Below are 57,671 nucleotides of genomic sequence, written 5' to 3'. Positions count from 1 at the left end.
ATAGGTTACCATGTTGGTGTTTTTGGAAAATTAGGTACCAAATTATACTTTAGACCAGAATTGGTTTATACTACTACAAAAAGCGATTACAGCGCTGGCGAATTTGAATTACAAAAATTGGATGCTCCATTATTAATTGGCTTAAAAGTTTTAGGTCCTATACATGTTTTTGCGGGTCCATCTTTACAATATATAATGGATAGTGAATTTGAAAATGCTACAATTGACACTATTGAAGATGATTTTTCAGTTGGCTTAAACTTTGGAATAGGATTTAGCTTAGATAATTTTGGTATAGACCTAAGATACGAAAGAGGTTTTAATAATAATGAAGCCACTATACTTAACAATAATGTATCTGCATTAAATCCAAATAGATTAGATACACGACCAGAACAATTAATACTAAGTATATCAGTCATGTTATAAATATTAATCACAAAAAAAAAGAGCCACTTAAAAGTGGCTCTTTTTTTTATACGATAACTATGTTTAGTTTGATAAATTAGTGTCGTAATCTAAGTAATTTGGTATTCCGTCACCATCTGTATCGTCATTAGTTGGATCTCCATCTTGATCAATATCTTCATCAATAGTTAACACACCATCATTGTCATCATCATTATCAATAAAGTTAGCCACACCATCTCCATCAGTGTCTTCATTTAACCCATCACCATCTCCATCTAAATCTTCTAAATGTGAAGGGATTGAATCTAAATCATAATCGGTATCAATTCTAGTCAGTAATCCAAAAGTAAAATTAATTGGAGAATAGCTTGGTATTGAGGCTGTTCCTGTTGAAAAATAACCTAAACCAGAAGGAATAAAAACTGCGCCAATCCCGTAGTTATGGTTTGTTGTAGTACCATCACCATTTTCAGTATAACCATCTCTCATTCTAAATTCAATTAAGGCTTCTCTAAAACCATCAACAACTCCAAAAGAAGAACCTACAGATGATAAATTAAAAGTAAGACCATCAACATCTGCTCCATCAAATTCAGTTCCATCAAGTAAAGTTCCATTATAAGTTACATTTACTGCATCCAATGGATGAGTTGCTTGACCTAACCCTTCTCTTACGTTTAAGTAATATAGTTTATAATCTACATCACCTTGTGTAACAGTTTTAAATAATAACTCAGGTCTATCTAATAAAGCAATAGCATCTAAATTATTATTTGCTTCACTAATAGTGTCAAAAACAATTTTAAAGGTATCATTGGCTAAAGAGTAAGGATTAGCAAAATCAAATTCGTCATAATTGTATGTATGTGTTGCTAAAAACGCTTCAATCTCAGCAATGTTCTCATCATAAACCTCTTGGCTATCTCTAGGTACAAAAGTAAATGTATCTCCATCATCTGTACCACAAGAAAATGCAGTAACTAACACAACTAATAGCGCAAAAGTGATTTTTCTTAAATTCATTATTCTTATTTTTGATGTGCAAGATACATTTTAATATAATTTTGCACAATAACCTTAACGTCAATTTTAGATAATTTGTATGCGAGTAGATAAGTATTTATGGTGTGTCAGACATTTTAAAACAAGAAACATAGCAACAACAGCTTGTAAAAAAGGACACATCAAGGTAAATGGTAGTGTAGCTAAGGCAAGCCGAGAAGTTTTTCCAACAGATATAATTGAACTTAGAAAAGACCAGGTTAACTATAAATTAACCGTTTTGGATATTCCTCCAAACAGGGTTGGTGCAAAACTTGTTGATATTTATCGTGTAGATAACACTCCAAAATCTGCTTTTGAAGCACAAGAAATGCTTAAATTAGCTAAGGATTACTACAGGAAGAAAGGTGTTGGTAGACCAACAAAAAAAGACAGAAGAGATTTAGACAATTTAAACGCAGAAAACGAGCAATAATACTATGAGTGTTTTGAAAGATATTATATTAGATAATAATGCCATTAATAATAAGCTAAGACGTATTGCTTTTCAAATTTATGAAGCAAATATAAACGAAGAAGAAGTTGTCTTAGCTGGTATAGATGCGAATGGTTATATTTTGGCAAAAAAACTTAAAACCATTTTAGCAAAGATTTCTCCAATACAGCCTTCACTTTGCAAAATTTCAATAGACAAAAAAAATCCTAGAGCGCTTATAAAAACTTCATTAAAATCGGAACAATACGAAAACAAATCGGTTGTTTTAATTGATGATGTATTAAACTCTGGAACCACTTTAATATACTGTGTAAAACACTTTTTAGAAGTCCCTTTAAAACAATTTAAAACTGCTGTATTAGTCAATCGTAATCATAAAAAATTTCCTGTAAAAGCAGATTATAAAGGTATATCGTTATCTACTTCTTTACATGAGCATGTACAAGTAGACCTTGATGGTAAAGACTGGAAAGCTTATTTAAATTAGTTTAAATAAGATATTATTGATTGTTTCTTCTTCCGAGGTTGTTGACTCTACAACAATACTTGCTTGATTATAAAAGAAAGATCTTTCAAACAAGTGTTTAGCAATAAAATCTTTTAATGCTTCTTTTGTTTCAAGATGACTTATTAAGGGTCTTGTTTTATTTAAAAACAATCTATCTGTTAAAATATCTAAATTGGTTCTTAAATAAATAGTTTTAAAATTATCCAATTCATTAAGCCACTCCATGGTGTTATAAAAACATGGAGTACCTCCTCCTAACGCAATTATGGTTTTATCTGCATTAGCAGTTATTTTCTTTAAATAAGATTGCTCAAGCTTTCTAAAATGGATTTCACCTTTAGTTTTAAATATATCAGAGACACTCATTTTTTCACGCACCTCAATATAATTATCTAAATCAATAAATTTAAATCCCATTTTTTCTGCCAATTGTTGACCAATTGTTGACTTTCCGGAAGCCATATATCCAATAAAAATTAAATTCATTTTTAAGCTTATAAATTGATTATTAAAACCATACATAATTGAGAAACAAAAAAACAAAAAAAAAATCAAAAATAGCCTTGTATTATTAATAAAAGCTATTATATTTGCACCCTCGTAAAACAAATGACCAGATAGCTCAGTTGGTAGAGCATCTCCCTTTTAAGGAGATGGTCCTGGGTTCGAGCCCCAGTCTGGTCACTTTATTTTAAGCAATAGCTTAAATATATTTTGTGACAATTATAAAATATAAAAATTGTTTTACTGACCAGATAGCTCAGTTGGTAGAGCATCTCCCTTTTAAGGAGATGGTCCTGGGTTCGAGCCCCAGTCTGGTCACAAAAAGCTAAGCATTACGCTTAGCTTTTTTTTTGCATTAAACTTTGATGGACAGTAATTAACCTACTTTACTATTTATATTTATATTTATCTAACAAATAGCAATTAAACCTTATCTCTACACACTTATTTGTTAATTATTTCAAAAATGTTATCCTTTTTTATACAAATATTCATTTTGTTTAATTAATTTAGCTAAACAATGAACAATATAAAAACTAAATTTAGCATTAAGGATCTTGAGAATCTCTCAGGCATCAAAGCGCACACCATTAGAATATGGGAAAAGCGCTATAATTTATTTGAACCAAATCGAACAGAAACTAATATTAGATATTACAGCTTATCAAGCCTACAAAAGATATTAAATATTAGCTACTTAAATAATAACGGTTACAAAATTTCTAAAATAGCCAATTTAAATAGTGAAGACATACCCATTATTGTAAGAGAAATTGCAGCAAAAAAAGATGGTAACAACCACTATATAAACTCATTAAAATTAGCAATGTTCAATTTTGATCAATCGCTATTTTTTACAACTTACGATGAACTTAAATCAGAACACAACTTTAGTGATATTTTTTACAAAGTTTTTGTTCCTTTATTAGATGAAATAGGGATGTTGTGGCAAACAGACACAATAACACCTGCTCATGAGCATTTTATTGTAGAGCTAATTAAACAGAAAATTGTTTACAACATAGAAAAATCCCTAGATAAAAATAATTTAATAGAAAGTGCTGATGTTTATGTACTATTTCTACCTGACAATGAAGTGCATGAATTAGGATTATTATTTACTAACTATGAGCTAATCAATAAAGGTTTTCATGTTATATATTTAGGCCAAAGTGTCCCAATAGATAGTCTAGAGTTTTTAAAATCTCAGTATGATGAAATCACTTTTATTTCATGCTTTACAGTAAAGCCTGAAAAAGACGACATAAACCAGTATTTGGCAGATTTTGAATCTAAAATCTTAAAAACCACCAATAACAAATTAATAATTTCGGGAAGAATGACATCTTTTATAGATAACAACTCCAACCCAAAAATAGCATCGTATCAATCCACTAAAGATGTTATTGAATCTTTACAACAAGTTTTAGCATAAATGGGTAAAAATATCGCAATTATTGGATCTGGTTTTTCAGCATTATCAGCCTCATGCTATTTAGCCCAGTCGGGACATACAGTTACTATTTTTGAAAAAAACAGTACCATTGGAGGGCGTTGTAGACAGTTAAAAAAAGAAGGCTTTACCTTTGATATTGGTCCAAGTTGGTATTGGATGCCAGATATATTTGATAAGTTTTTTGCAGACTTTAACAAAAAAACAGCCGATTATTACCAACTGGATAAGTTATCTCCTGCATACAAAATCTTTTTTAAGGATGATGAGATAACCATTGGTGATACTCTAGAAAAAATTTGCCTAGAATTTGAACGTATTGAAAAAGGTAGCTCTGTACCATTAAAAAAGTTTATTAGTAAAGCTGCTTCAAATTATGATATAGCCATAAATAAGGTGGTTTTAAAACCAGGAATCTCTCCATTGGAATTGGTAACACCAGAAACAATAATGCGTGTAGATCAGTTTTTTAAAACCATTAGCAAGGAAGTTAGAAAACACTTTAAAAACCCTAAGTTAATTTCAACATTAGAATTCCCTGTTTTATTTCTTGGTGCCAAACCAAATAAAACACCATCGTTTTATAGTTTTATGAATTATGCAGATTTTGGCTTAGGCACATGGCATCCTAAAGGTGGCATGTATGAAATTATTAAGGCCATGTCATCCTTAGCTAAAAGCTTAGGAGTTAGCATTAAAACCGATAGTCCTGTTAATAAGATTAATGTAACTGACAACAAAGCGTCTTCAATTGTAATAGGAGAACAAACACTTACGTTTGATGTGGTTTTAAGTGGAGCAGATTATCATCATTCTGAAACATTGTTAGATAAACAGTACAGACAATACTCAGAAAAATACTGGAGTAAAAAGACATTTGCGCCTTCATCTTTACTTTTTTACATAGGTTTTGATAAAAAATTAAAAAATGTGCAACATCATAATTTGTTTTTTGACACAAATTTTGAAACACATGCACAAGAGATATACGATAATCCTAGTTGGCCAAAAGACCCTTTATTTTATGCCAATTTTCCTTCAATAACCGATCATAGTATGGCACCAGAAGGAGCAGAAACTGGCTTCTTTTTAATACCAATAGCTCCAGGAATTGAAGATACTCCAGAGATAAGAGAAAAATATTTAACTATTATTTTAGATCGTTTTGAAAAATTGACAAAACAAGATGTTAAAAATAATATTATCTTTAAAGAGTCCTTTTGTGTTAAAGACTTTATTAAAGAATATAATTCTTATAAAGGTAATGCCTACGGAATGGCTAATACATTATTACAAACTGCCTTTTTAAGGCCAAATTTAAAAAGTAATAAATTAAAAAATCTCTACTTTACAGGACAGTTAACTGTTCCAGGACCTGGTGTCCCTCCTGCTCTTATTTCGGGTAAACTAGTAGCAGAATTAATAAATAAACATCATAACGTTTAACATGAAAACATTATTCGATTCTGTATCATACGACTGTAGCAAGATTGTTACACAATCTTACAGCACCTCTTTTTCTTTAGCTACAAAAATGCTTGCTAATACAATCAGACAAGATATATACAATATTTACGGGTTTGTTAGGTTTGCTGATGAAATTGTAGACACATTTCACGATTATAACAAAAAAGAACTTTTTAAACGTTTTGAAGAGGATTTAGAGTTTGCCTTAAGGGACAAAATAAGTTTAAATCCCATACTTAATGCTTTTCAGTATACCTACCATAAATGTAATATAGATAAACACATGGTGGACTCTTTTATGAAAAGTATGAGGCTTGATTTATCTAAATCTAAGTATACCACTGACCAAGAATATAAAGACTACATCTATGGCTCTGCAGATGTTGTGGGTTTAATGTGCTTAAAAGTTTTTGTAAAAGGTGATAACGAAAAATATGAAGCCCTAAAAAATACAGCAATGTCATTAGGATCTGCTTTTCAAAAGGTGAATTTTTTAAGAGATTTAAAAGCTGATCATGAATTATTGGATAGAACGTATTTTCCAAATACCGACTTAACGAACCTAACCGAAGCAGATAAACTATATATAATTAATGATATAGAAAACGATTTTAATGAAGGCTTAAAAGGCATTAAACAATTACCTATTGAAGCTAAGTTTGGAGTTTTTATGGCTTATCGTTATTACAATCAATTATTAAAAAAATTAAAGAAAACACCAGCTTTAGAAATCAAAAACACACGTATAAGAGTGCCAAATTATAAAAAAGCAGAACTCTTAACACGAAGCTATGTTAAATATCAACTCAACTTATTATAATAATGCAAACAATATATTGGATATTAGTTTTTTTAGGAACTTTCACTGCAATGGAGTTTATGGCGTGGTTTACACACAAATACATCATGCATGGTTTTTTATGGAGTCTTCACAAAGATCACCACCACAAGGATCATGACAGTTGGTTTGAACGTAACGATGCTTTTTTTATATTTTACGCTATTGTAAGTATGACTTGCTTTTATCTATGGAATTATGAAAACATTTGGTATTGCTTACCTATTGGATTAGGTATAATGGCTTATGGAGCTGCCTATTTTTTAGTACATGACATATTTATACACCAACGTTTTAAAATATTTAGAAACGCTAATAATTGGTACGCAAAAGGTGTAAGACGTGCGCACAAAATTCATCATAAACATTTAGGTAAAGGTGATGGTGAGTGTTTTGGGATGTTATTTGTACCTTTTAAGTATTTCAAGAGATAAATTATTATATACTTTTTAAATAATGTCTAAAAACCATTATGACTATATTATTATTGGTAATGGTTTAGCAGGCTTACAACTTGCTTTAGCATTTAATAATGATACCCATTTTATAAATAAGCGCATTGCTTTAATAGACCCTTCCACTAAAACCAGTAATGATAAAACATGGAGTTTTTGGGAACAAAATGTAGGTCAATGGGATGATATAATTTACCAAAAATGGTCTAAAGCAACCATTTTTGCGTCAAATAAAACCATTGACTTAAATCTGCATCCTTATTGTTATAAAACCATACGTGCTATAGATTTTTACACGCATTGCATAACAATACTTAAACAGAATGTAAACATCACTTTTTTAAATGAAACTGTAACATCTGTAGTAGATGGTGAAACTGTTACTATTAACACTAATTTAAATAAGTATACTACCAATCATGTGTTTGATAGTCGCATAGCAAAAGATGCTATGTCAAGATTAAATCACTACACGACTATAACACAACATTTTAAGGGTTGGATAATTAAAACTAATAAAGACGCTTTTGATCCTGAAACTTTAACTATGATGGATTACAGGTTAAAAGATGGAAATCAAACCACATTTAACTATGTTTTACCTTTTTCTAAACGTGAAGCTTTAGTAGAGTTTACATACTTTACCGAACATACAGTTAAAGAACATGTTTACGATAGTTATATTAAAAAATACATTAAGGACTATTTAAAAATTGAAGATTACCAAATTATAGAAACCGAAATGGGTCAAATACCTATGACCAATTTCCCATTTGAGCAGTCAAATACCAATAACATTACTAAAATAGGAACAGCTGGTGGTTGGGTAAAAGGCAGTACTGGTTATTCGTTTAAATTAACCGAAAAAAAAGTTGCTATAATAATTGCAAATATTAAAGCAAACCAAATACCTTCAAAAGACCTATTTAAAGCCAAATATAAGTTTTACGATAAAATCTTTTTAAAAGTTTTAAAAGACGAAAACTATAAAGGTGAATGGATATTTGAAAAATTTTATTCTAAAAATTCAACCCAAACAATGTTTAGGTTTTTAGATGAAGACTCGTCGTTTAAAGAAGAATTACAAATTATGTATTCGTTATTTTCTTGGAGCTTTATTAAAGCATTTTTTAAAACGCTTTAATCATTTAAAAGCTTATTGATAACAGTTTTAACAGCATCACTATTCCAATTTGCAGCTCCATTTTTATCAATAACAACTTCCCCTTTTTGGTTAATTAGAAACGTTCTTGGAATACTGTTAACATTAAATAGTTCAATTGATGGTGCATCAATGGGATTATAAACTTTAAAAGTGTATTCGTTTTTGTTCATGAAGGCTTTAATGGTTTCAGGTTTTTCATTGGAAACAAAAACAAATTCAATTTTATCTTTATAAGTTTCATATAATTGCTGCATACTTGGTAGTTCTGCTATACAAGGTGGACACCATGTTGCCCAAAAGCTAATCAACACGATTTTATTTTCCGCTTGACGGAAATTATACACTTTATTATCTAAATCTACTAAATTCCAATTGTAATTTTTTATTTGCGCTCTATCTGTTTCACTTTCTATACTTGGCGCAAATATTACTAGCACCTTGTGAACTTGTATTTGTACAAATTGCCTAGTAGTGGGTATTATGAGTATTAATGCAATAGCAATAAATGCTAAATTTTTAATTGAAGATTGAGTTTTTTTTATCATATAAATTAAAAAAGCACCTAAGTAATTAGGTGCTTCAAATGTAATAAAACTATTTATTTTTTATCTAGTTACAGTACCTGTTAAGGTTTGTACAGGTCCTGCTCCCATTGTTATTGGTGTATGCACTGCTGCATCTGATGCTACTGTTTGTAATAATGGTTTTAGCGTAAAAGGTGCTGTGCTATTATCTGGACTAGGCTCAACCGATATCACAATAGTCTTTCCTCTTAAATCTGTTGGAAAATTAAATCCATCAGGAGCATTTTGCAAATAATCTTCTCCTGGATAACCTGGTCCATTTCCTAAATCGCCTTTATAAGGTGATGATGCAGCGTTAGCATCAGCCATAGCAGGATCTGTAAATGTACCAGTACTTATTGGTGTACCATTAATTACAGCCCAACCTTCATAAACCCAACCGTCAGATAATGCTGGTAAATCTAATCCAGCAATAGCTGTTCCTGTAGTATTATCTAAAAACCAAACACCACTTTCTTCATTAGTATTATCAGCATCTGTAGGCGTTGCTAAAATAAATGTACCTGCTGCTGAAGAGAAATCTGCTACTAAATTAGAATTTACATTGGCTGAACTATCCACAAAGTCTCCTGCTAAAATTTTTGTTGCTGCTGGAGCTGGATCTAAATCTAAAGCTGGCTCGATGGACAATACAAATGTTGACGCTGATGCTAATTGAGCACTTAATACTTGAAAGGTTTTAGGAAAAGACACATCGCTAAATGTTCCTGTTGATACTGGAGATCCGTCCACAATAATCCATCCTTCGTAAACAAAATCATCGCCTAAGGCTTCTAATCCTGATAGGTTTAATGTTAATGCAGATGTTTGTGGTTGTTGTGAGGTTGCATCATCATCATTACTACATGATACACTTAATACTCCTAAAGCTAATACAGCTAAATACATTTTTCTAATCATAATCTTGGTTTTAATTAATTAATTTTTCTTTTAAAAGTCGATTAACAAATCAAAACCTTACGTTTTAATTAAAAAAAATGCAAATTACTTAGTAATTGTTTAAAATATCTCAGTAATGCGCTCACTATTACCTAATAAACAAAGTAATTATTATCAAAAGTGCAAAACAACAAATCATCACTATAAACCATTAGTAGTCAATACTATATATAATAATACGCATTTAATTTTAGTCAAAAAAAAACTCCTGAAAAAATCAGGAGTTTTAAATATATTAAAAGTCAGAAATTATGCGTTGTTCTCTTTTTTAATTAAGTTAAGCGCACTTCCTTCGTTATACCAAGCTATTTGAGCTTCGTTATATGTATGGTTTAAAACTATAGTATCTTTACTACCATCTGCATGTACTAACTCTAATGTTAATGGTTTGTTTGGTGCAAACTCATTTAAATCAATAAAGTTAAATGTATCATCTTCTTGGATTAAATCATAATCTGCTTCATTTGCAAAAGTTAATCCTAACATACCTTGTTTTTTAAGGTTTGTTTCGTGGATACGAGCAAAAGATTTAACTATTACTGCTGCAACACCTAAGTGTCTTGGCTCCATAGCTGCATGTTCACGAGAAGAACCTTCACCATAGTTATGGTCTCCTACTACTACAGTTTTAATTCCTGCTGCTTTATATGCTCTTGCTGTGTCTGGCACTCCTCCAAACTCTCCTGTTAATTGATTTTTAACAAAGTTAGTTTTCATACCAAATGCATTAACAGCTCCAATTAAACAGTTGTTAGAGATATTATCTAAATGACCTCTAAAACGTAACCATGGTCCAGCCATACTAATATGGTCTGTTGTACATTTTCCGAATGCTTTAATTAATAATTTAGCACCAGAAATATCGTTACCAATTGGAGTAAATGGTGTTAATAATTGTAATCTTTCAGAGTCTGGAGCAACTTTAACTTCTACTCCACTTCCATCTTCATCAGGAGCTAAGTAACCGTTATCTTTAACTTCAAATCCTTTAGGTGGTAATTCCCATCCTGTTGGCTCATCAAACATCACTTCTTCTCCATTTTCGTTTATTAACGAATCTGTTAAAGGGTTAAAGTCTAAACGACCAGCAATAGCAATTGCTGCAGTAATCTCTGGAGAGGCAACAAAAGCGTGTGTATTAGGGTTACCATCTGCACGCTTAGCAAAGTTTCTGTTAAACGAGTGTACTATACTATTTTTTGGTGCATTTTTAGGATCGCTATATCTTGCCCATTGTCCAATACATGGACCACAAGCATTAGTAAATATTTTAGCATCCAATTTTTCAAATATTCCTAAAATACCATCTCTATCTGCTGTATAACGTACTTGTTCAGAACCTGGATTAATTCCTAATTCTGCTTTCATTTTTATACCTTTATCTAACGCTTGTTGTGCAATAGATGATGCACGCGATAAATCTTCGTAAGACGAGTTAGTACAAGAACCAATAAGTCCCCATTCTACTTGTATTGGCCATTCATTTTCAGTTGCTTTTTCTGTCATTGTTTTACCAACTGGAGTTGATAAATCTGGAGTAAAAGGTCCGTTTAATAATGGTCCTAATTCTGATAAATTAATATCAATTACTTGATCAAAATATTGTTCTGGATTTGCATAAACTTCTGCATCTGCAGTTAAATATTCTTTAACTTGATTAGCAGCATCTGCAACATCTGCTCTGTCTGTAGCACGTAAATATCGTTCCATAGACTCATCATAACCAAAAGTTGAAGTTGTTGCTCCAATTTCTGCTCCCATGTTACAAATTGTTCCTTTACCAGTACAAGACATAGCTTTGGCACCTTCACCAAAATATTCAACAATTGCACCTGTTCCTCCTTTTGCAGAAACAATTCCAGCAACTTTTAAAATAACGTCTTTTGGTGCAGTCCATCCAGATAATTTACCTGTTAATCTTACACCTATTAATTTAGGAAATTTAAGTTCCCAAGCCATACCTGCCATAACATCTACAGCATCTGCACCACCAACACCAATAGCTACCATCCCTAAACCACCAGCATTTACTGTGTGAGAGTCGGTACCAATCATCATTCCACCTGGAAATGCATAATTTTCTAAAACTACTTGGTGAATAATTCCTGCACCTGGCTTCCAGAAACCAATACCGTATTTATTAGAAACAGATTCTAAAAAATCAAATACTTCACTACTTACACTATTAGCGTGTTTTAAGTCAGTTGCTGCACCATCTTTAGCTTGGATTAAGTGATCACAGTGTACTGTTGTTGGTACAGCTACTTTATCTTTACCAGCTTGCATAAATTGCAATAAAGCCATTTGTGCAGTAGCATCTTGACATGCTATTCTATCTGGAGCAAAATCCACATAGTCTTTACCTCTTGTGAAGGCTGTATTAGGTGTTCCGTCCCAAAGGTGAGAATACAAAATCTTTTCAGAAAGTGTTAAAGGTTTACCTACAACTTTACGTGCTGCGTCAACACGTTCTGTCATTTGGCTGTATACCTTTTTTATCATGTCAATATCAAATGCCATATAGTATGAATTTTAAGGGTTGTTAATTTGTTTTAAAGTCTTGCGAATTTACGAAAAATTGAAGCATTTTAAAAATATATAAGGAAATTGAATATTCATTGAATTAAATTCAACAAAAAAGAATGATATTAACAGAAATGTAGTAAAATGATAAAATTAGATGCTATAAAATAATAAATTAATAAGAAAATTAGTTTTTGAACCAACGCTTGTACCTTTTAGAATCTCTAAATTTTAGAATTGGATATTCAAAAAACGTGAATAACAGATAAGAAAATACAAAAGTAAGTGCCAAATACAATAGTAATACTCCAAATTTTCCTATAAGAGATAATTCTGAAATTTGAATATATCGTTGGAGACTTAATAACACAATAGAGTAATTAATTAGGTATATTGAATAAGACCATAAGCTGATATTAGTTATAGGTTTTAATAATACTTTATTGGATTTCCAATTAGAAAACATGGGAAACGTCAATACAATACTTATTGCAAGCAGTGATAAATAGTAAACATTAAAAAACGTACTAAAACTATCAGGATTTAATTTATTAATTAAAATATAAACATGTGTAACAACAAATAATATAACTCCAATTATAAAACTGACAAACCTAAAACGTAGCCATAAATTAGTGTAATAAAATCCAAAAAAAGCACCTAAAAAACCATAGTAAATACTATCTAATCTAAAAACGACAACCTTGCGCAAAGATTTACTCCATGAAAAATTTTCTGGTAGTATTGTTACATTAAAATCAAACAAAAATCTATGATAAATCGCACTAGCGATTATTAAAAGTGAAACTACTAAAAATGACCACTTATTTAACCTTTTAAAGAAAATCCCAAGGATAATTAGTAATACAGGTCCAGCTATGTAAGCAAACTCCTCTATGGTTAAACTCCAGGATTCTGTAAAAAAGTCAGGTTGCTTTTGAGAGAGGTTTTGAAGAAAAAAGAAATACTTAAATAATTGATTTGGCAATTCTGCATTAAATAGCAATATCAAACCTATGTTTATAAGCAAAACTAGATAGTAGTTTGGTAAAGTCCGCAACCAACGTCGCATCCAAAAGTTTGCAAAATCCTTAAAGGATGTTTTATTATTTTCAATATGTTTTATTAAAATAGTACCAATTAAAAAACCACTTAAAACAAAAAATAGATCTACACCTATTGTTCCAAAAAACTGTATGGTTTTTATAATGTTGGATTGAGACTCAGGAAATAATAACAACGTGCTATGAGAACATAAAATCAAAATAATAGCCAATGCTCTAACAACATCTAAACCAAATATTCTTTGTCTGTATGTTGTTATAGTTTCCAATAAGTAAGGGTAAATAACTACTGTCTAGCTACTTTAATTAGTTTAATTATACCTAAAAAAATGGCACAAAATTCTACAAAAGTACCTGCTGTTAATAATAGGTTTCCATTTGGTTTATGCTGTATTTTAAACATAGCACCAATAATGGTTAGAATAATACCTATAATTAAAAGTAATAACGGAACTTTAAATTGTTTTAAGCTCATATTAAAAAAGGCTTTTAATAATATGCTCTATAGTAATACCTTCAGCTTCAGCTTTATAGTTTTTAATCATTCTGTGACGTAAAATACTAGTTGCTACAGCCTGAACATTTTCTATATCTGGAGAAAATTTACCGTTAATGGCTGCATGTGTCTTAGCTGCTAAAATTAAGTTTTGCGAAGCTCTAGGACCTGCTCCCCAATCTACATACTGTTTTACTAAATCTGATGCAGCATCACTATGTGGTCTGGTTTTTCCAACCATAGTAACAGCGTATTCAATAACATTATCTGCTACAGGAATACGTCTAATTAGTTGCTGAAAGTCTGTAATTTCTTGAGCTGTAAATAGCGCATTTACTATTGGTCTATGATCTGATGTTGTTGCTTTAACCACATCTACTTCTTCTTGAAAAGTAGGATAATCAAGATTTATAGCAAACATAAAACGGTCTAATTGTGCTTCTGGAAGTGGATAAGTCCCTTCCTGTTCAATTGGATTTTGTGTGGCTAAAACAAAATATGGTAAATCCAGTTTATAATGATGACCAGATACTGTTACAGCACGTTCTTGCATAGCTTCTAATAAAGCTGCTTGTGTTTTAGGTGGTGTACGATTAATCTCATCTGCTAAAATAATATTTGCAAAAATTGGTCCTTTTATAAACTTAAATTGTCTGCTTTCGTCTAGGATTTCGCTTCCTAAAATATCACTTGGCATTAAATCTGGTGTAAACTGTATACGTTTAAAATCCAGTCCTAATGCTTGAGAAATTGTATTAACCATTAACGTTTTAGCTAATCCTGGAACACCAATTAATAAGGCGTGACCTCCAGAAAAAATAGAAATTAAAATCTGATTAACAACATCATCTTGACCTATAATAACCTTTGCTACTTCTTGTCTTAATGCATTATATTTTGTTACCAGAGATTTTACTGCTGCAACGTCTGACATATGTTTTACTTATTTTTTTAACCAATTACTACTAAAGTCACAATCTCTGTGTGATTCGCTTATTTTAATGTAAGTGTCTAATATTTTTTCGTTTTGCCACTTACCTATAGCGTCAAATTGTTTTTCGTTTAAAGCTAATTGCTTAATTTTTAAATAATCGCGAGCATAATCTGCATCATGTTCATCTATTCTATCTGTTACTGTAATTAACTTAAACTTGATATTACCTTGTCTGTCAGAATCTGTTAAAACCTCACTAATAGTATTGTTTTCTAGTCCTTGTAATTGACCATATAATTCTGGATCCATTCTAGTCAATTCAAAATTATAATCCTGAGTTTGTGGATTAATTAATTGACCACCTTGGTATTTAGTTTCTTTTTCGTCACTAAACTCTTTAGCAGCTTCGGCAAATGTATAATCTCCATTAGTAATCTCTGCTCTGATTTTCTCAATTTTTTCTTTAGCTTCTAGGATTTCTTCATCAGAAATTTCTGGGACTAATAGTATGTGACTTACGTCATACTCTTGTCCTCTAATTTTTTCTAAATAGATAATATGGTAACCATAATCTGTAGCAAAAGGCTCTGATATTTCTCCTTCTTGTAAAGAGAAAGCCACATCTCTAAACTCTTTAACCATTCTAGGTTTAGCTCTATTCATAGGAGGTAATTTTCCTCCTGATTTTTTAGAGCCTGGATCTGCAGAATAAAATGCTGCTCTTGATCTAAAACTTTTACCGTCTTCTTCTATTTCTCTTTTAAATTCTTTTAGTCTATCTATAACACGTTGTTTTTCCTCTTCGCTTACTTTAGGCTCAATTATAATTTGCGCTACTTTTAATTCTGTTCCAAATCTTGGACGTTCTTCTTTTGGTATTTTATTAAAAAATTGACGTACTTCTTCTGGAGTAACTTCAATGTCTTCAATAATTTTCTTTTGCATCTCTGAAGCTAACTTATTGCTTTTGTTAATTTCAAACATTTCTTCTCTAAAACTAACCTCGTCTTCTTTTTTATAAAACTTAAGCAACTCATCCATGTTACCATTAGTTTGTTGTAAAAACTGTTGTACTTGTTGGTCTACGTATGAGCGAATTTCGGCATCACTAATAACAATACTATCTTGAATTGCGTGATGTGCGTATAATTTATCCTCTAATAATTTACCAAATAATTGACAACGTGATACACCTTGTATGGATGCTCCTTGTGCTTTAAGTTGTAAAATCATTTTGTCAATATCACTATCTAAAACAATGTAATCACCTACTACTGCAGCAACACCATCTACTTTAAGTGCTCCACCTGTATTAGTGGTATCTTTAACTTGCTCTTGTGCTGTTTCGTCAATTATTTCTTGAGCTGAAGTAGCAAAAGTTGCTAATAATATAAACGCTAAAGCATGTAACGTTTTACTTTTAATTGTAAATTTCAAATTGTTTGTTTTTAATGGCATCTTTAGTAATGTCCTTTTCTAATTGTTTTATTAATTCCAATTTTCGTTTGTTGATAACGATTTGGTTAATGGTTGGTCTAACGTACTCCAATGGAGCAGTATCGTTTCGTAACAACACATTATTTATTTGCATCAAATATAATCCTAATGAGTCTTTGAGTTGTATAAAATTAGATTTTTTTAACAATTCATTTTTGTTATCTAAAGTCACCACAGGAATTTTATTAATGGCTTGATCAACCCTAATCCATAAAGAGTCTTTTAATGAATAGGATTTAAATTGTATTGAAATTGAATCTAATTCTTTTTTATCTGACTTGTTAAAGCGTTTAAACTTGGTTTTAATTTTTTCTAAATCTAAACGATTTGCTTCAACATTAATATATCTAAATTGAATTAAATCTTCATTTAATTTAAAGGCTTCTTTGTTTAAATCGTAATAAGCTGCTGCTTCTGTAACAGATACTGTGGTATCTAAATTTTTAGAGACTAACGCTTCAATATAAGCTTTGCTATATAAATCGTTTTTATATTGTTTTATTAATCTGTCAAATTTTTCAAGCTTTGCATCGGACAAATTAACTTGTGCGTTTTGCACAAATAACTGCTGTGTTGCCCATTTTGTAATAAAATTATTAGCAAAAATGGTACTATCAGATTTACTTAAGTTTTCTGGCAATGCCTTTTTTAAATCACTTGTATATAAAAAAACATCCTCTACTCTAGCAATAGCATTTTCTTGTTGGGCTGGTTTAAAATAGTCACAAGACCATAAAATACCAACCATGATTAATATGTAGCTTAGTTTTTTCAATTTATTTTAGTTCTTCTTTTACTTGTTGTAAAGCTTCAGTGTTTATTGTTACTTTATATTTATTTTTTAAATCCAAAAGCCAATCTTTTTCTTTTTGCTCTTGAAAATCTGATACTACACTTCCTTTTGCTTGCTCAAATGTTTTTTGGGTTTTTGGCAGCACACTATTTACTTTTACTACACTGTAAGCATCGTTATGCTTAAACACATTAGACACTCCAGCTTTTAAATTTAATCCTTTTGGTAAAGCTTGGTGTGTAGCGTCCAAAGTATCGATGATAAAACTAACATTTATTTGATTATCAACGTTAATTTGTTTTTTAATATTATCTGTAGACCAATTTTGCTTTAATAATTTTGACACCTTTTTAATTACGCTTTTTTTGGCTGAAGACGCTACAATTGCATCTACTCTGGTATCATAATAATAGTTTGATTTGTGATTATTGTAATACGCTAACAATCCTACTGAGTCTTGTTTTGCTGCGTTCCAAATTTGGTTTTCCATTAAATCAAATAATAACAATCCATCACGATACTCGCTTAGTATTTGTGCGTATTCTTGATTCTCAGATTCAAGATTTTCTTCTTGGTAGGCTTTTAAATTAGTTTCAACAAAAACTTTAAAATTATCATCAACTAATTGGTTTAATGGTACTTTAGCTTGACGTCTACGTTGACTTTTAAATAAAAACTCAGCAAATTCAATTTGTAATATTTGCTTTGTACCAATAGTTAGTAAAGTTTCGTCTCCTTTAAATCTTGAAGGAATTGTCCAATTACTTGCAAAATAATCATCCGATAGGATATTGACAATAGGCGTTAAGTCTACTGTTGTCAAATCAACATTATATGTTTGTAACAAATTTTCAATACGCTTTTCACTAATAACCTTAGACCTAGAGTCTCTTTTAATTTTGTTTTTTAATTCTAATTCTAACTCCTCAAAAGACTGTATACCCTTTTTATCAATCAGTTTGATAATATGGTACCCAAACTCAGACTTAAACGGTTTAGATATATCTCCAACGTTTGACAACGCAAATGCTTGTTCTTCAAAAATTTTAGAGCTTAACTGTCCTGCAGAAAACGCATTTAATTTTCCACCATTACTACTTGAGCTTTTGTCATCCGAAAACTGTTTAGCTAAAGCACTAAAGTCCTCGCCTTGCTTTATTCTTTTATAAATTTCGTTAATGCTACTTTCTGTAGTTTGTTCAGCTTTATCACCTGCTAACATAATATGTGCAACGGTTACGTCTCCTCTATTTTTGCGTTTGTTGTTTACAAAAACAACATGGTATCCAAATTGGGTTCTAAAAGGTTGTGACCATTGCCCAACAGCTGTATTGTATGCTGCATTTTCAAAAGGATACACCATCTTAAAGGCAGTAAAAAAGCCTAATGCTTCTGCAAATAATGTTTGACCATTATGGACGTCTTTTTTAACCACCTCAAAGCCCTCATTAATTGCACGACCTCTTAACTTTTGTATTTCCTGGTAGGCTAATAATGTATCTTTTGGGCTAGCATTTTCATCAATTTTAACTAAAATATGATTCGCGTCTACTTCTGTTTGAAGTCTTTGGTAAGCCTCCTCTATTAACTGATTGGTAACTTTACTATCGTTTAAGTAATTTTTAGCCAATTGGCTTTTATAACTTGAAAATTCTCTTAAATAGTTTGGTTTTTGATCCATACCTAAAGCTTTAGCTTCGGCAATTTTAAGTTTGTATTTAACAAATAAGTCTAAATAGTTATCAATATCTTTTTGAGAATCGTCCTTAACTAAATCTAGATTTTTACTATAGACTCTTTTAAACTCTGATGTATAAACAGGCACATCATCCACAGTAAATAAAACTGTATTAGTCTGCGCATTTACGAATAAACAAGAAAAGAAAAAAGAAAGGAATGTAATACGTAAAATATTCATTTTCATAATTAAGCCACATTTGTTAGCAATGTCTGCAAAAATAGTAATATTACACTATTAAACAATGACTTTTAAAACGATACTTTAAAGTAATTAGTATTGCTTTTATATAAGTTTTAGTTTTAAAATCAATATTAGGTTTTTTAAAATTTTAAAGCTTTATTAAAAGTTGTTTTATTACAAAAAACCTATATTTACCAACCAACGTATATGTTAGTGATAGTGTATTTTACCATCGCTGTATGTTAAAGTTTATGTATATATTTTTTTATGGAATACACGGTTAAAGTCTTAATTAAAAAACCCATTGAAGACTGCTTCTTGATGTTGCAAAATCATGAATGTAGAAAGCATTGGCATCTTGGGCTTACTAGTTTTGAGCACTTAAGCGGTTTACCTAATGAAGTTGGAGTGCAAATGAAACTGAATTACACATTTGGAAGACGTGAGATGAGTCTTATCGAAACTATAACATATATTGAAAATAATAAGACTATTCACTTTAATTTTGATTCTGCAGGAATGCATAATATCCAAAAAAACTACTTTAAAGTTATAGATGATAATACTACTTTATGGACTAGTATAAACCAATTTGTGCCCACTACATTTGCTAAGCGTTTAATGCTACTGTTAATGCCTAAAGCTTTTAAAATACAAACTGAAAAGTATTTATACGATTTTAAAAAATATATTGAAAACGGGATTTCTGTTACAGAATAATATGAGAAAACTTAAATTAATTTGGGATTTTAGAGGTCCTGACGCTTTAAAAATTGCACAACACCACGAAATACATCTTAAAGAGTATATTACTTTAGAAAAAACTGAATTAAATATTACAGGTTTTGAACAACTTAATGATATGCATAGTATTGCTTTTATGGTTGTAAATGAAACAGAAATGAAACCTATACGTGATGCCTTAAAACCACATCGTGGACAAGTATACTCTGAATAATAAAAACTAAAATTGTAATTAGACCATTACAAATGTAAACATCAAGCCTTAAGATTAGTTAAATATTTATTAATTATAATCTTCAATTTTAAACTAGTAATCTAAGCTTAAAACGTCTAGTATTACTGGTTAAATTAGATACCATTTAAGGCTTCAACATAACGTTTTCGTCTTTTAAAACAAATCTAATTATTGTACCTTGCACTCCTATTTTAAAGGAGCAATCATGAACAATAATAAAATGCTAAATTATATTAAAGATGTACTTCAAAACATGCCAACTGGCTGGTTGAATATAACAACGCATCGCTTAGATATTTACAACGAAAAATTAGCTAAAACAGAGTTTTTAGATCAATTTGAAAACCTATACAAAAATAATAATGCTGATGCTACAGCATTAAACCAATTACCAACTGCTTACGATTATATTAGGCTAGGTCATCCACTATCTTGTGTATTAGAATGGGTTATTGCAGACTTAAATAATTTAAAGCCTGAAGCGGTTATAAGTTTTTCATCTAAAACCACTCCCATATTATCTGTTTTAAGAAAAAATCTTTTAGACAATAAAAAAACGCAAATCAATTTTGTTGGTCAATTACCAAGTATTTTTGATGCAGACATCTTGCGTACAGTTTATGGTTATAATTTTGAATTAAACCAAGTAAACTCGGCTGAAGACATATCTACTTTTCATGGCAGCACCATCTTTATCAATCAACAAGACGGGATTTGTCATACAACGCTAAACAATAACATAGACTTTACCGTTAACTTACACACTGAATTAGGAAGTGTTTTATTAGTTAATGGTGAACATAATGCATCTTATATATCTGACATACAACATGTAAGAAGAAGAGAAACCATTGCTATGACACCAGTAAATTGTTTAGCTGCTTTAAACGACTTGATTAATGACACCACATCTGATTATACTAGTAGTACTTTACAATCTGATAAGACTAAGGTTTTAGCTTCCATCAAAGAGATTACAGGATCACCTTCTAAACCGTTAGTAGGTTCAAGTGGATTATCAATCCAATATGCTATCATGATGGGATTAATACATCATGCGTTAATAAATCATAAGGGAAAAGACATTAAGTTTATTGTACCTCCAAACTGTTATGGTGGTACCAACGATCAAGCCAGACGTGTTGCTGCTTGTATTGACAATGTAGAAGTAGTGGATCTACCAGTAGATGGTGACAATGATATGGTAACAAGTATTGATACCGTTTTAAACACCATTGCTAGTCAAGATGCAGTACCATATATAATTGCAGAAATACCAACAAACCCAAGAGTTGAAGTTCCTGATCTTTTACAATTAAAGGCTGCATTAAGTAAAGTTAGACACACACCAAATGGTGATATAGCAATAGACCCTGTTTTTATTTTAGATCAAACCTTTTGTCCAAATGTATTATTTTTAGGTGAAGACAAAATTTTATCTAGCGTTAGAACCATATCTTATGCAAGCGGATCAAAATTTCCTAGTGGTGGACATTGTACAGCTGGTTATTGTGTAGGTAATACTAAAACGCAAGACGTAATGGTACATATTGAAAATCATTTAGCACTTTGTGATAATGAAGCAACTAATCTTCAATATGAAATCTTAGCAAAGCAATTACCTTCAATGAATCAAAGAATTAAAGAGGCTTACATTAATACTCGTGAGTTTGTTAATTTTATTCATGATACGTTACCAGAAGCTAAAATAAATTTTGTATCAGAAGAACTTGCTGCACAAGATTTTACACCTTCTGTTTTCTCGTTAGATCTTCCAACAAAAGGAAACACAGCTCAAGAAAAAGAAGAGTATAAGAGAGCTTTAAATTTAAAATTGATAACCTTAATGATTACCCAAATACCAAATGAGAGTAAATATTGCGTTAGTTATGGTCAATTAAATGGTTGTTATTGGACTATTCCTGCAACCTCAACACAAGGGACAACTAAAGAAGGTGATAAAGATTACATCGTACGTGCCTCTTTGTCTCCTAATCTAGATTTAGAACTTCACAAAAAAGTATTTCTAGACTTTGTAAAAAGTATGTAAACACCTTATTATAAATCAAAAAAAAGCGTGACCTCAAGTCGTGCTTTTTTTTATACCAATTTTAAACATTACTAAAATAGATTAACTTAGTATTTATCTAATTTAAAATTCCAATTTATGATTCAAATTAAAAACAAGATAGTTTTACTTTTAAGCTTTATACTATTAACTTGGTCCTGTGCCAATACCAAAAACAATACTTCTAATTGTTTAAATAGTGTAAAAGGCACATTAGTTAATAAGACTGGTTTAGATGGCTGTGGTTGGATGATTGCATTACAAGATGGTAAAACAGTAAATCCAACTAACCTAAATAGCTTTGATGTTAAATTAATAGATAATACTAAAATCACTTTTGGTTATAAAGAAAAAAACGACCTATTTGATACTTGTATGTCTGGTAAAATTATCGAAATAACATGTTTAACCCTTGACTAGCTAGTAACGCTAAAACCTTGTTAAAACAGTACAAATAGTTTAAAAAAAACAACATTAATCTTACCTTTAAATAGTACTATTTTAATCATTAAAACTATTATTATGAAACAAATACCCTTAAACGATGGCAATCAAATTCCACTAGTTGGATTTGGAACTTATAAATGCACAGAGCAAGAAGGTATAGCATCCGTATCTACTGCTTTATCTAAAGGCTATCGGTTATTAGACACAGCTGCTATTTATGGAAATGAAGAAGCTGTTGGCAAAGGTATTAAAGCTAGTGGTATTGATAGAAAAGATATATATATTACCACAAAACTTTGGCGAGAAAATTTAGGCTATCAATCTGCTAAGGACCAATTTAATAAATCCTTGCAACGATTAAATGTAGACTATATTGATTTATACTTAATCCATTGGCCTGCTAACGCTAAAAACTACGATAATTGGCAACACGCTAATGCAGAAAGTTGGCGCGCAATGGAAGAATTACAAGCTGAAGGTAAAATTAAATCCATAGGAGTAAGTAATTTTTTTCAAGAACATTTAGAAGCGTTATTTAAAACTGCAAAGGTTATTCCTGCTGTTAATCAAATTGAGTTTCATCCAGGTTATTGGCAAAAAGAATTAACTGAATATTGTCAATCAAAAAATATAACTGTTGAGTCTTGGTCTCCTTTAGCACGAGGAAAAGTATTTGATAATCAACTTTTAAAGGACATTGCCAAAGCACATCAAAAATCGGTTTCACAAATATGTCTTCGTTGGATTACACAGCATAATGTTATTATTATTCCAAAATCTAATTCGCCAGAAAGAATTGAAGAGAATATTAATATTTTTGACTTTGAACTGTCTGAGGACGAAGTGAAACAAATAAACCACCTCCCAAAAATGGGGTTTAGTGGAGAGCATCCTAATTTTTGGCCTGACCGTATTAGTTAATTAAGATAAATGTGATGCTATACAATGTAAAGCACAACCTAAGCGTTGTGCTTTTTTTTATCGTAATGTGTTAAAAAACATTAGTAAAAAGTTAAATCATTTTGACTTAAATTATTATCTGTTATATTATTTAAATCAGATTAATTAACCCATTTTAATAATACTAATGACAAGCCTATTATATCCTAAAGCCATAATACCAAAAACAATAATAAATGAAGTAGAAACTGCTTTATCATACTATCCTGAATTAAAAAACACAGTAATAAACTTTGAATTTAAAAAGAATATAAAAAAATCGACTATGCAAGCACAACCAACTGCAAGTAGTTTTTTAAAAAGAAAAGGTCAACGATCGTATAATATTTTTATAAGTGAAACTGTTAAAATTTCTGGTGAAGTTTTATACACAGTAGATATGCCACAAGAGGTATTAATAGGTTGGATTGGTCATGAGCTAGGTCACGTTATGGATTATAAAAACCGAAGCAACCTCAACCTGATGTGGTTTGGCGTTAAGTATCTATTATCAGATAATCATATTGCAACTGCAGAGCGTGCTGCAGATACTTATGCTGTACAATCAGGAATGGAACAATACATTTTAAAAACAAAGGACTTTATATTAAGTCAAGCAAATTTAGAGCAATCTTACATTGCACGAATTAAAAAATATTATTTGTCTCCAGAAGAAATCATGGACATTATTAATCAAAGAGATGCAAAACTTTCTGAGTCTTAATTTTTAGCAACAAAGGCTTCCCAATCTTTAAACTTATCCTCTCCCATAACACGTTCCATTTTAACCTGACCTCCTTTTTTCTTATTAGCACCACTCCATTCTGCAAAAATCTCTGGACTAATTACTTCTACTTTTACGCCTTCTAAAGCTTTACCTCTTGCAACCTTATAGTTTTTATTAGCATTTTTTAAAAACTCATCTAATGCGTTTACAATGCTATTATTTGCTTCGTTTAAACTTTCAGATCCTAAATACCAACTATGGTAAAAACCATCTTCAAAACGTTTAGCACATAAAGTATATTCTGGGATTGTTGTATTAAACTTTTCTTCAAGATGCCTAATAGCATCATCCAGTTTATTTACTGATAATTGCGATCCTACAGTGTTTAAAAAGAATTTAGTACGACCAGTAATTTTGATTTCAGCACGCTCAACATCAGTAAACTCAATAGTATCTCCAATCAAATAACGCCAAGCACCACTTACTGTACTGATAATTACAACATAATCTTGGTCTAATTGCACGTCTTTTAAAGTAACACTTGGTGCTTCGTTTTTTAAAGATCCATCTGGATTAATATATTCTGGTTTAAATGGTACAAACTCAAAATAAATTCCGCCATCAGTAACCAACTGCATCGCATCTGTTTCTGGTCTAGCTTGAAATGCTAAAAAACCTTCTGAGGCTAAATAGGTATCAATCACAGTAACTGGTTTTCCTAATAAAGCATTAAAACTTTTTTGATAAGGTCCAAAAGCAACACCTCCAGAAGTATAGACTTGTAGGTTTGGCCAAACCTCGTGTATGTTGTCTACTTTATGATAGTCGATAACAGTTTTTATCATTAGTTCCATCCAAGACGGAATTCCGCTTAAAGCACCAATATCCCATTGCTTAGCTCGTTTTGCTATGCTCTCAACACGCTTATCCCAATCTTCAATTTTAGCTATATCTTCACCTGGTTTATAAAACCCTTTAAACCATGATGGAATATTACTAGCTGTAATACCACTTATTTCTCCTTCTAAATGATCATCTTTTTCTTTTAAATCTGTAGAGCTTCCCAACATCATCGCTTCTTTGCTAAAAAACTCGGCAGGCAAATCAAAATTACTTAATGCAGTAACTTGATCTATTCCTGCTTGCTTAATTGCAGATAACATATCATCAGTCACAGGAATACGCTTACTAGTTTTTCCTGTAGTACCAGAACTTAATGCAAAATAAGACGGTTTTCCAGGCCAAGTAACATCCTCTAAACCTTCATGTAGTTTAGACCACCATTTGTCATTGATTTGGTTATAATCAAAATAAGGCACGCTATTAGCAAAAGCTACTTCTGGATCCTCTGTTTTACTTATTGCCTCAAAGTCATAGGTCTTACCAAACATGGTGTCTTTAGCAGTAGTCAATAATTTTTGTAACACTTTGCGTTGTGCTTCTACAGGATTAACTTCAGGCGTTAATGCCTCTTTAATATTTATGGCACCTTTAATAATGTTTCCTATAATTTCCATGTTATATGATGTTGATTGTTTTAATATATTCTAAAAGAATACCATTAATAGATTTATAATTTGAAAATAGAAAGATTTGCGCACTTCTCAAGTGTTGTTATAGTAAAATTAACACTTAGTTTGGTTGAGAATTTTTAATATAAAAAACTAAAAGCACAACCAATGGTTGTGCTTTTTTATAAAATATTTACCTTAAAATCTATCTAGAATAGTTAGGCGATTCTTTAGTAATGGTAACATCATGTGGATGACTCTCGTTAATACCTGAAGCGGTAATTTTAACAAAGCGTCCTGTGTCTTGTAAAGTGGCTACGTCTTTAGCACCACAATAACCCATTCCTGCTCTTAGACCACCTATAAATTGGTGTAAGCTTTCATATAATTCACCTTTATAAGGTACGCGTCCAACAATACCTTCTGGTACTAGTTTTTTAATATCGTCTTCTACATCTTGGAAGTAACGGTCTTTACTACCTTGCTTCATAGCTTCAACAGATCCCATACCTCTATACGATTTAAACTTACGACCTTCGTAAATAATAGTTTCTCCTGGACTTTCTTTTGTTCCAGCTAGTAAGGATCCTAACATAACTGTATCTGCTCCTGCAGCTAATGCTTTAGGAATATCTCCTGTATATCTAATTCCTCCATCTGCAATTACTGGTACTCCACTTCCTTTTATTGCAGCTGCTACTTCTAGTACTGCGCTAAATTGAGGAAAACCAACACCTGCAACGACACGAGTTGTACAAATAGAACCTGGTCCAATACCAACTTTTACCGCATCTGCTCCAGCTTCTACTAAATACTTAGCAGCTTCTGCTGTAGCTATGTTACCTACTATTACCTCTAGTTCGGGGAATTTTTTCTTAATCTCTTTTAACACATTTACCACACCTTTAGTGTGTCCATGTGCTGTATCTATTACTATTGCATCTACTCCTGCATTAACTAAAGCTTCTGCACGATCTACAGCATCTCCTGTTACACCTATTGCAGCTGCAACACGTAAACGACCAAAAGTATCTTTGTTTGCAATTGGCTTTTGTGTTAGTTTAGTAATGTCTCTAAAGGTTATTAAACCTGCTAGCTTATTTCCTTCAACTATTAAAAGCTTTTCAATTTTATGTTGTTGTAATATTTTTTCGGCATCTTTTAATGACGTTCCAACTGGAGCAGTCACTAAATTTTCGCTAGTCATTACCTCAACAATTGGTCTGTTTTTTTCATGCTCAAAACGCAGGTCACGATTCGTCACAATTCCTTTTAATAGTCCATTGTCATCCACTATCGGGATCCCACCAATACCATGCTCTCGCATTGCATTGTTAGCGTCAGAAACTACTGCAGTCATTGGTAAGGTTACAGGATCTATGATCATACCACTTTCGGCACGTTTTACTTTACGTACTTTAGTAGCTTGCTGCTCTATAGTCATGTTTTTATGTAATACACCAATACCACCTTCTCTAGCCATAGCTATAGCCATTTGGCTTTCTGTAACGGTATCCATAGCTGCAGAAACTATTGGAACGTTAATAGTAATGTTACGTGTAAATTTTGTTTGAATGTTGACTTCGCGAGGAAGAACTTCAGAAAAAGCAGGTACTAAAAGGACGTCGTCGTAAGTTAATCCTTCTCCTACTATTTTATTTTCGTGTGCTGTCATTGCAATTAGAATTAATTGCGAGTAAAGATACGTTTTATAAATTAATCTAACCTTATAATTAACGGATTGTTGGTTAAAATTTAACCTCTAAGGTTGTATAAAAATTTCGGTTAGCCGAAGGAATGATTCCTGGTCCTGGATATCCTGTTGCACGTCGCGTAAAATAAGCATTATCCAATAGGTTGTTTACACCTGCTTCTAATTTAAATTGTTTGTACTTATACGACAAAGACACATCTAACACATCGTATGCAGGAATCTCTCCAATTACACCACTTAAATTTCCCTCTGTCGCATTAGTCGCATCTGTAAATTGAGAGGACAAATAGGTATATTGAATATTAGATAAAAAATCTTTATAACCTAATCTAACACCTGTTTTAAAGTTATAGTTTGGTATAAATTCCACCTTATTACCTTCTACTCCAACCTCTTCAGATTTTGTATACTCTGAGTCAACATATGAAAAGTTAACATAGTAATTAAAGATGTAATCTTCGTTTTTTAGCAGCAGGTTTTCTAAATTAAATTCTACTAAACTCTCAATACCATACATCATGGCATCTCCAACGTTTCCTCTTTCACTTTTAATATTTCCGTCTGCAAGTACACGTTGCACAAATCCTATTCTATCATTATAAAATAAGCTAAAAGCACTAACGTCGTAAGATATATTGTTAGACCATTTGCCTCTTACTCCTGCATCCACAGTAAACCCACTTTCGTCGTCAATATCTGGACTAATAATAAATGCTGGATTATTAATACTTATATCAGAAAATGTTACTGATCTGTAGTTTTGCGAAATATTTCCGTAAACCTCAAACGTTGTACTTGGTTTGTAACTTGCACCTAAACCTAATAACACAAATGAGCGTTCTTTGGTTAAGTCATCTTCAATTTTTTCATTTAAAATAACATTACCTGCAGCATCTGTATTTATACGTCTAAAAAAACCATCACTTTGGGTGTTAATATATTCAAATCTAAAACCTGGTGTAATGGATAGCTTATCGTTTAAATACACAATGTTTTCTCCAAAAACAGCAACATTTAAATTAGGGTAAGTAAAATTAGATTGGTTACTGTAATTTGGAAATGCATCATATTGAAAATCAAAATTTGGATCAGAACCTGCACTTCCAGGACCTTGCTCAGAGGTGTTTTCTGCTTTATAAAACTTAGCTCCAAGTAAGCCAATGGATTTTTTATTAAACAAATTATAGTTGGTTAATACTCTGGTTTCAAAACCAAAATTATTAAATTCGCCTTTTATTAAATCTCTTTCTGTATTAGCATCAGGTTGATCCACACGGTTAGTTCTAAATCCTAAAGCATTTCTAGACGCATTTAATCCAAATGCATTAAATGTAAAGTTTGTGTTTTCAGAAAACTTATGAGACAGTTTTAAATTATACAATAACCAATCTACCTGAAACCAGTTTCTAGAACGATTACTTTGGTATGGATCTGCTTCAAACTGATCATCGTTTAGTCCTCCACCTTGTTTAGCTAAGTATCTTAAATACGTTACCTCTCCTTCCAACTTGGTATTCTCGTTAAATTGATAACCTAAATGTGTATAAAAGTTTTTAGATTCAAAATTAGAGTTTGGTCTAAATCCATCCCCTTTTTTATAGTTAAAAAACGTGTAATAACTAAACTTACCTTTAGTACCACTTGCACTAGTAAAGTTGGTGTATAGTCCATTACTTCCAACCGTGTTTCTAGTAATTAGCTCTAATGGTTTTTCAGTATTTGGAGTTTTCATTTTAAAATTAACCAAACCACCAAATTGTGTTCCGTATTGTAATGATGCTGCACCTCTAACAATTTGTATTTCTTGTAAAGCCTCTGCAGTTGGTGTATAATAACTCTCAGGATAACCTAGTACATCTGCACTAATATCGTATCCATTTTGACGTGTATTAAAATTAGCTGTACGATTTGGATCCAAACCACGTCCACCAATATTTAACTGTAAACCTGCATCGTCATTTTGATAAATATTTAAACCTGCTACTTGACTGTATAATTGTCTGGCATTATTAGCACCAAGATTAGCCATAGATTGGTCTATTAAAACCACTTCTGTTTTTTTTCCTGCGTAAATAGCAGTTTCTTCGACGTCTTCTAATTGTTTTAGGCTAAATAATTTTGCTTTTCTAACGGTAATTTCTACCTCAGACAATGTTGTTTCGCTTAGAGGTAGTAATATAATTTTTAAGTTTTTAGCTTCGGTTGACGTCACTGTTTGCTCTAAAACTTGATATTCGTAATTAAAAAAGGTTAAATCAAGTGTTGCTTTTTCGGTTTCAAAATTAAAATTACCGTTAGCATCAGACTTGGTTATCAAACCCTTAACTGTATCATAAACGCCAACATCGTTTAGTGCTTCGCCATTTTGATTAGTAATTGTACCAGAAATTTGCTGTTGTGCTAACATGCTAAAAGCAGATAACATTAATAATAGTAATAGGTTATAGTCCTTTAATTTCATCTGTAAATGGTAAAATCCAGTGTTTATGTTTAAACGATTCTTTTTCTTGATACAAATTTACGCTTTCGTCAATAAATAATTGGCTTAATCGTCCATTTAAAGCCACAAAACTTTTAGCATATACTTGCACACCTTTATAACCTTGTTTAGAAAAATGATCGCCTAAGTAATGTGCATATTCTAAAATAAAATCAGGCTGAAAGCTCATTTGTTTCTCCTGTAAAGGCGTTAAAAAATCGGCATTATTGACTAAAAACACATTCCCTTGTTCGTCCTTAATTTTAAAGGTTGTGTTTCCCATTTTTTCCATTAACATGACTCGCCATGAGAAGCGATAACCTTCTTCTGTCCAAAACAATTCGCCTGGATACAACAGATATCTAAACGGAATTAGCAGTTGTAACGCAAAAAACAATCCCAGAATTGGTAGTACTAATTTACGATACCTTACAGTGTAGACTGATTTATATATTATGGGTTGCGCTTTCACGGAAATAAAGCCAAGCAGCGACTTTATTTTGTGTATTATTTTATGATGAAACGAGGCATCAAAAAAGATTAATGCACTTACAATCATAACAAACGGAAACATCCCAATAGGAAACAAAACACGTGTGAATACATGGAAAAATATGACCATTATAAAAGCTACAAATCGTGTACGTTTGTACAATAAGAAAAACGGAATTAGTAAATCATACAACATGCCTGACCAGCTCATGGCATAATGAAACCAATCTTGCTGCATAATAGTTTCGCCAATAAATGGTAAGTCGTATTTAGAGCGTAACCAAATTTTTAAGGGTTGGGCTTTTAATAACCAGTCGCTATTTATTTTGGCTAATCCTGCATAAAAATAAACAATCCCTAACAGTAGTTTTATAGCGTCTATACTCCATTTAGGAATACTTTTATAGCTAATTTTTGATGTATAGTTATCTAATGAAAAATAAGCATTAGCTGGTAAAAACAGCATTAAAAAGCTAAGAATACTTATAAAATAGTAATGATTTAAATAGGTGGTTTTTTCGATTAACTCTATATAAGTAAAGCTAATAAAAAAGGTGATTATGGCTAGTCTATATTTATAACCAATAGCGACAAAAAAAGCTGACAAACCACAAATTAAAAAAAGTAAATAGGTATACTCACCTAAGGATTTAACCCAATCAAATCCGTAATACTTAAAATGAAATTGAGGTTGTACATAAACCGTATCAATCCATCCTTTTAACCAATAACGAATCATACCATAACACATCATTAATCCAAAACCAATCCTGAACACAGCCAAAGGAGCTGCATCTGTGGTTTTGTTTAAATATGTTTTTAGGTTTAATTCCATAATACAAAAAAAGGTTGACTCTTTTAAATCAACCTTTTATTTATTATTGTTACTTGATATTAATCTCCATCTGCATCAACGTAATCTACGCTTACATTAAAAGCTTGTAACATATCTACTTTTAAAGATATAACTACTAGTTGTAAGGCGTCATACGCTTCAGTCATTTTTACACTATCAACTTCAACTTGCGTTTTTAAATCTGAATTTAAATTTTGTATTTTTTGTCTAGCATCATCAATTCTTGTATTAATTAGTGTTGCTAAATCTGTTCTGTCCAATGCTACTAAATACTTATAAAAACCTTCACCTGTTGGAGAAGTGCTTGTTGCTTTACCGTTAAAAATATTTTGCACATTATCCAAAGCTATAATAGCTAAATCTCTAGAAATTGTTCCATTGTAAATAGCTTCTGCTTTGTCGGATAATGACGTTGCAGAAAATACACCTGCAGGAATCCCAAATTTATTAGCACGTAGTCCTTTTTCGAAATAAAAAATATAGTCGTTTATAAATTTATTTACTGCACTTGATGCTGTATTTTCTGTACTGCTAATAAATACAGTTCTGTAATTTGATGACCAGTCTGTTAACACGGTTTGTGTTAAACTATTCATTTGTGCAATTAAATCTGTTAAGTATGTTACGTAGTTTGCGTTTGTATACTTATCTAAAATGTCTGCATCTGTTGCTGCTATACCATGTAACATGTAATCTACAGCAGGAAAACCTACAGCATCATTGTTAGCTGCTGCTAATAAATCGTAGTTTCCGTTAGCGATATTAGCTTCAATGTCTGCTACTGTTGTAGGATAGACATTCATTTTAAAGTTATATTGTAATATTTCGGCTTGACCGATATTAAAAGGCTCTACTAATTGCCAGTCTTTATAGGCACTTACAAAAGCAGCTCTTAAATTATCTAAATTAGCTTGGTTTGGCGTTGCTGTAAACGTATTGTTTACATCAGACAACGTTTGTAAAGCAGATTTTAAGTTTTGAATCCTTGGTATAATTATATTGTCTGCTAAGTTGGTTTGCATAGCAACTCTATTATAATTATCTGATGTAGCATTACTACTACTTCCTGTGTCATCAGACTCAGAACAAGCTACTATTAACAACATAATAGCAAAAACGTAAACTAACTTTTTCATAATTAATAATTTTTCTTTTTCAGTGTGCAAAAATAATACATAGCAGTCGTTTAGATAAACGACTGCTATAATAAATTATATATTTTATAAACTACTAGCTTGACCTGCAGTAAAATAAAACTGAGCAGCTATAGTATTAGAAATGGCATCTAATGAAGAAGCTGTTACATCCCAAAATCCATCTCCTAACATTAACTGATCTAACATTTGTTGTACTTCGTCTTTAGTAAAGTAAGGATCGTTAGTACCTGGTTGTCTAGTAAATTGTAAGCTATAAATAAACCCGTAAGCTTCTGACAATGCATGAAATGCTGATGCCTTATCTAAATCTAAATTAGCTTTACCTTGTTGTAAATAATAGATGGCTCTAACACCAATAACAGTAGAAATTTTTCCTCTAATTACTTGTGCTTGTACATCACGTAAATCATAATCTTTAGCTACAATCGCAGCACGACCTAATTTAAATGCGTTATAAATATCTAATGCAATACCTTCAAAATCAGGATCTTCATTTACCTTAGCAACATATTCACTTAAAAAGTTATCTGCTTCGTATACTGGTACAGCTGGATTGTCTTCATTACCATATAAGTAACCGTAAGCCTCATCCCATTTGTGTTCCATTGTGGTATAGTTATTTGTACCATCTAAAACAGATGCGTTATTATTAGCTCTGTTATCTGCTTCGTCTAAAACAGATTGACTTAAATAATTGTTTAACATTTGGTCTACCATTAAAGCACCAATAACACCTTTTGCAAATGCTTGATTGTACTCTAAACCGCTACCATTTACATAGCGTATTGCACCACCACCTACTTGTTGTAATTGTCCAGCAACTCCTGCTGTTGCTGTTGTTGACCAATTAGGAAATACTGTATTTACTTGCTCTTCTATAAAAAGATCAAAAGTCGCTTTAATGTTATTGGCATCTGTTGTGTTTGCAGAATAAAAATCTGTAGATGCTGCAATTTTACTTCTTACACTTTTATCTGATGCGTTTAAGTTAGCGTCTGAAAAATCGTTAGCATCTTGCACGTGTGCAAACATGTTATCTAAAATAGCTTCTGTGTTAGAAGGATCAACCATACCTGATACAATTTCTTGTGCCATTTGTATGCGTGTCGTTTGACCACCAAAGCTAACTGTTGAGTTTCCATCTCTTTCAAATGTATACGTATCAGGTGCTGTTACATTATTTGTAAAAACCTGATTATTATCATCATCACTGCTGCAAGACGTTAAAGCTAATGTGGCTAAAGCTGCTAATCCTAATGCGATTTTTTTCATTTTTATATTATATTAAGTTTTATTATTATTTAGACTTATTACAAATAGATTTGTAATTTGACTGCAAAAATAAAAACGAAAACTATTTAATACAAGTTTATTTAGAACTAATTTAAATTAAAACCACACAAAGCAATTAACAACCTGTAACACAATAGATTACAGTTGTTAAAGTTCTTTCAATTTTAATGAAAGTTAATGGATTTTAGGATGATTAATGGTAGGCTTTAAATATTTTAGACGCTTCATTATAAGCGCTTTCAAAAGACATAGCATTTAAATTGTTAACCTTTTTTGAAGTTAAATAAGATAATACTTTTTCGGTTGGCATATTACCTGTTAAATCGTCTTTAGCCATAGGACATCCTCCAAAACCTTGTATTGCTCCATCAAAACGTTTACATCCTGCTTTGTAGGCAGCGTCTACTTTTTCAAACCATGAATTTGGTGTGGTGTGTAGGTGTGCACCAAACTCGATGTCTTTATAATGCGGAATTAAATTAGAGAATAGATACGCTATATTTTCTGGATTTGACGTTCCGACAGTATCACTTAAGGATAAGATTTTTACTCCCATTTTACTTAAACGCTCAGTCCACTCTCCCACTATATCCACATCCCATGGATCTCCATAGGGATTACCAAATCCCATAGATATATAGACTACAACTTCTTTATTAGCTGCATCTGCTTGGTTTAAAATATCTTGAAGCAACACTATAGACTGTGCTATAGTCTTGTGCGTATTACGCATTTGAAAATTTTCTGAAATAGAAAAAGGATAACCTAAATAGTCAATTTCGGGATGTGTACAAGCATCTGCTGCTCCTCTAGAATTTGCTATAATAGACAATAGTTTGCTGCTAGTATTACTTAAATCTAGTTTAGATAGCACCTCTGCAGTATCCACCATTTGAGGAATGGCTTTTGGTGATACAAAACTACCAAAGTCAATAGTATCAAAACCAACGCGAAGCAACGATTGTATGTATTGCACCTTTTGATTTGTAGGTATAAATTGTTTGATACCTTGCATGGCATCTCTAGGACATTCTATAACTTTTACTTGATTTGACATTTTAAAATTTAATTCTTCTATAAAAGTAGTTTAATTTTCTGAAAGGAATATAAAAATAGCTATTCCAATAAAAACAACAATCTGTAACCACTTTAAAACCAACCCAATATTTTTACTCTGTTTTAAGTAATCCGAAATAAATCCTGCTAAAATTGCGATTAATGCAAAAACCATAAAAGAAGTAGCCATAAACAACAGACCTAAAACATAAAACTGCGTGACCGTACTTATAGTTTTGCTAAATAAATAAGCAGGAAAAAAGGCCAAAAAGAAAATAGACACTTTAGGATTTAAGACATTCATGACAACACCTTGTTTAAACAATTGCATCATACTTTTTTTAGGAACAGCATTATTACTTAAACTAACTGCTGCATCACTTTTAAACACTTTATAAGCTAGATATAAAAGGTATAAGGCACCCAGGGTTTTGATTATAAAAAACAAAGTTTCACTTTCTTTTATAATAGCCGACACCCCAAAAGCTACTAATGTAGTATGTACTAAACATCCTGAAATTAAACCACAAACGGTCGCTATACCATATTTACGTCCATTAGTAATGCTTTGCATTAAAACGTAAATATTATCAGGTCCTGGTGATATAGCTAATGCTGTAGTTGCTAAAATAAATCCGAAAAGTATTTCGTAATTCATTTAAACTTTGTTTAAAATAGCTTTATTAATCTTTTTAATAAGACTTGGTCCCTCATAAATAAAACCTGTGTAAATCTGCACTAAGTCTGCTCCTGCATCAAGCTTATCCAAAGCGTCTTGTGCAGAATGAATACCTCCTACTCCAATAATCGGGAAGGCTTTATTACTTTTTTCTGCTAAATATTTTATAACTCGTGTCGATTTTTCTTTAACCGGTTGTCCGCTAACACCACCATTACCTATTTCGGTTAGCCTTTCTGCGGAAGCTTTTAAATTAGAACGATCTACAGACGTATTACTTGCAATTACTCCATCTAAATTAGTTTCGGCAATTAGCTCGATAATTTCATCTAATTGTATGTCATTTAAATCTGGAGCTATTTTAAGTAAGATGGGCTTCTGTTTATCAAAAGTCTTGTTAGCCTTTTGTACAGTACTAATTAATTCTAATAAATAATCTTTATCATTTAACTTAGCATGACTACCTACATTTGGGCAACTTACATTAAGTACAAAATAATCTACGTATGGATGTAAACCATTAAAACACGCTAAGTAATCCTTGGTATAGTCCTCAGGCTTAGTTTGTGTGTTTTTACCAATATTACCACCAATAATGAGTTTGCCTTTATTTTTTTTAAGCTGAACGATAGCTTGTTCTAAACCTTCGTTATTAAAGCCCATTCTGTTTATAATCCCTTGGTCATCTTTCAATCTAAAGAGACGTTTTTTAGGATTACCCTCTTGGCCTTTTGGCGTCACAGTACCAATTTCAATAAACCCAAAACCAAAATTTGCCAATTCATTATACAACACCGCATTTTTATCAAAACCTGCTGCTAATCCTACTGGGTTTTTAAAGGTTAAACCGAAAAGCTTTCGTTCTAATTTAGGATCTTCAATAGTATATAAACGTCTGTATAACGATGCCATACCAGGAATCTTAGAGGTCACTTTTACTAATGAAAACGTGAAATGATGAATCTTTTCTGGATCGAAGCTAAAAAAGAAAGGTCTTAAAAGGGATTTGTACATTGTAATAGGTTTGCACAAAAGTAATTCTAATTAAAAAATTGAGCAATTCAAAAGCTAAAAAACTTAATAATCGTAACTTTGACGTACGGTTAAATAATTTAATTTAGCTTAACATTTCACAAGAAATACAAAACGTTTAAAATCACAATAAAATGATTTCAAAAGAAGATATAATTAAAAGATTTGTAGGTTACGTAACTGTAGATACTGAGTCTGATCCTGAAAGCGACACAACACCTAGTACTGCTAAACAATGGGATTTAGCCAATGCGCTAGTAGACGAGCTAAAAGCTATTGGTCTAGAAGAAGTCACTATAGATAAGCATGCTTATATCATGGCAACTTTACCTAGTAATGTGGATCATGAGGTACCAACTATTGGTTTTATTTCGCATTTTGATACGACTCCGGACTTTACAGGTGCTAATGTTAAGCCTCAAATTATTGATAAGTACGATGGTAAAGACATTATTTTAAATAAAGAAGAAAATATTGTATTGTCTCCAGATTATTTTGAAGACTTACTATTATACAAAGGTCAAACATTAATTACTACAGACGGAACAACACTTTTGGGTGCAGATGACAAAGCTGGAATTACAGAGATTGTATCTGCAATGGAATATCTTGTTGCTAATCCGCAAATCAAACACGGAAAAATTAGAGTTGGTTTTACACCTGACGAAGAAATTGGTCGTGGTGCACATAAATTTGATGTTGAAAAATTTGGTGCAGATTGGGCTTACACAATGGATGGTAGCCAAATTGGAGAATTAGAATACGAAAACTTTAACGCAGCAGGAGCTGTTGTAAAAGTAAAAGGTAAAATTGTACATCCTGGTTATGCTAAAGGAAAAATGGTCAACTCCATGTACATTGCTACAGAGTTTATCAACTCGTTACCAAGACTTGAAACACCAGAACATACGGAAGGTTACCAAGGGTTTTTCCACCTGTACTCTATCTCTGGTGAAGTAGAAGAAACTGTTTTAGAATACATTATTAGAGATCACGATTTAGGTCATTTTGAAGCTAGAAAAGAAATGATGCAAAAGCTAACCGATGAGCTTAATGCGCAATATGAAAGAGAAGTAGTAACTATCGAGATTAAGGATCAATATTTTAATATGAAAGAAAAAGTGGAACCTGTAATGCACATTGTTGATATAGCAGAAGAAGCTATGAAGCAATTAAATATCAAACCGCTTATTAAAGCTATACGTGGTGGTACAGATGGATCACAATTAAGCTACATGGGCTTACCATGTCCAAACATCTTTGCTGGAGGACATAATTTTCATGGTCGTTATGAGTATGTTCCTGTGGAAAGCATGATTAAAGCAACGGAAGTGATTTGTAAAATTGCCGAAATTACTGCAGAACAAAACAAGTAAAATAAACAACTATGAAAAAGTTATTTCTTTTATCCTTTATTACGTTTAGTCTTTTTGCCTGTAAAACAGATAAAACTAAAACAACAATAGATACCGTAAATAAAACTGCGAAGCAAGATAGCATTAAAGTTACTAAAGTAGCGGAGTTTACAGGCCAACAAGTTACAGGTGTTACAGTAAGCGATTCTGGTCGTGTTTTTGTTAACTTCCCACGATGGAGACCTACAGTTAAACATGCTGTTACAGAAGTAATAGGTCAACAATCGATCGCTTATCCAAATCAAAAATGGAACAGTTGGACCACTGATGCTAAAATAACAGATTCGGTTTTTGTGGCTGTACAATCTGTGGTAGCTTCTAAAAATCAATTATTTGTAGTAGATACTAGAAATCCATTTTTTAAAGGTGTGTTATCAAACCCAAAGCTATTTGTTTTTAATTTAGACAATAACAGTTTACAAAAGGTCTACACCTTTACTGATTCAGTATTTTTTAAAGACTCTTACATAAATGATGTACGCATTGACAGAGAAAATAACATGGCATATTTTACAGATTCAGGACATGCAGGTTTATTAATTTTAAATTTAGAAAGTGGACTATTTAAACGTGTATTAACAGACCATAGCTCTACAACCTCTGAAACAGACCACCTAACTATTAATGGCAAACAGTGGAAAAATACTGTTCACTCTGATGGTATAGCGTTAAATCCATTAGACAACAAACTATACTATCATGCCTTGACTGGTTATACTTTATATGCTATACCTACAACCTTGTTGATTAATGGAACTGATAATGAGATTGAAGCTGGTGTAGAAACTATCGCTAAAACAGCTGCTCCTGACGGAATGATATTTGATAAATATGCTAATTTATACTATGCAGATTTAGAAAATAATGCTATTATTAAAAGAACTCCAGATGGAAAAACAACAATAGTTGTTAAAGGCGAATTAGTCCGTTGGGCAGATACCTTTAGTATTTATAATAATGAATTATATTATACTAATTCTAGGATAAACGAAATCACAGGACCAATACCTACCATGACGTTTCAAGTAAATAAAATAGCTTTAGAAGAGTAGTTTAAAACTAATTGAAATAACTTAACCATTATCAAAACATCAATTACACAAAACAATACTATTGAAGCTTCAGAAGCAGACTATTTATACGTCAAAACCTCTCAGATACCTAAAGCAGGTCATGGATTATTTACAGCAATAGATATTTACAAGCATGAAATTATTGCTCTTTTTAAAGGCGAAATAATTGATGCTACAGAAGCAAAACACAGAGCACAACAAAAACAAGATCGTTACTTTATTAATTTACTAGATGGTAGTATCATGGACAGTATGCATACTAACTGTTTTGCTAAATATGCCAATGATACTAAAGGAACAACAGATGATAGTTCATATAAAAACAATGCAAAAATAGGCTTAGACGATAATGATAACGTGTGCATTATTGCAACAAAAAAAATTAGGTCAGGTGAAGAAGTGTTTTGTGGTTACGGTAAACGTTATTGGAAAAAACATCTGTAAACTAAAACCCATCAAAGATTTATTAATAATTTTAAAATAAACATCTATAATAGATTTTTTGTAAGCAAAGAAAAAATTAAATTTGCAACAAAAAGCAACTAACCCTATTTTAATCTTACCCTTTGGAAAATAAACAAGCCATTACAGTAATAGACCGTATTCTAAAAAACCTAGACGCTACAGGTATTAATACAGATACATTAATAGACGATATTAAAACTTTAAGAACTTATACTATTGAGGTAGAAAACCCTTTAGCTGTAAAAGTACTTCGTTACACTTATGAGCATATCGAAAATAACGACTCTTTTCTTATTCCAATACCTGAAGATACTCCTTTAGATGATGAAGCTTTTGAAGATGAAACAATAGAAACAGTTGAGACAGAATCAGATCCTGTTGAAAGTTTAAAATATGTGATTTCATTAATTAGAAACCTTGACAACAGCTCTAACATATCAGATTTAAAATATTACAAAAAAGCTTTAGTAGAGTTTTAAACTACTGAAAGTCATTTTTAAGATTTTAAACTTGATGTTATATAATTTTAAGCCTTTACAGTATATCTGCTAAAGGCTTTTTTTTGTTATGTAACTGTATTCTTATTTAAAAAAAATAAAATTATGGCGCATAAAAAAGCCTTCTTAAATTTAAGAAGGCTTTTTAGTAAAGTGTGGGGAGAGCAGGATTCGAACCTGCGAAGACGTAGTCAGCAGATTTACAGTCTGCCCTCGTTGGCCGCTTGAGTATCTCCCCAAAACCGATTGCAAATATATTTAAGTTTTGCTATTAAACAAACAAAAAAGTGCTGTTTTTAACAACACTTTTTTGTAGTGTTGATTTTTAATTAGTTAGCCTAAATTTATTTTTCAATAAATATAATAAACAACAAAAAGCGCAACACATTTGTGCTACGCTTTTAAAAGACTAAGTCAATTTTTAAAATTTATAGGTTAAAACGCCTGCTAAACTCCTTGGATCAGTTTGATTAATATAACTTGTTCGGTAAGCATTGTAACCAATTGAGTCAAATACATTATTAACTAACACTCTAAAATTCCAATGGTTATCTAAAGCGTAAGCGATTTGAGCGTTCACCTGAGTATAAGCTTCTACATTAAAAGGCTCTTGATTTGGAACAATACCTTGGTGTGTAACTGCACCTGAGCTCCAATCATTAATAGGACGCTCTCCAGTATAATAAACTCCTGCTCCAACAGACAAACCTTGAAGTTGCTGTTTAAAACTGTAATTTCCATAAACGTTAAAAGTGTGTTTTGGTGTATTTAAAGGTGCAGAGCCATAAACATAAGAAGTATGTTCTTTATATTGAGCATCAATATATGAATAACCTGTAATAACCTCTAAATTGTCTAAAATACGACCTGTAAGTTCTACTTCAATTCCTTTTCTTTCATCATTTCCTCCTTTTGCATAATAACCCGTTTCTTCCCAATTAACATCATAAACAGGTAGATTAATATCTTTATTATTAATTTTAAAGTAGGTTAAATTAAAACGTAATCTGCTATTTAACCAATTAGTTTTAATACCTGCTTCAAATTGGTCATAACGCTCATTACCTAAATCATTACCATTAACATCTAACCTAGTGGCTGTTCTTGGATAAGAGCTATTAGTATATGATGCAAATACATTTACATTTTCTAATGGAGAAATGATTATACCTCCTAATGGATTAAAAGCATCACTTTCAGTAGTTTCAGTTGCTGTTATAGTTCTGGTTTTACTGTAACGTAATCCAAAAAATGCTTTCAAGTATTTATTAAATGTCACAACGTCTTGAGCCACAAACCCTATTGCTTTGGATTTAGCTCCTTGAACAGTAAGTGCTGAATAGTCTAAATTACTTGGTAAAGCACTAATATTACTTGTAAAAACATCAATTGTATCCACAGTAGTAACACGTTGCGATGTTGTATTGTAATTATTTGTACGATAGTCAAAACCAACTTGAAAAGTATGAGAAATATTTCCCGTTTTTAATTGATCACCTATTAAGTCAAATTGTATGACACTATTGTTATCTTCTCTTGTACTAATGGAGTGTCCTCTTAATCTTTGATTATAAATTGGATTACCATCTACATCATTTATTACACCACCTAAACTTGCGCCTTTATCATCAAGCTCTAAATTAGATTTATAGTACGCTCCTTTTAGACTTAATTTGTTTGATAGTTCTCTATCAAATCTAACAGCATACGTTGTATTAGTTGTTAATGCTTTATCATCTTCAAAACCTAAAAATTGATCATATGGTAAATCATATATTAGATTCTGATTATTTTGGCCAAGATTAACCGTTCCTAAATCAGGTGTTCTACTGTCTTCAAAATAATCTAATTCTAAAGTTACTGTAGTTTTATCGTCAGCTTTCCATTGAAACGAAGGATTGATATAAAATCTATCAGAAGTAATTCCGTCTCTAAAACTATCAGCACGCTCTAAAGCACCATTTAATCTGAAAGCAGTCGTTTCAGTTTTAGCTAAAGGTCCATAAACATCAAAAGTTGTTCTAGCTTGACCAAAGCTACCACCTCGTAATGATACATTTCCACCAAATTCATATTTAGGCGTTTTAGTTACAAGGTTTATTATTCCTCCAGGACTTCCTAAATCGGTTGCAACACCTTGTGTGATTGACGCAGCTCCTTTTAAAACCTGAATATTATCCACACCTTGCATATCTGTCAAAATACCCTGACCTCTAAAATCTGAATGCACTCTAACCCCATTTTTTAATATTGGAATACCTCTAAAACCACGAGAAGACATACTTTCTCTTTTATTACCATAAGTAGCAAATGTATAAACACCTGGAACGTTTTTTGTAGCATCAGAAATTGTTAAATTTCCTTGTTGCATTATCAATTTATCTGAAATTATTGATATACTTTGAATTTGCTCATAAGGTGCTAATGGTAATCTAGTTAAAGCTTCAATTTTATCAGGATGTGTAAAACGATTACCAAAAACTTCAACTTCGTCTAGGTTACCATCAAATTGTAACTTAAAGGTTAAAGCTTTTGTTTCATTATCATTAATACTTACTGTTTGGGTTATCGTGGTGTAACCTACTGATGAAACTTTAATAGTATAATTTCCTTTTTTAATAGCTTCTAAAGTAAAAAAACCATCAATATCAGCAGATACACCTGTATTTAATTCTTCTAAAAAGATGGTTGCAAAAGGAATTTTTTCGTTTGAATTATTAATTACACTTCCAGTAATCTTTGACTGAGAAAATGATAGCTGAGCTATTAAAATTAGAATAAAACTTATTTTTTTATACATGATACTATTTAGATTTGTTTTAAATAAAGCGCAAATATAAATACCATAAGTAAATCTGCAAAGTTTATTTAGACTAAATCTAAATAATTTTTTATATTGAATTGATTCCTAATTAAATAGCCAAAAAAAAATATTACCTTTAGTACTTAAATCCATTTATTAAATGAAAAAGATATTGTCTGTAGAAGATTATTTACTAGATAACCCAATGTTTAGTGCCTCACTACACACCTTAAGAGCACTGCTTTTAGAGGCTGGTTTGGTAGAATGTATTAAATGGAATGCTCCTGTTTATACTATTAATGGAAAAAATGTAATTGGCTTAGGCGCTTTTAAAAACCATTTTTGTTTGTGGTTTTTTAATGGTGTTTTATTATCTGACACACACAAATTATTACATAATGCACAAGAAGGAAAAACGAAAGCTTTAAGGCAAATACGTTTTACTAATAAAAATGAAATAAATAAAGCTATTATATCAGAGTATATTAAGGAAGCGATAACAAATCAAGAGTTAGGTAAAGAGGTTAAGCCTACTAAAACAAAGCCTAAGGATATAATTGTACCTATAGAATTGCAAACTGCATTTAACAACAATAGTGCATTACACAGCGCTTTTAAGCTATTATCACTGTCTAAACAACGCGAATATTGCAATTACATTACTGAAGCCAAAAGAGAAGCTACAAAGTTATCTAGGATAGAAAAGATAATACCTTTGATTATTCAAAATAAGGGATTGCATGATAAATATAAAAACTGCTAAATAAAAAAAGGCAACCATTTGGTTGCCTTTTTTTATAATTATAACTGTAAATTATTTTTTTAATTCCACAGCTGGTTTGTTTAAAGATTTACTCATTTCCATAGAAATAGCAGAACGATCAAACTTTAATTTTCCAGACATAGTTTCTATAACACAACTATTGTCTTTATCATTAAGCTGAGCAATTTTTCCGTGCATTCCACTTTTGGTAATTACTTTATCGCCTGGTTTTAACTCTGAAGCAAAACGCTTTTCTTGTTTAGCACGTTTCATTTGTGGTGCAATCATAAAGAAGTACACTACAGCAAACATTGCTATGATTGGTAAAAATCCGCTAATTCCTTCCATTATTGAGTAAGTGGTCCTGGGTTAGCATTTGGATTTGTTCTAAGTGGTGCCTGCTTAACAGGAGCGTTAGGATCTGGAGTAATAAAAGCTGTGATTTTTACAGACTCTTTACCAGTAGCTGTATTAGCTGTAATGTTAATTACTTTAGATGTTTTATTAGCGCCTTTACCATTAAACTTAACTGTAAAAGAATCAGACTCTCCTACTGCTAAAGGTGCTCTTGACCAATCTTGAGGTACAGTACATCCACAAGTACTTTTGATATCTGTAATTACTAATGGTGCTTCTCCTTTATTTGTATAAGTAAATACTGTTTCAACTGGAGTACCAGATACTATTTCACCAAAATCATGCTCTTTTTTATCAAACTCAATTACTGGTAATTTACCTGATTGTGCATCTCTTTCTGAGGCTGCTGCTACATTGTTAGCATCAATTTTTGCTGCTGCATCTTGCTTACAAGATGATAAAGATATTAAGCAAACTGCACTTAATAGAATCATTACTTTTTTCATAATACTTATTTTAGAATTTGTGTAGTTTATTATTAAACTGCCACTTAAATTAATTTTTGGATTGTAAAAATAATAATATTTTTTGACTACATCAATCCTCGACCAACTTTATTTAATTTTCCTTCTTCTTCGTATTCTTTTAGAAGTTTGTCTAATATTCCGTTAATAAAAATACTACTTTTTGGTGTCGAATATTCTTTAGCTATTTCAAGGTATTCGTTAATTGTAACTTTAGTTGGAATAGATGGAAAATTAGTCAATTCGCAAATAGCCATTTTTAATAATACCATATCTAAATTTGCAATACGCTCTGTATCCCAATTTTTAGTCTTGCTAGATATTTCTTCGCTAAGTTTAGATTGGTTTAACATTGTTTTTTTAAACAAGTTAATTGCAAATTGTTTGTCCTCAATATCTTTATATAACTTAGGTGTTAAAAAATGCTCATCAGAGTTTTCTTTAATTTTTCTAAGTAATTTTAGTATTGCAGTGTTTACGGTTGGAAGATCGTCTAACCAAGTAAGGTTTTTGTCTTCGATATAATCGTAAAGTTTGTCGTTAGGTGCTATAATTTCTTTAAATACATCAACTATAAAATTTCTATCCTCTTTAAAGGTCGAGGTTTTAGTTTGCATGTACTCTTTATACAAATCACTTGCAATGATTTCTTTATAGATAATATCTACATACTCATTATCTAGTTGCCAATTTTTAATATTGTTAACTTCAAAAGCTGTTTTTAAAGCCACGTTATTAGAAAGTAGTTCTAAAACTTGATTGTTTATAAATTTTTTGTTGGGATTTTTTTCTTCTGCTGTAGCTAAATGCTTTTTCTGAATAGTTTCTAATTGCGTTTTAGATTTTTTACCTACCTCTATCATTAGGGATAGTGTCATTAAGTATAAATTATACATGTTGTCTATACTGTATAATAAAAATTTCTGGTCTTTAGAAAAATCATCACTTTCTGTACCATCAAATGCATATAAAACTTGCATTACTTTAACACGAATATGTCGTCTACTTAGCATACTTACAAAGAACTTTAGATTTCAATTATATTGAAATACTTTTATATTATTAATTAAAAAAGGCGAAAGCTTACGCTTTCGCCTTGCAAAAATAGTATATTTTATACGATATCTATTGCTGATTTTCTTTTTTTCTAGCTTCAATTCTGCTTAAAGCTATATTTAATGCTGCTTGATGTGTTGTTATATCATTAGTTTCAGCATTACTTAATATCTCCAAGGTAGTATTGTAGATATTTTCTGTCTTTCTCATTATTTCTTGTTTACCGTAGTTTTCTAACTCTGCGTAAACATTAATAATTCCTCCTGCATTAATCAAAAAGTCAGGTGCATAAACAATTCCTTTTTCTTGTAATATACGACCATGCTTAAGCTCGTCTGCTAATTGGTTGTTTGCTGCTCCAGCAATAACCTTAGCTCTAATAGAATCTATAGTTGTATCATTAATTGTTGCGCCTAATGCACAAGGTGCGTAAATATCTACAGCTTCTGCATAGACGTTGCTTCCTTTATAAATAGATGCTCCGTATTTTTTGCTGATTGACTCAAGACGATCTTGGTTAATGTCATCAATGATAACTTTAGCGCCATCATTTGTTAAATGCTCTACTAAAGATTCTCCAACATGTCCTATCCCTTGTACAATTACAGTTTTATCTTCTAATACGTCTGTTCCAAATTTATATTTTGCAGCAGCCTTCATTCCCATAAATACACCATAAGCTGTAATTGGAGATGGGTTACCTGCTCCACCTTTATCTTCAGATATTCCAGTAACATAAGGTGTTACTTCTCTAACTAAATCCATATCTGCAGTTTCCATTCCTACATCTTCTGCAGTAATATATTTTCCGCTTAAGCTATGTACAAACTCTCCAAAACGCTTCATTAATTCTGGTGTTTTTTGTGTTCTAGCGTTACCTATAATAACCGCTTTTCCTCCACCTAAATTTAATCCTGTAATCGCTGACTTAAAGGTCATACCTCTAGACAAGCGTAAAACGTCATTAACAGCTTCCCATTCGTTGGCATATTGCCACATTCTAGTACCTCCTAAAGCAGGTCCTAAAACTGTGTTATGTATTCCAATTATTGCTTTTAATCCTGTATCTTTGTCGTTGCAAAAAACGACTTGTTCGTGATTATCAAATGATAATTGTCCAAAAACAGGATCTGCTTTTGATAATTGATTAGTGTTGATTACTTCTGAAACCATTTAGTTGACATTTAATTAATGTATTGAAATTACACTATTTGTAATTTCAGCACGCAAAATTAGCTTATAATTAATATTAAAACAATAATTAGCATGTTAAAATGTGAAATTGTTAAAAACTTTTTAAACTCAGGTTTTCATTTAAATGAAAGAATTACAACATCTTAACAAATACTTTTACAAATATAGGACACAAATTATAATTGGTGTTTTAATTACCATAGTTTCTAAATTATTTACTGTATTTGTTCCAAAATTTATCGGATCTATTATAGACGTCGTTAATGATCAGTTACAAAATCCAGAAAGTAGTGAAGCTGCATACAAAGCTAAATTATTAAGGTATATATTATTTTTAGTAGGCTCTGCTATATTATCTGGTATATTAACGTTTTGGATGCGTCAAACTATAATTAATGTATCACGTTATATAGAGTATGATTTAAAAAATGAAATCTACCAACAATACCAAAAACTGTCTCTTAACTTTTATAAAAAAAACAGAACAGGAGATTTAATGAATCGTATTAGCGAGGACGTTACTAAAGTGCGCATGTATACTGGTCCTGCAATTATGTATAGTATTAATACCTTAACGCTGTTTATAGTCGCATTAGTTTTTATGTTTAGACAAGCGCCAATGTTGACGCTTTACACCATTATACCACTACCAATTTTATCAATAATTATTTATAAGATTAGCTCAGAAATACACAAACGTAGTACGATTGTACAGCAGTACTTATCCAAACTATCCACTTTTTCTCAAGAAACTTTTAGTGGTATTTCTGTTATTAAAGCCTATGGTATAGAGCCACAAACCTCAGCAAGCTTTAATGAGTTATCAGAAACCAACAAAGAAAAACAACTTAGCTTGGTACGCATACAAGCCTTGTTTTTTCCGATGATGATTTTACTTATTGGACTAAGTAATGTTTTAGTTATTTACATTGGTGGAAAACAATATATGAATGGCGAAATTAGCTTAGGAACAATTTCTGAATTTATTATGTACGTTAACCTTCTAACTTGGCCAGTTGCAACAGTTGGATGGGTAACTTCCATTGTTCAAGAAGCCGAAGCGTCTCAAAACCGTATTAACGAGTTTTTAAAAACCGAACCAGAAATACAAAATAACAATTCTGAATTATCAGAAATAAAAGGAGAAATAGAATTTAAAGAGGTTTCTTTTACCTACGATGATACCAATATACAAGCTTTAAAAAATGTAAGTTTTAAAGTTAAATCTGGACAAACTTTAGCGGTTATAGGAAAAACAGGTTCTGGAAAATCTACAATTTTAGATTTAGTCGGACGCCTTTACGATGTGGATCATGGCACTATTTTAATTGACCAAAAACCTATTGAAACTCTTAATCTATACAGTTTAAGAGATGCCACAGGATATGTACCGCAAGACGCCTTTTTATTTAGTGACTCTATCAATAACAATATTAAATTTGGTAAAGAAAATGCAACTGATCAAGAGGTTATTGAAGCTGCTAAATTAGCACAAGTACATAAAAACATTGTCAAATTTAATAAACAATATGACACTGTTTTAGGCGAACGTGGTATTACACTATCTGGCGGACAAAAACAACGCGTATCCATTGCAAGAGCTATTATTAAAAAGCCTCAAATTATGCTTTTTGATGACTGTTTATCTGCTGTTGACACAGAAACTGAAGAGAAGATCTTAAATAATCTTAAAACCATTACAAAAGGCAAAACGACTATAATTGTAAGCCACAGGATTTCTTCTGCTAAAAATGCAGATCAAATAATAGTTTTAGACGATGGGCAAATCGTTCAGTCAGGCACACATGAAGACCTTATAAACACTGATGGTTATTACAAAGAGCTGTATTTAAAAACAACTAAGTAAAAAGATTTGCAATAAAATGTTGTGTCATTCAACTTTTTTTTTGACTTTTGAGTTTACGAATTAACTAACAACACAAATCAAGGATTATGCATAATAACGAGATGATGGAGAAGGAAGAAATTTTTTCGAAAGTATTAAGAGCAGGAAGACGAACTTATTTTTTTGATGTAAGAGCTACTAAAGCAGATGATTACTACCTGACTATTACAGAAAGTAAAAAGTTTACAAATGATGATGGATCATTTCATTATAAAAAACATAAGATTTATTTATACAAAGAAGACTTTAGCGAGTTTAACGACATCTTAAAAGAAATGACAGATTACATCATTAACGAAAAAGGAGATGAAGTAATTAGTGAGCGTCACCAAAAGGATTTCAAAAAAGAATATGATACTCCTGCTAGTCCTGCTTCAGAAACTAAGACTGAGACTTCTGAAACTTCAAGTGCAGAAAGCAGATTTACAGATATTGATTTTGATGATATATAATCTTAAATTCATCTAATAATAAAAACCTTTTCTAGTTAAGAAAAGGTTTTTTTATGCTTTATTATAAGCTAAGATTAACAATAGACTTGTTAAAATAAACATTAAACTTGGTGCAAAACCAAACGCAAACCACACAGTAGCAACTATTAATAACAACCAAAGTGGGACCAGCGTTATACTAATGGCAAATCTAAAGGTGGATAAAAACTCAACCTCCTTAATTTTAGGTTTTATATAGTGTCTCCAAATAAAAATAGGCAAGCATAACAAAAGGTAAATAATTGGTTTTAGTATAACTTTTAAGCTTGATTGTTTTACTGCCTGTGTTTGACAGTTTTTAAACTGACTTAAAATACAATCATTGACACTTTTGGGATTTGTAAAATCTACTTTAAGCTTATTTAAACTGTCTAAGGTAGTATTATAATTAGCTAATGGTATTTGTGTTGTCAAGTTTGTTAAGGATTGAAAAACATCTTGTTTAATTCTATTAGTTGCTTCAAAATCATTTAAATGATTATAGGATTTAGAGAGAATAGCTTCTCCAAAATATACAGAAACATTACTACCCATTGTTTTAGGATCTTGATAGTTTAACCCTATTGGAATTAATTGTATGGCTTGGTTAGGATATAGGAGTCTAAACTCTAAAATAATCCTTGTAAAACCTTTACTTAAAGGTCTGACTCGTCTTTCTAAATTGTGATTACCTTCTGGAAATATAGTAACCGCATTATTGGCATGCAATAGATGTACTGTATTACTAAAAACAGATTTGTTTTTAGTAATGGTATTCCAGCCATCTCTTACGCGATATACAGGTCGCATATTTAAACTATGCAAAAACCAGCTAACTAATGGTTTTTTAAACACTGCTGCTCTAGTCAAAAAATAGCTAAAGCGTCCAGTTTTTGTAGCAATAAGCAAAGCATCTAATAATCCATTTTGATGATTAGATAAAAATAAAATGGGTTGATTTTTAGGTAGGGACGATTGTCCTTTGACTATTATTTTATTGTAATAAAAAAACAATCCTAATTGGATGTATACCCTAATAATATGTAACCATATTTTATTCAAAAACCTTATACTAAATGCTATGATACAGTAGTTCCGTTTGGAACTTTTGCTTCTGGGTTTAACAAAATAACATCTTTACCGTCTACAGCTCCAAGTAACAAACACTCACTCATAAATTTAGCTATTTGCTTACGCGGAAAATTAACAACAGCAACAATTTGTCTATTTAGTAAATCTTCTTTTTTATACAAGGTAGTAATTTGTGCACTAGTTTTTTTAATACCTAAACCTCCAAAATCTATAGTTAATTGGTAAGCTGGATTTCTGGCTTCTGGAAAATCATTAACTTCTAAAATAGTACCAACACGTAAATCTACTTTGGTAAAATCTTCAAATTGAATAGTACTCATAATTAGGTGTATTTAAAGTTTAGTAGCAATTTAAGATTTTAAAATGAAATTAAAATTTTACACTAAACAAACCATAGTTTTTAAATCCAACCTTCACGCTTTAGCGTGTTTTCAATATGTGCATAATGATGATTACTGTGCCAAGCGTAATTACCTAAGTTTTTATCCAAAGTCACAGTTTCATTAGTTTCAGGATGAATAAAAGTGCGCTGTAATTGCTGGATAGTTAGACCTTTTAAATAATAAACTAATTTGGCATGTACCACTTTTATATGGAGTAAGGATAGCTCTATAGGCTGATTATAGTCATGTTGAGCAGCCCAAGTGTTTTCATTATAAGCTTTTATAACTGGATTATCTTCCGTCATTGCCCATTTAAATCTAATATAACTATGATGATGACTATCTGCTATATGATGTATAACTTGTCTAATAGTCCAGCCTTTTGGTCTATATACTGTATCTAATTGCTTATCTGATAAGTTGGCGACTAACTGCTCTAATCTATTAGGCAAATGTTTTAATATAGATAGCCATGCATCAATAGTTGCTTGTGTTATAGTGGAAGGACATTCAAATTTTCCTATTGGGTACTTTAATTTTTCTAATTGTTGGTCTGTCATTTGATAAAAGTAAATAAAAAAACCTCAAAAGATTTTACACTTTTAAGGTTTTAAGTATTTAAAACTTTCATTCAGGCTATCTAAATGAAAATAAGTGTTTGTTATTTAACGTCAACAAGTTCTACATCAAATACAAGTACAGCATCAGGTGGTATCACTCCTCCTGCTCCTCTTGAGCCATAACCTAAATCTGAAGGTATAACAAAGCGGGCTTTATCACCAACTTGTAATAATTGAATCCCTTCATCCCATCCAGAAATTACTTGACCAACGCCTACTTGAAAATCTAAAGGTTGATTACGTTTGTAAGAACTATCAAAGACAGTTCCATCTGCTAATTGTCCTTTATAATGTACAGAGACTTGATTTCCTTTTTCAGCTTTTTTACCATTTCCTTTTTGAATAATTTGGTAACGTAAACCACTTTTAGTTTCTTCAAAACCAGCAGCTAATTTGTCTAACTCAGCACGTTTAGCTTCACGCTCTGCAGCTATACGTTTTTCTCTTGCACCTTCAAATGTTCTAAAAGCTTCAATTGCATTAAAGTTTTCTGCAGCTTCACCAACTCTAACAATTTCTAAAGTTTCAATATGGTCACCTTGTGCAATAGCATCTACAATGTCTTGTCCTTTAACTACGTTTCCAAATACAGTATGGTTACCATCTAACCAGTCTGTAGCAACGTGAGTAATAAAAAACTGACTTCCATTAGTACCAGGTCCAGAGTTAGCCATACTTAATATTCCAGGTCCACTATGCTTTAAGTCAGGATGAAACTCGTCATCAAATTTATAACCAGGATGACCTGTACCAGAACCTTGTGGACAACCACCTTGGATCATAAAATTGTCTATAACTCTATGAAACTTTAAACCATCATAATAAGGTGTTCCTTGTGGTTTTACCTCATTTTCCATGTTCCCTTCTGCCAAAGCAACAAAGTTACCAACTGTTCCTGGAGTTTTCTCAAATTCTAAAGCGACTAAAATTTCGCCTTTATTCGTATTAAATTTTGCGTATAAACCGTCTTGCATTACATTGTTTTTTAATGAACTGCAAAGATATAAAGAAGTTAAAAGTTATAAGGGCTGACAGATGATTTTTTTTATCCAATCCTTGTTTTACTAAATTTTGTTAGATTTGAAAAAATTAAAAATTATTATGAGTGTATTTACTAAGCTATTTGGAAGAAGTGATAAAGGACAAAAACAAGACCAATTAGCAGATACTAATTATATTGAAACTATTTTAAAACATAGCGAAGACCAACCTGTTGGTATTGCAGATCAAAATGTAATTTATGCTGGCTATGCAGAGCTTGGTGGCTATTATTTTTTACAAACGTTTATTGTTGGTAAATTAAATATTAAAGCAAAAAAAGGCGCTAGGCTTATAATGGTTAACAATGACCACACCTTAGATTTAAAATCTGATATGGATGAGTTTGAGTCAGAAAATATGGGCGTTTTTGATGGTTACGTTACTAGAATAGATTTTGAAATTGAAAAAGAAGCAGCCGAGAATATTAAACGATCTGCAATTAAAAATATAACCCTTAAGGTAAAAAAACATACCATTACTTTTACACCTCTTGAAGCAGAAGGAGTGGATGAACTAGAAGTAGCAGAAGAAAACAAAAAAGACCTAACAAATTAACGTGTTAGGTCTTTAATAAAATCCTATCTGGTTTTATAATTAGTTTGCGACTTCGCTTATAAATTTAATACGATATAATCGTAGCTCTTCGTCATCATAATCTCCATCAAACTCATCAATAGCAACGTCTATTTTATCTGTTTGCGATTCCATAAAATAATCATGGATTTCTTCCTGTTGATCTTCATCTAAAATATCATTAATCCAATAATCAATATTTAGTTTTGTTCCAGAAAAAACAATAGCTTCCATTTCTTTAATAAACGCAGACATTTCCATGCCTTTTGCAGAAGCAATATCTGTTAATGGTAATTTTCGGTCTACATTTTGGATGATGTATAATTTAAGTCCAGAGTTACTACCTGTTGATTTTACAACTAAATCATCTGGTCTTGTAATATCGTTATCCTCTACATAATTTGCGATAAGCGCGACAAAGTCTTTACCATATTTTTTAGCTTTACCCTCTCCTACACCATGAACGTTTGATAACTCTTCAACAGACACAGGATATTTTAAGGCCATATCCTCTAAAGATGGATCTTGAAATATTACAAAAGGAGGTACCCCTAATTTTTTTGCATTAGTTTTTCTTAAGTCCTTAAGCATTTTCATTAAAGTCTCGTCCACTACTGCACCTCCACCACTTTCGGCAGTAACAATTGTGTTGTCAGACTCGTCACCAAACTCATGATCTTTGGTCATCATAAAAGACTGAGGGTTTTTGATAAAATCCTTACCTTTTTCTGTAAGTTTAATCACACCATAAGTTTCAATATCCTTTTTTAAAGATCCTGAAACTAATATCTGACGTGTTAAAGCCATCCAATAAGACTTGTCTTTTTCTTTTCCTTTACCAAAAAATGGTTGTTCGTCAGTTTTATGAGAGCTAATTAAAGCGTTGGATTTACCAACAATAACATTAACTAACTCTTTAGCTTTATATTTTTCATTGGTTGCATCAACAATTTCTAGGACAAGTTTAACGTCGTCTTTTGCTTCTTGTTTTTCTTTTGGATGACGCATATTATCATCCATATCGCCACCTTCTCCAGTTTTGTTATCAAATGACTCACCAAAGTAATGTAATATAAATTTACGTCGCGATATTGAAGTTTCCGCGAAAGCGACAACCTCTTGCAGTAACGCTTGACCAATTTCTTGCTCTGCTACTGGTTTACCTGACATAAACTTCTCTAATTTTTCAATATCCTTGTAAGCATAATAGGCTAAGCAATGCCCTTCTCCTCCATCACGTCCTGCACGACCAGTCTCTTGATAGTAACTTTCTATACTTTTAGGTATATCGTGATGTATTACAAAACGTACATCTGGCTTGTCTATTCCCATACCAAAAGCAATCGTAGCCACAACAACGTCAATGTCTTCCATTAAAAACATGTCTTGGTGATTGGATCGTTTTTTGGCATCCAAACCTGCATGATATGGTACTGCTTTAATACCATTAACTTGTAGTACTTGAGCTAACTCCTCTACGCGTTTACGACTTAAACAGTATATAATTCCGGATTTACCTTCATTTTGTTTTACAAAACGTATAATATCAGCATCTACGTTTTTAGTTTTTGGACGTATTTCGTAATATAAATTAGGTCTATTAAATGACGCTTTAAATGTATTAGCATCATTCATCCCTAAATTTTTAAGAATATCTTCTTGTACCTTTGGCGTAGCTGTAGCTGTTAAACCAATTATAGGAATATTATCACCAATACGTCTAATTATAGATCTTAAATTACGGTATTCTGGTCTAAAATCGTGACCCCATTCACTAATACAATGGGCTTCATCCACTGCCATGAAAGAGATTTTTACTGTACGCAAAAACTCTACATTTTCTTCTTTAGTTAAGGATTCTGGTGCTACATATAATAATTTAGTAATCCCATTAGTAATGTCTTCCTTGACTTGTTTAATTTCGGTCTTATTTAAAGACGAATTTAAAACATGAGCCACACCGTTTTCATTGGACACACCTCTAATAGCATCCACCTGATTTTTCATTAAAGCAATTAAAGGCGATACAACTATTGCTGTTCCTTCTTGCATTAATGCAGGTAGTTGGTAGCATAAACTTTTACCACCACCTGTAGGCATAATTACAAATGTATTTTTTTGTTCTAAGATACTTTTAATGACTTGTTCTTGAAGCCCTTTAAACTCGCCAAAGCCAAAGTATTTTTTTAGTGCTGAATGCAAATCGCTTTTCACTATGTATAACTTTCGTATTTAATTAATTATTTACACTTACATACTTTTGACAAACTATAAATAGTTGCTAAGAATTGAATTCCCCTCTCAATTTTTTCGCTAAATTTGTCGAAAATATTAATCTAATTATCTTAAGGTGATTTAGATTAAGACTAAAGATAGTAAAATCTTTATAAACCAAAAAAATTAAACACATTGAAAACAAAAGCTTCCATTATTAGTAGTGCCAAAGAAACTATTAAACTAGAAGGACAGTCCATATTAAATTTATCAAATTTAATAGATAACGACTTTGCTGAAGCTGTGGAATTAATCTATAATTCTAAGGGTAGAGTCATTATTACTGGTATAGGTAAAAGTGCTATTATAGCAACAAAAATAGTTGCTACGCTAAACTCAACAGGTACTCCTGCTGTGTTTATGCATGCTGCAGATGCTATCCATGGTGACCTAGGATTAATACTTCAAGACGATGTGGTTATTTGTATTTCTAAAAGTGGAAACACACCAGAAATCAAAGTTTTGGTACCATTGATTAAAAATGCTAAAAACAAAATGATTGCCATAACTGGTAATAAAGATTCGTTTTTAGGCCAACAAGCCGATTTTGTTTTAAATGCATTTGTAGAGAAAGAAGCTTGTCCTAATAATTTAGCACCAACAACAAGTACTACTGCTCAATTAGTTTTAGGTGACGCTTTAGCTGTTAGTCTTTTAGAATTAAGAGGTTTTTCTAGCAAAGACTTTGCAAAATACCATCCAGGAGGAGCTTTAGGAAAAAAATTGTATTTAAGAGTGCAAGACATTTCTTCTGTAAATCAAAAACCAGAAGTTACTTTAGATACTAATATAAAACAGGTTATTGTAGAAATATCTGAAAAAATGTTAGGCGTGACTGCTGTAACCGAAAACAATAACATTGTTGGTATTATTACTGATGGAGATTTAAGACGTATGCTTAGTAAAGTAGATAACTTTAGTGACCTAACTGCTAAAGATATTATGAGTGCTAATCCAAAACGTATCGATGAGGATGCTATGGCTATTGATGCTATGGAAGTTTTAGAAACTTATGGTATATCACAATTATTAGTACAAAAAGATGGCAAGTACGCTGGTGTTGTACACATCCATGATTTAATAAGAGAAGGAATATTATAATGGCAAAAAAAAATGTAAACGAGATGTCTTTTTTAGATCATCTTGAGGATTTAAGATGGCATTTAATAAGAATTGTAACTGCTGTAGTCATATGTGGTACAATTGCTTTTTGTTTTCCAAGCGTCTTATTTGACAATATCTTATTTGCTCCACAAAAAATGAACTTTCCAACCTACCAATGGTTGTGTCAAATGTCTCAATTTTTTGGATTAGACGACATGAGTTTTTGTGCAGATTCGTTTCCGTTTATAATACAAAACCGTGAAATGGCAGGACAATTCTCAATACATATTTGGACCTCCATTTATGCTGGTTTTATTGTAGCCTTTCCGTATGTAGTATATCAATTATGGCGATTTATAAGTCCTGGTCTAACGTCTAAAGAGCGTCGAACATCTACAGGCTTTATTATTATATCCTCATTACTATTTTTTATGGGTGTCTTATTTGGATACTACATTATCACACCTTTATCAATAAACTTTTTAGGAACCTACTCTGTCAGCTCAGAAGTTTCCAACGAGATTGACATTTCATCTTACATTGGATTAATTAGAGCCTCAGTTTTAGCTTCCGGAATTATCTTTGAGCTACCAATATTAATCTACTTTTTAACAAAAGTTGGTTTGGTAACGCCTCAGTTTTTAAAAAAATACAGAAAATTTGCTTTAGTCATCGTTCTAATTTTATCTGCAGTCATAACACCTCCAGATGTAGCAAGTCAAATAATTGTAGCGATACCTGTACTAATTTTGTATGAAGTTAGTATTCATATCTCTCGAATTGTAGTGAAAAACGAAAATAAAAAACGAAAAAAAAATGTCAGAACTAGTTAAAGAATTTAACGACTATCGCGAAAAAATGAATGATAAAATTCTAGGCGATAACAACAAAATAATCAAACGTATTTTTAATTTAGATACAAATGCCTTTACAGAAGGTGCTTTAGACGTAAAAACTAAAGAGCTATTAGGTTTAGTAGCCTCTACCGTTTTACGTTGCGATGACTGTATTAAATACCATTTAGAGTCTAGTTATAAAGAAGGATTATCTAAAGAGCAAGTAATGGAAACCCTAAGCATTGCCACGTTAATTGGTGGTACAATAGTTATACCTCATTTAAGACGTGCTTATGAGTTTTGGGAAGCTTTAGAAGCACAAGATAAAAATCAATAAGGTTAAACTTTATATAAATTAAAGTACCTTTTTTATAAGTTATACTGAAATGCTTATTTTTAGAGCAATTAAAAACACCAAATGAAGCTAAGAGCCGAACATTTAATGAAGTCCTACAGTGGACGTAAAGTTGTAAAAGACGTATCTCTTGAAGTAAGTCAAGGCGAAATTGTTGGACTATTAGGTCCTAATGGTGCAGGAAAAACAACCTCGTTTTACATGACTGTTGGATTGGTAAAACCTAATGCTGGTAACATCTATTTAGATGACACTAACATTACCAATTACCCTATGTACAAACGTGCACAAAATGGTATTGGCTATCTAGCACAAGAAGCGTCTGTATTTAGAAAATTAAGTATAGAAGACAACATATTAAGTGTTTTACAAATGACCAAACTGAGCAAAA

56 protein-coding genes and 3 tRNA genes (2 of these 59 only partly in view) are annotated in these 57,671 nt (G+C 31.5%); 28 read left to right on the top strand and 31 right to left on the bottom strand.

Annotated elements, in window-relative coordinates; genetic code table 11:
- Window positions 1-429: the 3' portion of a porin family protein gene (locus M890_RS0107295; protein ID WP_036597294.1), read on the top strand. 132 nt of this gene lie to the left of the window's left edge; 429 of the gene's 561 nt are visible here — the last part of the coding sequence; its start codon lies off the left edge, out of view; it ends in the stop codon at window positions 427-429.
- Window positions 430-492: 63 nt separating this feature from the next.
- On the opposite strand, the gene M890_RS0107290 is transcribed toward M890_RS0107295, so the two are convergent.
- Entirely contained in the window at window positions 493-1,434 is a 942-nt protein-coding gene (locus tag M890_RS0107290) for a beta-barrel assembly machine lipoprotein BamM (protein WP_036597262.1), read from the bottom strand.
- A 79-nt stretch (window positions 1,435-1,513) separates the two neighbouring features.
- Here M890_RS0107290 and M890_RS0107285 point away from each other — a divergent pair, with 79 nt between their 5' ends.
- Together M890_RS0107285 and M890_RS0107280 are read left to right on the top strand one after the other, a co-directional pair.
- A complete protein-coding gene (locus tag M890_RS0107285) occupies window positions 1,514-1,888 on the top strand; it encodes an RNA-binding S4 domain-containing protein (RefSeq protein WP_028282902.1) in 375 nt (124 codons plus the stop codon).
- Window positions 1,889-1,892: 4 nt separating this feature from the next.
- Window positions 1,893-2,396, top strand: a complete 504-nt coding sequence (locus M890_RS0107280; protein ID WP_028282901.1) for a phosphoribosyltransferase family protein — start codon at window positions 1,893-1,895, stop codon at window positions 2,394-2,396.
- Here M890_RS0107280 and M890_RS0107275 read toward each other — a convergent pair.
- Window positions 2,388-2,903: a shikimate kinase gene (locus tag M890_RS0107275; RefSeq protein ID WP_028282900.1), complete on the bottom strand. Its 516-nt coding sequence runs from the start codon at window positions 2,901-2,903 to the stop codon at window positions 2,388-2,390. The genes M890_RS0107280 and M890_RS0107275 overlap by 9 nt on opposite strands.
- A gap of 125 nt (window positions 2,904-3,028) precedes the next feature.
- On the opposite strand from M890_RS0107275, the gene M890_RS0107270 reads away from it, so the two are divergent.
- The 7 genes from M890_RS0107270 (at window position 3,029) to M890_RS0107240 (ending at window position 8,278) form a co-directional block, all read left to right on the top strand.
- Window positions 3,029-3,101, top strand: a tRNA-Lys gene (locus tag M890_RS0107270).
- Between the two features lie 65 nt (window positions 3,102-3,166).
- A tRNA-Lys gene (locus M890_RS0107265) sits at window positions 3,167-3,239 on the top strand.
- Window positions 3,240-3,441: 202 nt separating this feature from the next.
- A complete protein-coding gene (locus M890_RS0107260; RefSeq protein WP_028282899.1) occupies window positions 3,442-4,356 on the top strand; it encodes a MerR family transcriptional regulator in 915 nt (304 codons plus the stop codon).
- Window positions 4,357-5,820 (top strand): bifunctional phytoene desaturase/3,4-desaturase, encoded by a 1,464-nt coding sequence (locus tag M890_RS0107255; protein ID WP_028282898.1) that lies wholly within the window; start codon window positions 4,357-4,359, stop codon window positions 5,818-5,820.
- A 1-nt stretch (window position 5,821) separates the two neighbouring features.
- Window positions 5,822-6,661 carry a phytoene/squalene synthase family protein gene (locus tag M890_RS0107250; RefSeq protein WP_028282897.1) on the top strand — a complete coding sequence of 280 codons (840 nt, stop codon included), beginning with the start codon at window positions 5,822-5,824 and terminating at the stop codon, window positions 6,659-6,661.
- Window positions 6,662-6,663: 2 nt separating this feature from the next.
- A complete protein-coding gene (locus M890_RS0107245) occupies window positions 6,664-7,113 on the top strand; it encodes a sterol desaturase family protein (RefSeq protein ID WP_028282896.1) in 450 nt (149 codons plus the stop codon).
- Between the two features lie 22 nt (window positions 7,114-7,135).
- Window positions 7,136-8,278, top strand: a complete 1,143-nt coding sequence (locus M890_RS0107240) for a lycopene cyclase family protein (RefSeq protein WP_028282895.1) — start codon at window positions 7,136-7,138, stop codon at window positions 8,276-8,278.
- On the opposite strand, the gene M890_RS0107235 is transcribed toward M890_RS0107240, so the two are convergent.
- From M890_RS0107235 to M890_RS0107195, 9 genes are all read right to left on the bottom strand, one after another.
- Complete coding sequence (locus M890_RS0107235) at window positions 8,275-8,844, bottom strand: TlpA family protein disulfide reductase (RefSeq protein ID WP_157243265.1); 570 nt, start codon at window positions 8,842-8,844, stop codon at window positions 8,275-8,277. The genes M890_RS0107240 and M890_RS0107235 overlap by 4 nt on opposite strands.
- Before the next feature lie 60 nt (window positions 8,845-8,904).
- Complete coding sequence (locus tag M890_RS0107230; protein WP_028282893.1) at window positions 8,905-9,783, bottom strand: anti-sigma factor; 879 nt, start codon at window positions 9,781-9,783, stop codon at window positions 8,905-8,907.
- Between the two features lie 288 nt (window positions 9,784-10,071).
- A complete protein-coding gene (locus M890_RS0107225; protein ID WP_028282892.1) occupies window positions 10,072-12,342 on the bottom strand; it encodes an aconitate hydratase in 2,271 nt (756 codons plus the stop codon).
- Window positions 12,343-12,532: 190 nt separating this feature from the next.
- The gene (locus M890_RS0107220; protein ID WP_028282891.1) at window positions 12,533-13,678 is read right to left on the bottom strand and encodes an acyltransferase family protein; all 1,146 of its coding nucleotides are present in this window, start codon (window positions 13,676-13,678) and stop codon (window positions 12,533-12,535) included.
- Between the two features lie 17 nt (window positions 13,679-13,695).
- The gene (locus M890_RS0107215; protein WP_028282890.1) at window positions 13,696-13,884 is read right to left on the bottom strand and encodes a GldL-related protein; all 189 of its coding nucleotides are present in this window, start codon (window positions 13,882-13,884) and stop codon (window positions 13,696-13,698) included.
- A 1-nt stretch (window position 13,885) separates the two neighbouring features.
- Window positions 13,886-14,839 (bottom strand): AAA family ATPase, encoded by a 954-nt coding sequence (locus tag M890_RS0107210; RefSeq protein WP_028282889.1) that lies wholly within the window; start codon window positions 14,837-14,839, stop codon window positions 13,886-13,888.
- 9 nt (window positions 14,840-14,848) lie between these two features.
- The gene (locus M890_RS0107205) at window positions 14,849-16,297 is read right to left on the bottom strand and encodes a peptidylprolyl isomerase (protein ID WP_028282888.1); all 1,449 of its coding nucleotides are present in this window, start codon (window positions 16,295-16,297) and stop codon (window positions 14,849-14,851) included.
- Window positions 16,260-17,111, bottom strand: coding sequence for a hypothetical protein (locus M890_RS0107200; RefSeq protein ID WP_028282887.1), 852 nt, complete (start codon window positions 17,109-17,111; stop codon window positions 16,260-16,262). Before M890_RS0107200 ends, M890_RS0107205 begins: the two co-directional genes overlap by 38 nt.
- A gap of 1 nt (window position 17,112) precedes the next feature.
- Window positions 17,113-19,053, bottom strand: a complete 1,941-nt coding sequence (locus M890_RS0107195) for a peptidylprolyl isomerase (RefSeq protein WP_232219139.1) — start codon at window positions 19,051-19,053, stop codon at window positions 17,113-17,115.
- Between the two features lie 264 nt (window positions 19,054-19,317).
- Here M890_RS0107195 and M890_RS0107190 point away from each other — a divergent pair, with 264 nt between their 5' ends.
- The 6 genes from M890_RS0107190 (at window position 19,318) to M890_RS0107165 (ending at window position 24,207) form a co-directional block, all read left to right on the top strand.
- Window positions 19,318-19,770, top strand: a complete 453-nt coding sequence (locus M890_RS0107190; protein ID WP_028282885.1) for an SRPBCC family protein — start codon at window positions 19,318-19,320, stop codon at window positions 19,768-19,770.
- A 1-nt stretch (window position 19,771) separates the two neighbouring features.
- Window positions 19,772-20,008, top strand: coding sequence for a hypothetical protein (locus M890_RS0107185; RefSeq protein ID WP_028282884.1), 237 nt, complete (start codon window positions 19,772-19,774; stop codon window positions 20,006-20,008).
- A 226-nt stretch (window positions 20,009-20,234) separates the two neighbouring features.
- Entirely contained in the window at window positions 20,235-22,079 is a 1,845-nt protein-coding gene (locus M890_RS0107180) for a PLP-dependent aminotransferase family protein (RefSeq protein ID WP_028282883.1), read from the top strand.
- Window positions 22,080-22,196: 117 nt separating this feature from the next.
- Window positions 22,197-22,517 carry a hypothetical protein gene (locus M890_RS0107175; RefSeq protein ID WP_028282882.1) on the top strand — a complete coding sequence of 107 codons (321 nt, stop codon included), beginning with the start codon at window positions 22,197-22,199 and terminating at the stop codon, window positions 22,515-22,517.
- Between the two features lie 102 nt (window positions 22,518-22,619).
- The gene (locus M890_RS0107170) at window positions 22,620-23,465 is read left to right on the top strand and encodes an aldo/keto reductase (RefSeq protein WP_028282881.1); all 846 of its coding nucleotides are present in this window, start codon (window positions 22,620-22,622) and stop codon (window positions 23,463-23,465) included.
- A 166-nt stretch (window positions 23,466-23,631) separates the two neighbouring features.
- On the top strand, window positions 23,632-24,207 hold the full coding sequence (locus M890_RS0107165; protein ID WP_028282880.1) for a hypothetical protein: 576 nt from the start codon (window positions 23,632-23,634) through the stop codon (window positions 24,205-24,207).
- Here the strand turns inward: M890_RS0107165 and M890_RS0107160 are convergent.
- From M890_RS0107160 to M890_RS0107120, 9 genes are all read right to left on the bottom strand, one after another.
- Window positions 24,204-25,727, bottom strand: a complete 1,524-nt coding sequence (locus M890_RS0107160) for a GH3 family acyl-acid amido synthetase (RefSeq protein ID WP_028282879.1) — start codon at window positions 25,725-25,727, stop codon at window positions 24,204-24,206. The genes M890_RS0107165 and M890_RS0107160 overlap by 4 nt on opposite strands.
- Window positions 25,728-25,926: 199 nt before the next feature.
- Window positions 25,927-27,396: an IMP dehydrogenase gene (gene guaB / locus M890_RS0107155; RefSeq protein ID WP_028282878.1), complete on the bottom strand. Its 1,470-nt coding sequence runs from the start codon at window positions 27,394-27,396 to the stop codon at window positions 25,927-25,929.
- Window positions 27,397-27,469: 73 nt separating this feature from the next.
- Window positions 27,470-29,896: a TonB-dependent receptor domain-containing protein gene (locus tag M890_RS0107150; protein WP_028282877.1), complete on the bottom strand. Its 2,427-nt coding sequence runs from the start codon at window positions 29,894-29,896 to the stop codon at window positions 27,470-27,472.
- Window positions 29,877-31,241 carry an HTTM domain-containing protein gene (locus tag M890_RS0107145; RefSeq protein ID WP_028282876.1) on the bottom strand — a complete coding sequence of 455 codons (1,365 nt, stop codon included), beginning with the start codon at window positions 31,239-31,241 and terminating at the stop codon, window positions 29,877-29,879. The genes M890_RS0107150 and M890_RS0107145 overlap by 20 nt, the downstream gene beginning before the upstream one ends.
- Window positions 31,242-31,300: 59 nt before the next feature.
- Window positions 31,301-32,398, bottom strand: coding sequence for an imelysin family protein (locus M890_RS0107140; RefSeq protein WP_316929348.1), 1,098 nt, complete (start codon window positions 32,396-32,398; stop codon window positions 31,301-31,303).
- 84 nt (window positions 32,399-32,482) lie between these two features.
- Window positions 32,483-33,691 (bottom strand): DUF4856 domain-containing protein, encoded by a 1,209-nt coding sequence (locus M890_RS0107135; protein ID WP_028282874.1) that lies wholly within the window; start codon window positions 33,689-33,691, stop codon window positions 32,483-32,485.
- 214 nt (window positions 33,692-33,905) lie between these two features.
- Entirely contained in the window at window positions 33,906-34,769 is an 864-nt protein-coding gene (locus M890_RS0107130) for a hydroxymethylglutaryl-CoA lyase (RefSeq protein ID WP_028282873.1), read from the bottom strand.
- A gap of 30 nt (window positions 34,770-34,799) precedes the next feature.
- Entirely contained in the window at window positions 34,800-35,426 is a 627-nt protein-coding gene (locus M890_RS0107125; RefSeq protein ID WP_028282872.1) for a LysE family translocator, read from the bottom strand.
- Window positions 35,427-36,461 (bottom strand): quinone-dependent dihydroorotate dehydrogenase, encoded by a 1,035-nt coding sequence (locus M890_RS0107120; protein ID WP_028282871.1) that lies wholly within the window; start codon window positions 36,459-36,461, stop codon window positions 35,427-35,429. It lies immediately after the preceding gene.
- A gap of 152 nt (window positions 36,462-36,613) precedes the next feature.
- On the opposite strand from M890_RS0107120, the gene pepT reads away from it, so the two are divergent.
- From pepT to M890_RS0107100, 4 genes are all read left to right on the top strand, one after another.
- The gene (pepT, locus tag M890_RS0107115) at window positions 36,614-37,855 is read left to right on the top strand and encodes a peptidase T (protein ID WP_028282870.1); all 1,242 of its coding nucleotides are present in this window, start codon (window positions 36,614-36,616) and stop codon (window positions 37,853-37,855) included.
- 11 nt (window positions 37,856-37,866) lie between these two features.
- Window positions 37,867-38,946: an L-dopachrome tautomerase-related protein gene (locus M890_RS0107110; RefSeq protein ID WP_028282869.1), complete on the top strand. Its 1,080-nt coding sequence runs from the start codon at window positions 37,867-37,869 to the stop codon at window positions 38,944-38,946.
- A 27-nt stretch (window positions 38,947-38,973) separates the two neighbouring features.
- Complete coding sequence (locus M890_RS0107105; protein WP_028282868.1) at window positions 38,974-39,411, top strand: SET domain-containing protein-lysine N-methyltransferase; 438 nt, start codon at window positions 38,974-38,976, stop codon at window positions 39,409-39,411.
- Between the two features lie 122 nt (window positions 39,412-39,533).
- A complete protein-coding gene (locus tag M890_RS0107100; protein WP_028282867.1) occupies window positions 39,534-39,911 on the top strand; it encodes a hypothetical protein in 378 nt (125 codons plus the stop codon).
- 174 nt (window positions 39,912-40,085) lie between these two features.
- On the opposite strand, the gene M890_RS0107095 is transcribed toward M890_RS0107100, so the two are convergent.
- Window positions 40,086-40,167 (bottom strand) — tRNA-Tyr (locus tag M890_RS0107095).
- Window positions 40,168-40,350: 183 nt separating this feature from the next.
- Window positions 40,351-42,729, bottom strand: a complete 2,379-nt coding sequence (locus M890_RS0107090; protein ID WP_028282866.1) for a TonB-dependent receptor — start codon at window positions 42,727-42,729, stop codon at window positions 40,351-40,353.
- Between the two features lie 163 nt (window positions 42,730-42,892).
- Between M890_RS0107090 and M890_RS0107085 the strand changes: the two genes are divergently transcribed.
- The gene (locus M890_RS0107085) at window positions 42,893-43,495 is read left to right on the top strand and encodes a YdeI/OmpD-associated family protein (RefSeq protein ID WP_028282865.1); all 603 of its coding nucleotides are present in this window, start codon (window positions 42,893-42,895) and stop codon (window positions 43,493-43,495) included.
- Between the two features lie 51 nt (window positions 43,496-43,546).
- Here M890_RS0107085 and yajC read toward each other — a convergent pair whose 3' ends face one another.
- From yajC to M890_RS0107065, 4 genes are all read right to left on the bottom strand, one after another.
- Window positions 43,547-43,843 (bottom strand): preprotein translocase subunit YajC, encoded by a 297-nt coding sequence (gene yajC, locus M890_RS0107080; RefSeq protein WP_028282864.1) that lies wholly within the window; start codon window positions 43,841-43,843, stop codon window positions 43,547-43,549.
- Complete coding sequence (locus M890_RS15890) at window positions 43,843-44,358, bottom strand: DUF1573 domain-containing protein (protein WP_036597258.1); 516 nt, start codon at window positions 44,356-44,358, stop codon at window positions 43,843-43,845. Before M890_RS15890 ends, yajC begins: the two co-directional genes overlap by 1 nt.
- 86 nt (window positions 44,359-44,444) lie before the next feature.
- Entirely contained in the window at window positions 44,445-45,356 is a 912-nt protein-coding gene (gene nusB / locus M890_RS0107070; protein WP_232219138.1) for a transcription antitermination factor NusB, read from the bottom strand.
- A 145-nt stretch (window positions 45,357-45,501) separates the two neighbouring features.
- Window positions 45,502-46,605 carry a Glu/Leu/Phe/Val family dehydrogenase gene (locus M890_RS0107065; protein WP_028282862.1) on the bottom strand — a complete coding sequence of 368 codons (1,104 nt, stop codon included), beginning with the start codon at window positions 46,603-46,605 and terminating at the stop codon, window positions 45,502-45,504.
- Between the two features lie 145 nt (window positions 46,606-46,750).
- Here M890_RS0107065 and M890_RS0107060 point away from each other — a divergent pair, with 145 nt between their 5' ends.
- Window positions 46,751-48,493 (top strand): ABC transporter ATP-binding protein, encoded by a 1,743-nt coding sequence (locus tag M890_RS0107060; protein ID WP_028282861.1) that lies wholly within the window; start codon window positions 46,751-46,753, stop codon window positions 48,491-48,493.
- Window positions 48,494-48,579: 86 nt separating this feature from the next.
- Window positions 48,580-48,984 (top strand): PUR family DNA/RNA-binding protein, encoded by a 405-nt coding sequence (locus tag M890_RS0107055; protein WP_028282860.1) that lies wholly within the window; start codon window positions 48,580-48,582, stop codon window positions 48,982-48,984.
- A gap of 51 nt (window positions 48,985-49,035) precedes the next feature.
- On the opposite strand, the gene M890_RS0107050 is transcribed toward M890_RS0107055, so the two are convergent.
- The 4 genes from M890_RS0107050 to M890_RS0107035 form a co-directional block, all read right to left on the bottom strand.
- Window positions 49,036-50,064: a 1-acyl-sn-glycerol-3-phosphate acyltransferase gene (locus tag M890_RS0107050; protein WP_232219137.1), complete on the bottom strand. Its 1,029-nt coding sequence runs from the start codon at window positions 50,062-50,064 to the stop codon at window positions 49,036-49,038.
- A gap of 17 nt (window positions 50,065-50,081) precedes the next feature.
- A complete protein-coding gene (locus M890_RS0107045; RefSeq protein WP_036597256.1) occupies window positions 50,082-50,414 on the bottom strand; it encodes a tRNA-binding protein in 333 nt (110 codons plus the stop codon).
- Between the two features lie 80 nt (window positions 50,415-50,494).
- Entirely contained in the window at window positions 50,495-51,037 is a 543-nt protein-coding gene (locus tag M890_RS0107040) for a YfiT family bacillithiol transferase (RefSeq protein ID WP_036597255.1), read from the bottom strand.
- Window positions 51,038-51,138: 101 nt separating this feature from the next.
- Complete coding sequence (locus M890_RS0107035; protein WP_028282856.1) at window positions 51,139-52,071, bottom strand: peptidylprolyl isomerase; 933 nt, start codon at window positions 52,069-52,071, stop codon at window positions 51,139-51,141.
- A 127-nt stretch (window positions 52,072-52,198) separates the two neighbouring features.
- Between M890_RS0107035 and M890_RS0107030 the strand changes: the two genes are divergently transcribed.
- Complete coding sequence (locus M890_RS0107030) at window positions 52,199-52,693, top strand: hypothetical protein (RefSeq protein WP_028282855.1); 495 nt, start codon at window positions 52,199-52,201, stop codon at window positions 52,691-52,693.
- 39 nt (window positions 52,694-52,732) lie between these two features.
- Here the strand turns inward: M890_RS0107030 and M890_RS0107025 are convergent, their stop codons facing one another.
- Window positions 52,733-54,913 (bottom strand): RecQ family ATP-dependent DNA helicase, encoded by a 2,181-nt coding sequence (locus M890_RS0107025; RefSeq protein WP_232219136.1) that lies wholly within the window; start codon window positions 54,911-54,913, stop codon window positions 52,733-52,735.
- Between the two features lie 207 nt (window positions 54,914-55,120).
- Between M890_RS0107025 and M890_RS0107020 the strand changes: the two genes are divergently transcribed.
- The 4 genes from M890_RS0107020 to lptB all read left to right on the top strand — a co-directional run.
- Entirely contained in the window at window positions 55,121-56,086 is a 966-nt protein-coding gene (locus tag M890_RS0107020) for a KpsF/GutQ family sugar-phosphate isomerase (RefSeq protein WP_028282853.1), read from the top strand.
- The gene (tatC, locus tag M890_RS0107015; RefSeq protein ID WP_028282852.1) at window positions 56,086-56,922 is read left to right on the top strand and encodes a twin-arginine translocase subunit TatC; all 837 of its coding nucleotides are present in this window, start codon (window positions 56,086-56,088) and stop codon (window positions 56,920-56,922) included. The genes M890_RS0107020 and tatC overlap by 1 nt, the downstream gene beginning before the upstream one ends.
- Window positions 56,906-57,262 carry a carboxymuconolactone decarboxylase family protein gene (locus M890_RS0107010; protein ID WP_028282851.1) on the top strand — a complete coding sequence of 119 codons (357 nt, stop codon included), beginning with the start codon at window positions 56,906-56,908 and terminating at the stop codon, window positions 57,260-57,262. The genes tatC and M890_RS0107010 overlap by 17 nt, the downstream gene beginning before the upstream one ends.
- An 81-nt stretch (window positions 57,263-57,343) precedes the next feature.
- On the top strand, window positions 57,344-57,671 hold the start of the coding sequence (gene lptB, locus M890_RS0107005; protein WP_028282850.1) for an LPS export ABC transporter ATP-binding protein. The gene runs 413 nt beyond the window's last position; the window shows 328 of its 741 coding nt (coding positions 1-328); the start codon lies at window positions 57,344-57,346; its stop codon lies beyond the right edge, outside the window.

This window comes from Olleya marilimosa CAM030 (assembly GCF_000518485.1).
GTDB lineage: Bacteria > Bacteroidota > Bacteroidia > Flavobacteriales > Flavobacteriaceae > Olleya > Olleya marilimosa.
Note: the sequence above shows the minus strand (reverse complement) of the source record. Positions and strands in the feature narration are given on the sequence as shown.

Excerpts from the sequence above, each read along its gene's own strand:
- M890_RS0107290 (WP_036597262.1), bottom strand. The coding sequence starts at position 1,434 with ATGAATTTAAGAAAAATCACTTTTGCGCTATTAGTTGTGTTAGTTACT.
- M890_RS0107285 (WP_028282902.1), top strand. The coding sequence starts at position 1,514 with ATGCGAGTAGATAAGTATTTATGGTGTGTCAGACATTTTAAAACAAGA.
- M890_RS0107280 (WP_028282901.1), top strand. The coding sequence starts at position 1,893 with ATGAGTGTTTTGAAAGATATTATATTAGATAATAATGCCATTAATAAT.
- M890_RS0107275 (WP_028282900.1), bottom strand. The coding sequence starts at position 2,903 with ATGAATTTAATTTTTATTGGATATATGGCTTCCGGAAAGTCAACAATT.
- M890_RS0107260 (WP_028282899.1), top strand. The coding sequence starts at position 3,442 with ATGAACAATATAAAAACTAAATTTAGCATTAAGGATCTTGAGAATCTC.
- M890_RS0107255 (WP_028282898.1), top strand. The coding sequence starts at position 4,357 with ATGGGTAAAAATATCGCAATTATTGGATCTGGTTTTTCAGCATTATCA.
- M890_RS0107250 (WP_028282897.1), top strand. The coding sequence starts at position 5,822 with ATGAAAACATTATTCGATTCTGTATCATACGACTGTAGCAAGATTGTT.
- M890_RS0107245 (WP_028282896.1), top strand. The coding sequence starts at position 6,664 with ATGCAAACAATATATTGGATATTAGTTTTTTTAGGAACTTTCACTGCA.
- M890_RS0107240 (WP_028282895.1), top strand. The coding sequence starts at position 7,136 with ATGTCTAAAAACCATTATGACTATATTATTATTGGTAATGGTTTAGCA.
- M890_RS0107235 (WP_157243265.1), bottom strand. The coding sequence starts at position 8,844 with ATGATAAAAAAAACTCAATCTTCAATTAAAAATTTAGCATTTATTGCT.
- M890_RS0107230 (WP_028282893.1), bottom strand. The coding sequence starts at position 9,783 with ATGATTAGAAAAATGTATTTAGCTGTATTAGCTTTAGGAGTATTAAGT.
- M890_RS0107225 (WP_028282892.1), bottom strand. The coding sequence starts at position 12,342 with ATGGCATTTGATATTGACATGATAAAAAAGGTATACAGCCAAATGACA.
- M890_RS0107215 (WP_028282890.1), bottom strand. The coding sequence starts at position 13,884 with ATGAGCTTAAAACAATTTAAAGTTCCGTTATTACTTTTAATTATAGGT.
- M890_RS0107210 (WP_028282889.1), bottom strand. The coding sequence starts at position 14,839 with ATGTCAGACGTTGCAGCAGTAAAATCTCTGGTAACAAAATATAATGCA.
- M890_RS0107205 (WP_028282888.1), bottom strand. The coding sequence starts at position 16,297 with ATGCCATTAAAAACAAACAATTTGAAATTTACAATTAAAAGTAAAACG.
- M890_RS0107195 (WP_232219139.1), bottom strand. The coding sequence starts at position 19,053 with ATGAAAATGAATATTTTACGTATTACATTCCTTTCTTTTTTCTTTTCT.
- M890_RS0107190 (WP_028282885.1), top strand. The coding sequence starts at position 19,318 with ATGGAATACACGGTTAAAGTCTTAATTAAAAAACCCATTGAAGACTGC.
- M890_RS0107185 (WP_028282884.1), top strand. The coding sequence starts at position 19,772 with ATGAGAAAACTTAAATTAATTTGGGATTTTAGAGGTCCTGACGCTTTA.
- M890_RS0107180 (WP_028282883.1), top strand. The coding sequence starts at position 20,235 with ATGAACAATAATAAAATGCTAAATTATATTAAAGATGTACTTCAAAAC.
- M890_RS0107175 (WP_028282882.1), top strand. The coding sequence starts at position 22,197 with ATGATTCAAATTAAAAACAAGATAGTTTTACTTTTAAGCTTTATACTA.
- M890_RS0107170 (WP_028282881.1), top strand. The coding sequence starts at position 22,620 with ATGAAACAAATACCCTTAAACGATGGCAATCAAATTCCACTAGTTGGA.
- M890_RS0107165 (WP_028282880.1), top strand. The coding sequence starts at position 23,632 with ATGACAAGCCTATTATATCCTAAAGCCATAATACCAAAAACAATAATA.
- M890_RS0107160 (WP_028282879.1), bottom strand. The coding sequence starts at position 25,727 with ATGGAAATTATAGGAAACATTATTAAAGGTGCCATAAATATTAAAGAG.
- guaB (WP_028282878.1), bottom strand. The coding sequence starts at position 27,396 with ATGACAGCACACGAAAATAAAATAGTAGGAGAAGGATTAACTTACGAC.
- M890_RS0107150 (WP_028282877.1), bottom strand. The coding sequence starts at position 29,896 with ATGAAATTAAAGGACTATAACCTATTACTATTATTAATGTTATCTGCT.
- M890_RS0107145 (WP_028282876.1), bottom strand. The coding sequence starts at position 31,241 with ATGGAATTAAACCTAAAAACATATTTAAACAAAACCACAGATGCAGCT.
- M890_RS0107140 (WP_316929348.1), bottom strand. The coding sequence starts at position 32,398 with ATGAAAAAGTTAGTTTACGTTTTTGCTATTATGTTGTTAATAGTAGCT.
- M890_RS0107135 (WP_028282874.1), bottom strand. The coding sequence starts at position 33,691 with ATGAAAAAAATCGCATTAGGATTAGCAGCTTTAGCCACATTAGCTTTA.
- M890_RS0107130 (WP_028282873.1), bottom strand. The coding sequence starts at position 34,769 with ATGTCAAATCAAGTAAAAGTTATAGAATGTCCTAGAGATGCCATGCAA.
- M890_RS0107125 (WP_028282872.1), bottom strand. The coding sequence starts at position 35,426 with ATGAATTACGAAATACTTTTCGGATTTATTTTAGCAACTACAGCATTA.
- M890_RS0107120 (WP_028282871.1), bottom strand. The coding sequence starts at position 36,461 with ATGTACAAATCCCTTTTAAGACCTTTCTTTTTTAGCTTCGATCCAGAA.
- pepT (WP_028282870.1), top strand. The coding sequence starts at position 36,614 with ATGATTTCAAAAGAAGATATAATTAAAAGATTTGTAGGTTACGTAACT.
- M890_RS0107110 (WP_028282869.1), top strand. The coding sequence starts at position 37,867 with ATGAAAAAGTTATTTCTTTTATCCTTTATTACGTTTAGTCTTTTTGCC.
- M890_RS0107090 (WP_028282866.1), bottom strand. The coding sequence starts at position 42,729 with ATGTATAAAAAAATAAGTTTTATTCTAATTTTAATAGCTCAGCTATCA.
- M890_RS0107085 (WP_028282865.1), top strand. The coding sequence starts at position 42,893 with ATGAAAAAGATATTGTCTGTAGAAGATTATTTACTAGATAACCCAATG.
- yajC (WP_028282864.1), bottom strand. The coding sequence starts at position 43,843 with ATGGAAGGAATTAGCGGATTTTTACCAATCATAGCAATGTTTGCTGTA.
- M890_RS15890 (WP_036597258.1), bottom strand. The coding sequence starts at position 44,358 with ATGAAAAAAGTAATGATTCTATTAAGTGCAGTTTGCTTAATATCTTTA.
- nusB (WP_232219138.1), bottom strand. The coding sequence starts at position 45,356 with ATGCAAGTTTTATATGCATTTGATGGTACAGAAAGTGATGATTTTTCT.
- M890_RS0107065 (WP_028282862.1), bottom strand. The coding sequence starts at position 46,605 with ATGGTTTCAGAAGTAATCAACACTAATCAATTATCAAAAGCAGATCCT.
- M890_RS0107060 (WP_028282861.1), top strand. The coding sequence starts at position 46,751 with ATGAAAGAATTACAACATCTTAACAAATACTTTTACAAATATAGGACA.
- M890_RS0107055 (WP_028282860.1), top strand. The coding sequence starts at position 48,580 with ATGCATAATAACGAGATGATGGAGAAGGAAGAAATTTTTTCGAAAGTA.
- M890_RS0107045 (WP_036597256.1), bottom strand. The coding sequence starts at position 50,414 with ATGAGTACTATTCAATTTGAAGATTTTACCAAAGTAGATTTACGTGTT.
- M890_RS0107040 (WP_036597255.1), bottom strand. The coding sequence starts at position 51,037 with ATGACAGACCAACAATTAGAAAAATTAAAGTACCCAATAGGAAAATTT.
- M890_RS0107035 (WP_028282856.1), bottom strand. The coding sequence starts at position 52,071 with ATGCAAGACGGTTTATACGCAAAATTTAATACGAATAAAGGCGAAATT.
- M890_RS0107030 (WP_028282855.1), top strand. The coding sequence starts at position 52,199 with ATGAGTGTATTTACTAAGCTATTTGGAAGAAGTGATAAAGGACAAAAA.
- tatC (WP_028282852.1), top strand. The coding sequence starts at position 56,086 with ATGGCAAAAAAAAATGTAAACGAGATGTCTTTTTTAGATCATCTTGAG.
- M890_RS0107010 (WP_028282851.1), top strand. The coding sequence starts at position 56,906 with ATGTCAGAACTAGTTAAAGAATTTAACGACTATCGCGAAAAAATGAAT.